Annotated in this window: 54 protein-coding genes (1 of these 54 running past the window's edge); 21 read left to right on the top strand and 33 right to left on the bottom strand. The window is 35.4% G+C overall.

The features are described 5' to 3' along the window. Positions 1–176 carry the beginning of a peroxiredoxin gene (locus A8143_RS08220; RefSeq protein WP_066758316.1) on the bottom strand. Its footprint begins 460 nt before the window's first position, so 176 of the gene's 636 nt are visible here — the first part of the coding sequence; its start codon is at positions 174–176; the stop codon falls past the left edge of the window. Between the two features lie 232 nt (positions 177–408). Between A8143_RS08220 and A8143_RS08215 the strand changes: the two genes are divergently transcribed. Further along, on the top strand, positions 409–2,094 hold the full coding sequence (locus A8143_RS08215) for an adenylate/guanylate cyclase domain-containing protein (RefSeq protein WP_066758314.1): 1,686 nt from the start codon (positions 409–411) through the stop codon (positions 2,092–2,094). Positions 2,095–2,148: 54 nt separating this feature from the next. Here the strand turns inward: A8143_RS08215 and A8143_RS08210 are convergent, their stop codons facing one another. From A8143_RS08210 to A8143_RS08175, 8 genes are all read right to left on the bottom strand, one after another. After that, the gene (locus tag A8143_RS08210) at positions 2,149–2,610 is read right to left on the bottom strand and encodes a hypothetical protein (protein WP_066758310.1); all 462 of its coding nucleotides are present in this window, start codon (positions 2,608–2,610) and stop codon (positions 2,149–2,151) included. An 89-nt stretch (positions 2,611–2,699) separates the two neighbouring features. Further along, positions 2,700–4,262 carry a GH3 family domain-containing protein gene (locus A8143_RS08205; RefSeq protein WP_066758306.1) on the bottom strand — a complete coding sequence of 521 codons (1,563 nt, stop codon included), beginning with the start codon at positions 4,260–4,262 and terminating at the stop codon, positions 2,700–2,702. 138 nt (positions 4,263–4,400) lie between these two features. Further along, positions 4,401–5,639, bottom strand: coding sequence for a DUF2130 domain-containing protein (locus A8143_RS08200; protein WP_066758305.1), 1,239 nt, complete (start codon positions 5,637–5,639; stop codon positions 4,401–4,403). A gap of 123 nt (positions 5,640–5,762) precedes the next feature. After that, positions 5,763–6,446, bottom strand: a complete 684-nt coding sequence (locus tag A8143_RS08195; RefSeq protein WP_066758303.1) for a thioredoxin family protein — start codon at positions 6,444–6,446, stop codon at positions 5,763–5,765. Continuing rightward, positions 6,443–7,015, bottom strand: a complete 573-nt coding sequence (locus A8143_RS08190; RefSeq protein WP_066758302.1) for a TlpA family protein disulfide reductase — start codon at positions 7,013–7,015, stop codon at positions 6,443–6,445. Before A8143_RS08190 ends, A8143_RS08195 begins: the two co-directional genes overlap by 4 nt. After that, positions 7,012–7,968: a hypothetical protein gene (locus A8143_RS08185; protein ID WP_139134306.1), complete on the bottom strand. Its 957-nt coding sequence runs from the start codon at positions 7,966–7,968 to the stop codon at positions 7,012–7,014. Before A8143_RS08185 ends, A8143_RS08190 begins: the two co-directional genes overlap by 4 nt. Positions 7,969–7,988: 20 nt before the next feature. Next, positions 7,989–8,576 carry an RNA polymerase sigma factor gene (locus A8143_RS08180; protein WP_066758289.1) on the bottom strand — a complete coding sequence of 196 codons (588 nt, stop codon included), beginning with the start codon at positions 8,574–8,576 and terminating at the stop codon, positions 7,989–7,991. Further along, positions 8,573–9,586 carry a hypothetical protein gene (locus tag A8143_RS08175; RefSeq protein WP_139134305.1) on the bottom strand — a complete coding sequence of 338 codons (1,014 nt, stop codon included), beginning with the start codon at positions 9,584–9,586 and terminating at the stop codon, positions 8,573–8,575. Before A8143_RS08175 ends, A8143_RS08180 begins: the two co-directional genes overlap by 4 nt. Before the next feature lie 175 nt (positions 9,587–9,761). On the opposite strand from A8143_RS08175, the gene A8143_RS08170 reads away from it, so the two are divergent. Further along, on the top strand, positions 9,762–10,181 hold the full coding sequence (locus A8143_RS08170; protein WP_066758281.1) for a hypothetical protein: 420 nt from the start codon (positions 9,762–9,764) through the stop codon (positions 10,179–10,181). Positions 10,182–10,184: 3 nt separating this feature from the next. On the opposite strand, the gene A8143_RS08165 is transcribed toward A8143_RS08170, so the two are convergent. The 3 genes from A8143_RS08165 to A8143_RS08155 are packed head-to-tail and all read right to left on the bottom strand — an operon-like array spanning position 10,185 to position 17,023. Continuing rightward, entirely contained in the window at positions 10,185–12,440 is a 2,256-nt protein-coding gene (locus A8143_RS08165; RefSeq protein ID WP_066758279.1) for a DUF1573 domain-containing protein, read from the bottom strand. Between the two features lie 4 nt (positions 12,441–12,444). Beyond that, positions 12,445–13,449, bottom strand: a complete 1,005-nt coding sequence (locus tag A8143_RS08160; RefSeq protein ID WP_083261286.1) for a PorP/SprF family type IX secretion system membrane protein — start codon at positions 13,447–13,449, stop codon at positions 12,445–12,447. Positions 13,450–13,453: 4 nt separating this feature from the next. Next, on the bottom strand, positions 13,454–17,023 hold the full coding sequence (locus A8143_RS08155) for a DUF7948 domain-containing protein (RefSeq protein WP_066758274.1): 3,570 nt from the start codon (positions 17,021–17,023) through the stop codon (positions 13,454–13,456). Between the two features lie 241 nt (positions 17,024–17,264). Here A8143_RS08155 and gdhA point away from each other — a divergent pair, with 241 nt between their 5' ends. Continuing rightward, on the top strand, positions 17,265–18,623 hold the full coding sequence (gene gdhA / locus A8143_RS08150; protein ID WP_066758271.1) for an NADP-specific glutamate dehydrogenase: 1,359 nt from the start codon (positions 17,265–17,267) through the stop codon (positions 18,621–18,623). A 58-nt stretch (positions 18,624–18,681) separates the two neighbouring features. Here the strand turns inward: gdhA and A8143_RS08145 are convergent, their stop codons facing one another. The 7 genes from A8143_RS08145 to era form a co-directional block, all read right to left on the bottom strand. After that, positions 18,682–20,112, bottom strand: coding sequence for an ArnT family glycosyltransferase (locus tag A8143_RS08145; RefSeq protein ID WP_262485619.1), 1,431 nt, complete (start codon positions 20,110–20,112; stop codon positions 18,682–18,684). A 54-nt stretch (positions 20,113–20,166) separates the two neighbouring features. Further along, complete coding sequence (locus A8143_RS08140; RefSeq protein WP_066758261.1) at positions 20,167–20,841, bottom strand: response regulator transcription factor; 675 nt, start codon at positions 20,839–20,841, stop codon at positions 20,167–20,169. 80 nt (positions 20,842–20,921) lie between these two features. Then, positions 20,922–21,452 carry a hypothetical protein gene (locus A8143_RS08135; RefSeq protein WP_066758260.1) on the bottom strand — a complete coding sequence of 177 codons (531 nt, stop codon included), beginning with the start codon at positions 21,450–21,452 and terminating at the stop codon, positions 20,922–20,924. A 68-nt stretch (positions 21,453–21,520) separates the two neighbouring features. After that, complete coding sequence (locus A8143_RS08130) at positions 21,521–23,791, bottom strand: TonB-dependent receptor (RefSeq protein WP_175437515.1); 2,271 nt, start codon at positions 23,789–23,791, stop codon at positions 21,521–21,523. A 144-nt stretch (positions 23,792–23,935) separates the two neighbouring features. Further along, a complete protein-coding gene (holA, locus tag A8143_RS08125; protein ID WP_066758256.1) occupies positions 23,936–24,940 on the bottom strand; it encodes a DNA polymerase III subunit delta in 1,005 nt (334 codons plus the stop codon). A 5-nt stretch (positions 24,941–24,945) separates the two neighbouring features. Then, positions 24,946–26,256 carry a ribosome biogenesis GTPase Der gene (der, locus tag A8143_RS08120; RefSeq protein WP_066758253.1) on the bottom strand — a complete coding sequence of 437 codons (1,311 nt, stop codon included), beginning with the start codon at positions 26,254–26,256 and terminating at the stop codon, positions 24,946–24,948. A gap of 36 nt (positions 26,257–26,292) precedes the next feature. Continuing rightward, complete coding sequence (gene era / locus A8143_RS08115; RefSeq protein ID WP_066758252.1) at positions 26,293–27,168, bottom strand: GTPase Era; 876 nt, start codon at positions 27,166–27,168, stop codon at positions 26,293–26,295. Positions 27,169–27,326: 158 nt separating this feature from the next. On the opposite strand from era, the gene A8143_RS08110 reads away from it, so the two are divergent. The 5 genes from A8143_RS08110 (at position 27,327) to A8143_RS08090 (ending at position 32,425) form a co-directional block, all read left to right on the top strand. Continuing rightward, a complete protein-coding gene (locus A8143_RS08110; RefSeq protein WP_066758250.1) occupies positions 27,327–27,710 on the top strand; it encodes a hypothetical protein in 384 nt (127 codons plus the stop codon). A gap of 63 nt (positions 27,711–27,773) precedes the next feature. After that, positions 27,774–28,778: a TQO small subunit DoxD gene (locus tag A8143_RS08105; protein ID WP_066758249.1), complete on the top strand. Its 1,005-nt coding sequence runs from the start codon at positions 27,774–27,776 to the stop codon at positions 28,776–28,778. Between the two features lie 198 nt (positions 28,779–28,976). Next, the gene (gene proC, locus A8143_RS08100; protein ID WP_066758574.1) at positions 28,977–29,786 is read left to right on the top strand and encodes a pyrroline-5-carboxylate reductase; all 810 of its coding nucleotides are present in this window, start codon (positions 28,977–28,979) and stop codon (positions 29,784–29,786) included. Positions 29,787–29,856: 70 nt separating this feature from the next. After that, complete coding sequence (locus A8143_RS08095; RefSeq protein ID WP_066758248.1) at positions 29,857–31,095, top strand: pyridoxal phosphate-dependent decarboxylase family protein; 1,239 nt, start codon at positions 29,857–29,859, stop codon at positions 31,093–31,095. A 1-nt stretch (position 31,096) separates the two neighbouring features. Then, positions 31,097–32,425 carry a dicarboxylate/amino acid:cation symporter gene (locus tag A8143_RS08090; protein WP_066758246.1) on the top strand — a complete coding sequence of 443 codons (1,329 nt, stop codon included), beginning with the start codon at positions 31,097–31,099 and terminating at the stop codon, positions 32,423–32,425. A gap of 38 nt (positions 32,426–32,463) precedes the next feature. Here the strand turns inward: A8143_RS08090 and A8143_RS16870 are convergent, their stop codons facing one another. After that, positions 32,464–32,694, bottom strand: a complete 231-nt coding sequence (locus A8143_RS16870) for a hypothetical protein (RefSeq protein WP_066758244.1) — start codon at positions 32,692–32,694, stop codon at positions 32,464–32,466. A gap of 206 nt (positions 32,695–32,900) precedes the next feature. Here A8143_RS16870 and A8143_RS08085 point away from each other — a divergent pair, with 206 nt between their 5' ends. The 3 genes from A8143_RS08085 (at position 32,901) to A8143_RS17225 (ending at position 35,546) form a co-directional block, all read left to right on the top strand. Then, positions 32,901–33,389 carry a MepB family protein gene (locus tag A8143_RS08085; protein ID WP_066758242.1) on the top strand — a complete coding sequence of 163 codons (489 nt, stop codon included), beginning with the start codon at positions 32,901–32,903 and terminating at the stop codon, positions 33,387–33,389. Between the two features lie 82 nt (positions 33,390–33,471). After that, complete coding sequence (locus A8143_RS08080) at positions 33,472–34,065, top strand: TetR/AcrR family transcriptional regulator (protein WP_066758239.1); 594 nt, start codon at positions 33,472–33,474, stop codon at positions 34,063–34,065. Continuing rightward, positions 34,065–35,546, top strand: a complete 1,482-nt coding sequence (locus A8143_RS17225; RefSeq protein ID WP_083261284.1) for a peroxiredoxin-like family protein — start codon at positions 34,065–34,067, stop codon at positions 35,544–35,546. Before A8143_RS08080 ends, A8143_RS17225 begins: the two co-directional genes overlap by 1 nt. 87 nt (positions 35,547–35,633) lie before the next feature. Here the strand turns inward: A8143_RS17225 and A8143_RS08070 are convergent, their stop codons facing one another. The 3 genes from A8143_RS08070 to cysC form a co-directional block, all read right to left on the bottom strand. Then, positions 35,634–36,725: a TIGR03032 family protein gene (locus tag A8143_RS08070; protein ID WP_083261283.1), complete on the bottom strand. Its 1,092-nt coding sequence runs from the start codon at positions 36,723–36,725 to the stop codon at positions 35,634–35,636. Between the two features lie 72 nt (positions 36,726–36,797). Beyond that, entirely contained in the window at positions 36,798–37,238 is a 441-nt protein-coding gene (locus tag A8143_RS08065) for a hypothetical protein (protein WP_066758238.1), read from the bottom strand. Positions 37,239–37,269: 31 nt separating this feature from the next. Next, on the bottom strand, positions 37,270–37,782 hold the full coding sequence (cysC, locus tag A8143_RS08060) for an adenylyl-sulfate kinase (protein ID WP_066758235.1): 513 nt from the start codon (positions 37,780–37,782) through the stop codon (positions 37,270–37,272). A gap of 138 nt (positions 37,783–37,920) precedes the next feature. Here cysC and A8143_RS08055 point away from each other — a divergent pair, with 138 nt between their 5' ends. From A8143_RS08055 to A8143_RS08030, 6 genes are all read left to right on the top strand, one after another. Next, entirely contained in the window at positions 37,921–39,390 is a 1,470-nt protein-coding gene (locus A8143_RS08055) for a potassium/proton antiporter (RefSeq protein ID WP_066758228.1), read from the top strand. A 7-nt stretch (positions 39,391–39,397) separates the two neighbouring features. Then, on the top strand, positions 39,398–39,766 hold the full coding sequence (locus A8143_RS08050; RefSeq protein ID WP_066758225.1) for a hypothetical protein: 369 nt from the start codon (positions 39,398–39,400) through the stop codon (positions 39,764–39,766). 72 nt (positions 39,767–39,838) lie between these two features. Continuing rightward, positions 39,839–40,312, top strand: a complete 474-nt coding sequence (locus A8143_RS08045; protein WP_139134304.1) for a hypothetical protein — start codon at positions 39,839–39,841, stop codon at positions 40,310–40,312. Between the two features lie 59 nt (positions 40,313–40,371). Beyond that, positions 40,372–40,923 (top strand): TetR/AcrR family transcriptional regulator, encoded by a 552-nt coding sequence (locus A8143_RS08040; protein ID WP_066758568.1) that lies wholly within the window; start codon positions 40,372–40,374, stop codon positions 40,921–40,923. Positions 40,924–40,982: 59 nt separating this feature from the next. Beyond that, positions 40,983–41,843 (top strand): SDR family oxidoreductase, encoded by an 861-nt coding sequence (locus tag A8143_RS08035; RefSeq protein ID WP_066758220.1) that lies wholly within the window; start codon positions 40,983–40,985, stop codon positions 41,841–41,843. 1 nt (position 41,844) lies between these two features. After that, on the top strand, positions 41,845–42,180 hold the full coding sequence (locus tag A8143_RS08030) for a DoxX family protein (protein WP_066758218.1): 336 nt from the start codon (positions 41,845–41,847) through the stop codon (positions 42,178–42,180). Positions 42,181–42,183: 3 nt separating this feature from the next. Here the strand turns inward: A8143_RS08030 and A8143_RS08025 are convergent, their stop codons facing one another. Next, complete coding sequence (locus tag A8143_RS08025; RefSeq protein WP_066758215.1) at positions 42,184–42,990, bottom strand: M90 family metallopeptidase; 807 nt, start codon at positions 42,988–42,990, stop codon at positions 42,184–42,186. 100 nt (positions 42,991–43,090) lie between these two features. Here A8143_RS08025 and A8143_RS08020 point away from each other — a divergent pair, with 100 nt between their 5' ends. Then, positions 43,091–45,325, top strand: a complete 2,235-nt coding sequence (locus A8143_RS08020; protein WP_066758212.1) for an outer membrane protein assembly factor BamB family protein — start codon at positions 43,091–43,093, stop codon at positions 45,323–45,325. Between the two features lie 6 nt (positions 45,326–45,331). On the opposite strand, the gene A8143_RS08015 is transcribed toward A8143_RS08020, so the two are convergent. Further along, positions 45,332–46,054 carry a hypothetical protein gene (locus A8143_RS08015; RefSeq protein WP_066758209.1) on the bottom strand — a complete coding sequence of 241 codons (723 nt, stop codon included), beginning with the start codon at positions 46,052–46,054 and terminating at the stop codon, positions 45,332–45,334. Positions 46,055–46,326: 272 nt separating this feature from the next. Here A8143_RS08015 and A8143_RS08010 point away from each other — a divergent pair, with 272 nt between their 5' ends. From A8143_RS08010 to A8143_RS08000, 3 genes are all read left to right on the top strand, one after another. Beyond that, a complete protein-coding gene (locus tag A8143_RS08010) occupies positions 46,327–47,853 on the top strand; it encodes a sensor histidine kinase (RefSeq protein WP_175437514.1) in 1,527 nt (508 codons plus the stop codon). Between the two features lie 83 nt (positions 47,854–47,936). Beyond that, positions 47,937–48,740, top strand: a complete 804-nt coding sequence (locus tag A8143_RS08005; RefSeq protein WP_066758207.1) for a universal stress protein — start codon at positions 47,937–47,939, stop codon at positions 48,738–48,740. Between the two features lie 115 nt (positions 48,741–48,855). Beyond that, complete coding sequence (locus A8143_RS08000; protein WP_066758204.1) at positions 48,856–49,914, top strand: response regulator; 1,059 nt, start codon at positions 48,856–48,858, stop codon at positions 49,912–49,914. Here A8143_RS08000 and A8143_RS07995 read toward each other — a convergent pair. The 8 genes from A8143_RS07995 to A8143_RS07965 form a co-directional block, all read right to left on the bottom strand. Next, a complete protein-coding gene (locus A8143_RS07995; protein ID WP_066758201.1) occupies positions 49,911–50,642 on the bottom strand; it encodes a sulfite exporter TauE/SafE family protein in 732 nt (243 codons plus the stop codon). The two genes, A8143_RS08000 and A8143_RS07995, sit on opposite strands and share 4 nt — an antisense overlap. Before the next feature lie 2 nt (positions 50,643–50,644). Further along, positions 50,645–51,085: a FixH family protein gene (locus A8143_RS07990; protein ID WP_066758198.1), complete on the bottom strand. Its 441-nt coding sequence runs from the start codon at positions 51,083–51,085 to the stop codon at positions 50,645–50,647. Next, positions 51,082–52,470 carry a cytochrome c oxidase accessory protein CcoG gene (ccoG, locus tag A8143_RS07985; RefSeq protein ID WP_066758195.1) on the bottom strand — a complete coding sequence of 463 codons (1,389 nt, stop codon included), beginning with the start codon at positions 52,468–52,470 and terminating at the stop codon, positions 51,082–51,084. Before ccoG ends, A8143_RS07990 begins: the two co-directional genes overlap by 4 nt. A gap of 8 nt (positions 52,471–52,478) precedes the next feature. Further along, positions 52,479–53,576, bottom strand: a complete 1,098-nt coding sequence (locus tag A8143_RS07980) for a cbb3-type cytochrome c oxidase N-terminal domain-containing protein (RefSeq protein WP_066758192.1) — start codon at positions 53,574–53,576, stop codon at positions 52,479–52,481. Positions 53,577–53,580: 4 nt separating this feature from the next. Further along, positions 53,581–53,748, bottom strand: coding sequence for a cytochrome C oxidase subunit IV (locus tag A8143_RS16600; protein ID WP_083261281.1), 168 nt, complete (start codon positions 53,746–53,748; stop codon positions 53,581–53,583). A gap of 4 nt (positions 53,749–53,752) precedes the next feature. Continuing rightward, positions 53,753–55,963: a cytochrome-c oxidase, cbb3-type subunit I gene (ccoN, locus tag A8143_RS07975; RefSeq protein ID WP_066758189.1), complete on the bottom strand. Its 2,211-nt coding sequence runs from the start codon at positions 55,961–55,963 to the stop codon at positions 53,753–53,755. Then, positions 55,956–56,126, bottom strand: a complete 171-nt coding sequence (ccoS, locus tag A8143_RS07970; RefSeq protein WP_066758187.1) for a cbb3-type cytochrome oxidase assembly protein CcoS — start codon at positions 56,124–56,126, stop codon at positions 55,956–55,958. The genes ccoN and ccoS overlap by 8 nt, the downstream gene beginning before the upstream one ends. A gap of 265 nt (positions 56,127–56,391) precedes the next feature. After that, on the bottom strand, positions 56,392–57,671 hold a 1,280-nt coding region (locus tag A8143_RS07965; RefSeq protein WP_139134303.1), incomplete at its 5' end, for a T9SS type B sorting domain-containing protein.

The following is a 57,671-nucleotide window of genomic DNA, read 5'->3' as shown; positions in this document are numbered from 1 at the left end:
TGAAAAGCGTGCAATTCTGTTGGACAAACAAATGTAAAATCTTTCGGATACCAGAATAACAATACTTTTTTCTTGTTTTTTACTGCTTCTTCTAAAACATTTAATTCAAATGTATCGCCCATTTCATTCATGGCGTTTACTGTAATATTCGGGAATTTTTTTCCTACTACTGACATATTAATTTCTTTTTTTGGTTAAAATTATTTCTACAAAATTACTTCAGAGCATTGATAAAACCATGAAATTTCAATCATATTTATCTATATATATATAAGTAAAATCAATAACTAATTCCCACTCTATTAGTAATTACTATACATAAACATCTTTAGGTTTTCGTTGTCAAAACACACTTAAAAACTTCCTGAGTGAATCGTTTTTTTACTACCTTTAGGTAACAGCTCTCAGATGTTTGATCGAATTATTAATATTCTTATCGTTGAAAATGATGTGCAGCAATTAGCTGCTTTGCTTTCATACATCGAAAATCCAGGTCATAATATTTTTATTGCAAATTCCGTTGATGAGGCCAGTCAACTATTAAAAACAAAAGAATTTGTCTTTGTTATTTGCTCTTTGGATTTTGACTTTTCTTCTGAATTTATTCTAAAAAAGGTTAAAGAAGGGTTAAAGACAAAAGATGCTGCTATCATTGTGACGTCATCGAATTACGATTTAATAGTAGAAGGTATTGATCCTAAACATCCTTATTCGGGAACAGATTATTTAAAAAAGCCCTTTCAACCTGCTATTGTTAAGTCAAAAGTCCAATTGTTTCGTCGCCTCTATTTTAAGCACCAACGAGTTAGTCATTTATTAGAAAGTATTTTGCCAACTCAAATAATTGAAGAATATAGCATTTACGGTAAATCCAGCCCAAAAAAGAAAACGAATACAGCCATTCTATTTACTGATTTCGTGAATTTTACGCAGAAAACGAAAAACATGCGACCTGATGAATTGGTTAAAAAACTGGATGACTATTTTTCACGTTTCGACACCATTATTCAAAAATATCAACTTGAAAAAATAAAGACGATTGGCGATGCTTATATGGCGGTGGGTGGTGTAACTGAAAAATCACCTAATCCGATCTTGAGAACAGCATTAGCGGCAATTGAAATGCGAAATTTTGTAATTACAGAAATTGAAACAGAGAAAGCATTAGGAAGGGATTATTGGGAAATTAGAATAGGGATTCATTCAGGTGATATTGTTGCGGGTGTTGTTGGGACGCATAAATTTAGTTTTGATGTGTGGGGTGATCCAGTGAATATCGCCGCGCGTTGTGAGCAAAATTCACACGCCAACAAAATCAATATTTCCAGTACTTATTATCAGCATATTTCCGACTATTTTAATTGTACCGCACGTGGTAAAATTTCCGTTAAAAATGCCGGAGAAATTGAGATGTATTTTTTAGATGAAATTAAAAAAGAGTATTCTTTATATAACGAAGGCCGAATACCAAATGCAGCTTTGAGAAAAGCTTTACAATTACCCCCGGCAGATTTTGAAGGCTTGAGAACCTACATTTTGACAAAGTTAAAAGCCGAACTTGACCCAAAACTTTTATATCATTCATGGGAACATACCGAACGAGTTGAGGCTGCAGTTATAAAGTACGGAGAATTAGAGAATTTATCGTCGCATGAATTATTTTTAGTCCGTACAGCAGCGTTATTTCATGATTCCGGTTTTATTTTTAGATATGAGGACAATGAAAAGTTAGGTGTTGATTTATTTCGACATGTTGCACCAAGGTTTGGTTATAGTGAAGCAGACATGAACGAAATAGAAACTATTATTTATGCGACCCAACATGGTGCAAAACCAAAAACACTTTTGGAAAAAATAATGTGTGATGCAGATCTAGATTACCTTGGTCGTATCGATTATCATGTGACTGCAAAAAATCTATTTGACGAACTTGCTCTTTATGGAACACCACTGACTGAGAAGGAGAGAATTAGTCAACAAATAATCTACCTGGAACAAACACATGTTTATTATACCAATTCGGCAAACAACGTTCGAAACCCAGGTAAACAAAGACGATTAAAAGAATTAAAACAGATTTATAAAAACTTTTAGATACAAAAAAGCCTGATTCGAAAATCAGGCTTTTCATTTTATATAAACGTCTGTTTACTTTTTCTCTAACTTCACTGTCGCAACAATTTCAATCACCTCAGCATCCTCACCTTCTCCTACTACGAACTCAGTATCTACTTCTAAAGTAGCTTCCTCTTTAGTTAACTCATCAATGGTTATTTGCGTAATTGTTTCCGACGAAGTATCTTCTTTATATTCAAGTTTAGTACCATCGCCTGTTACACGATACAAGATGTTTTCAGTTACTGAAGTTCCTTCATATGAATTCGTGATTGATCCTTCACAAAACTCTTCATCTTTTAATTTACATTTATTAAAAGTGTAAGTTGTTGTTGGAAACCCTTCCGTACCCACTAATTCGAACGACGCACCACCGTAGAAAATCTTAAATGAAGTTTGTTCCCAAGTTCCATCCAACTTTTTTACTGCTTTTTGATCTTTATTACAAGCCACTGCTACTAACGCAAGCATTGCAATCATCAATACTTTTTTCATTTTTAAAAAATTAAGTTTACAAATCAAATATACGAAATAATCATATCCAACATCAAAACTTTTAGAATTAAAGCAAGTATTTAGATGTTTCAAATTATAGCCCGTTTTTTATTCTCTCCAACTTCTTTCGTATAAGCTAAGTAACTGCACCAGTCTGTAGCCATTTTACCTTTTAAAACCCTTGGAAACTTATGCTGTGCACCGTACTTGTTTTTAATCTTCATAAAATCATAAAAAACACGTGTTGGCACAATTTCCAAATCCATTTCTTCTAATGCAAAATTACGCTCAATTAAATAATCGGTATTCAACATTGAAAGTTCATAGTCTAATTCATCTTTAAAAGCTTTTACCTTAGAAGGAGGTGTATCACAACCTAAGTACCATTGATGCTTAAAATTACCCGACCTCGTTTGAGAGCCAATAACAGCAAATTCTCTTACTTCTACTTTATTTCTATACGCTACTTTGGTGAGCGCATCAGTCATATTATCAACAGAAAGATGCTCACCACATAAACTCAAATAGTGTTTCGTACGACCGGTAATCTTGATTCGATAAGTTTCAGTATTTGTAAACTTAATGGTGTCACCGATTAAGTATCGCCAAGCTCCTGCACAGGTTGAAACAAGAACAGCATAATCCACATCTTTTTTAACATCTGCCAAGGTAAGACTCTCATCTTTAATTAATTCCCCATCAGCGTTAAAATGTTCTTTGTCAAAAGGAATAAATTCGAAATAAACATTTGATTTCGTTAATAAATACATTCCATCAGAATCTACGGGTTGAAACGCAAAAAAACCTTCTGAACATAAATAAGTATCCAAATAAACCACTTGAGAATTAAATAACTCATTGAACTTTGTCATATAAGGGTCAAAGTTGACACCACCATGAACATAGATTCTTAAATTAGGCCACATTTGGTGAATTGATTTTAACCCATAGTGATCAATAATTTTTTCAATTAAAATTTGCATCCAAGAAGGCACACCACAAATTATCCCTAAATCCCATTCAGGCGCTTTTTTAACTATTTCATCAATTTTTTGTCCCCAATCGCGTAAAGCTCTAATTTCTTTTTCTGGTTTCGAAAAAGGGGCGATCCAATTTGGTACTTTCCCTGTAACAATACCACTCAAATCTCCCTCAAATTGATCATTGATTTGATCCAATGTTGTACTTCCGCCTAAGAACAAAATTTGTTTCTCATAAAAATCGGCTGGTAGATTCAATTTTGAAAGCCCTAATATTTGTTTAACACTTACCTTTTTAATGGTCTGAATCATCTGCTTAGACACTGGAATTCTTTTACTCGCCGATCCTGTTGTACCAGAAGTAAGTGCGAAATTTTCAATTTTTCCAGGCCATGAAACATCAGCAACACCGCTTAACGTTTTATGCCAAAATTGATTAAACATGAGGTTGTAGTCATAGACGGGTACTGCATCACGATAAGCCTTTTCAATGTTTTCGGCCTTTAAAACCTTAGAGAAGCCATATTTTTTACCGAATTCGGTTGACTTCGCTTTATTCAACAATTTTTTTAATTGTTTTTCTTGTTGCTTAATGCTTTCAGAAGGAATGGTTTCAGTCCATTTTGAAGCATATCTTGTTGCATTCTTAATTACCGTACCTCGCAATGCCATAGCTGAATATATTAGTGTATGACAAATTTACAAGCAAAGGTGTTTTCTTATTGAAAACAGAACGTTACCAATCTGTTATGAAAACATAGAATAGTTTAAGAACAACATTTTATAGAATATTTTATTTGATACGCAATCTTAATCTTCTATTTCTGAATCCGGTAATTCGAGCGAAGCTGCTGTCGTTAATGCGTTTCCAGCAATCCCTTTTATCGAACCAAATAAAGCAGAAACATTTTCCTGAACGGCCCAGATTTGTTTCTCTCTCATTTTCCATATTTTGTGCATTGCTTTCTTTTCACTGTTAAGTTGTTGCACCATTCCGTCATAATTCTCCACTATTCGGTTAATGTTTTGGACAAACTCGTTACTTGTTAAATAATTGTAAAGTAATTCCATTTTATCCCCTTTGTTATCCTCTGCGGATTTTACAGAATGCATTTTAAGCAACATTTCTCGTAAAACAAAAGAAAGGCTTTTAACTTCATGATATCCACAAATCCATACCCCATTTTTTTCACCGAAACGGTCCATATCTGAGGGAAAGGTCTCTGTTACAATAACAGCAATATCTGCTTTACATTGAATTTGATCCTGTTTTAGTTTATCAATCCAATCATTGGCGAAATGTTTTGTTCTTTTGCTTTCGTATACAATTGAACCACATACTTCTTGCCTTGAGTTAACAACTGTTTGAATTGAATCCGCACCTCTAACTCCTTTAGGTACTTCCGTAATTTGATCAAAAGGATATGTCGTTCTTAACAACTCTTCTAGCGCTAACTCTTGTACCTCTCCTTGCAATTGCATGGAACCTTGTTCAGCCTTCCGCTTCATTTCTTCAGCTAGCTTTTTATTATCCTCAATTTGTTTTAAGAGTTTAACTTTTTCCAATTCAAAGTTTTCTCTTTCCTTCGCTCTCGCCTTATTCTCAATTTCTTGTTGTTTTTCAAGTAATTGTTTTTCGATATTCAACGTAAGTTCCTCTGTCTTTTCCTTGAGTTCATTTTCTTTTTTCAAAAGGGCGACTTCTTTTTCTCGTAGAAGACGATTTTCCGCCTTCTTTTTTTCATTCTCTTCTGCAAGTGATTTTAATTTTTCCTCATACGATTCCAAGGTGCTCTTTTCAATCTTTTTCGCTTCTTCTTTTATCTTTTCATTCAATTTTTCCTGAAACAGTTCATTCTCCCTTTCTTTCGCTTTCAGAAATTTCTCTCGTTCAAGCGCTAACTTCTCTTTTTCCAATTTAAATTTTTGGGCATTGGCAGCTACCTTTTCCTCAAACTCTTTGCGGTATTGTTCTTCTATTTTACCGGATAAAGCTTCCTCTACATCAAACTGATGCCCACAATTTGGGCATTTAATTTTGTCTTGCATGCTGAACTGATTTTTATTAGTCAATGAAAATTTAAAGATAGGCAATTCTTCTAATCTCCTGTCTTTATCCAATAAAAAACCCGACACCATTAGGTATCGGGTTCCATTTAGTGTCTTAATTATCTATGCCTTAATAGAGCATCCAATAGCTTTTGTTTCTGTTACCGCTGGTTGTTCACCTTTCAGCAAAGCATCCACAGCATCCTCAACGTAACGTTCTGTAACTGCTGACTCATCTTCATAATTATCATCTATCGTTCCGATGTAAGCTACACGATTTCCTTCCTCAGTTTTTTCCAATACAAACATGTGCGGCGTTTTTGTTGCTCCATACTGAGGGTAGATTTTTTGTCCTTCATCAAACAAATATGGAAAGGTGAAGCCTTTTTCCTGTGCTCTAACTTTCATCTTATCAAAGCTATCATCTTCTGCAATTTCAGGATTATTCGGATTGATTGCGATCACTGGGTATCCAAGTTCTTTATACTTTTTGTCCAGTGCAATAATGCGGTCTTCATAAGCGATGGCATATGGACAGTGATTACAAGTAAAGGTAACGATATAACCTTTTGCCTCAGGAAAATCCGCTAAAGATACCATCTCATCGTCAATATTCATTAATGAGAAATCTGTCGCCATGTCTCCAACTGAGTACCCTGACACGACTTCTTCTTCTATCTCTTCTTCAACTTCTTCGGTAACCGCTACTGTATCTACCTCTTCGGTTGACGTTTCTGTATTTTCACCGCTTCCACAAGCGAAGAATGTGAATGGCAAAGCAAATGCTAAATATTTAATTTGTTTCATTTTGTAAATTTTAAGTATTCGGTTTCTAATTCCTCAAAGGTAAAAGATTGCTCGTAGAATTTCACCTTTTCATTCTTATAAATTATAGTTGCTGGTATTGCCCCTGACCAGTTAGGGTCAATCTTTGGAATCCAAGAATTACCGTCTGGCTCATGCAACATTATTACTTCTGATTTTAACTTGTTTTTTTGGATAAAAGGGATTAAATCTGATTCAATTTTTGTTGAAAAATCCATACTCACTAGTAAAATTTCAACTGTCGGATACTTTTCCGATAATTGTTCGAAGTAAGGCAATTCCTTAACACAAGGAATACACCAAGTGGCCCAAAAATTGATGATGTGAATTTTGTTGTCCATTTGCTTTGTGAACGGTTCAAAATTTTCAAAATCATAGACCTCTAGCTTTACATCATCAACGGTTACAATATCTTTCGGATTTCGTTCAAATGATGTTACCTCAGTTTCTGAATCTTTAGGATTATTCGCTTTTTTATTTTCATTAGTTGAGCAACTTAATGTCAATAAGCTTGAAAGAAAGACGGAAATTATCAATTTAGTTTGTATCATTTTTCAGTAAAAAATAAAAGGTTAAGTTCTTTTGTAGCATTAATATGTAGGCTTTTTGGTAAGATTTCTTCGCTCGCCTTAGCCTCAGCGTTCATACTTTTTTTGGCTCTTACCGCAGTAACTTCTGAAAAAGAAAGGTCTGCATTTTCAGGAACTGTATTATACGTACTTGATAAAGTTGTTGTTGGTTGAGCGTATGTATTGGCAATAACACTATTCGAATCCATTACACTTGGGCTAAGTTCTTTTTCAGGGACATAAATATCATCGGTCTGGGGTGAATCAAAACTATAATCCATTCGGTTCATGTTCACCTCATCGGCTACGACTTCTTGCACTTCATCTTCTTCTGTTTCTACAACCAATTCTTCTTGTAAAATTGGTTCATCACGTACTATTTTTTCGTTGGAAGCTTTTGATAAATCGTCAACAATTTCGAGTTGCTCATCATCTACTTCTTCCTTTATTGCCATCTCTTGTTGATCTCTTTCATTTTCAACTTCCTCAAAATTTTCCTCTTTTCCTGCAGGAACATGTGGTTGTTCAGCATTTTTTTCTTCAACCACATTTTGTACCATTGTTTCTTGGTAAAGCTCATTTGAATTATCATAAAGGAAAAGAAATCCAAGAATTGCCACCGCTGCGATTCCAAGTTGAAATGCCGGCTTTTTTAACATCGGCTTACCTTCAGGCATTAAAAACACCCCAACACTATTGAGCCAATATCCTTTCTTTTTAAGGGTAGAAGTTAGGTGAGACATCACCTTTCCTTTCAACACTTTAGGCGCTTCAATCTTATCAGCATCAAAGGTTGCTTTGGTTTCATCGAGAAACCATTTCATATTGGCATATTCCTCCTCATCTTGAGCGAACTCCTTAATCAAAATAAGCTCTTCTGGAGTCAGTTCAAAAAAGGCTTTTTCTCGGATGATATCTTCAACTTCTTTCGTCATCGCATTCATTTTTTAATCCCTTAGGTCAAGGTTTTTCTGTAAACTTCAAGTTTTGATGCTAGCGTTTTTGTGGCAAAATGCAACCTTGATTTCACTGTACCATTATTGATTTCCAATATTTCAGCAATTTCTTTCAAAGACAATCCTTCAAAGTGCCTCAACATAAAAACTTGACGGTGTTTTTCATTTAATTTATCTAATTCTGTTTTTAATTGTTCGTTAAAATTATTTTTATCCACCTGACTATCTGGAAGTACAGTTCCTGATTTTGGATCCACTCCTTCTGGAATATCATAGGATGTTGGTTTTCTTATCTCTTGTTTTTTATATTCATTTTTACACATGTTGTTTGCCAGTGAAAACAACCATGTTTTGAATGATCTACTTGGATCAAAAGCTTTTGGATTATCAATTAATTTTGTAAATAAATCGTGTGTAAAATCACTAGCTTTTTCTCTATCACTCCATAATTTTCGGTAAAAAAAGTTGATCATATACTTTTCGTACCTGTCATAAATTTGCTCAAAAGCTTTCCTATCACCCTTTAAAAAAAAGCGCATCAAATCCTCGTCACTGTATGCTTTATAGTCTTTTTTAAAGAGCTTCATTCAATTTGTTCGTACGCCTTTAACACTTCTTCAACCGCAGATAGTTTACCTACTTTTTCTGCAAATAATACAATTGCCTTTTTTAACTTTTTATGTTCATTGCCATTCAATAACTCTATTTTATACAAGGTCAATAATGGTGGTAAGTAATTTTGATACAATCTTTTATCTTGCTTTGACGACAATTGAATCTTTTCCAAATAGTTTTGATTCTCAGACCAAAAGTGCTGCAAAATCTCTAATTGTCCGCTAGCATTATATTGGTAGGATAAACCGGTAATAAAAATGTGTTCCGCCATTTTTGACAAATACTTTTGGCTTACAGTTGTAGAAACGGCTATTTTTTCTTTATTCGATTTCAAAACTGTAGCTAGAAAATTACTTTCATTTCCTTTAAACGGAACTGATGGAAGGCCCATCTGTTGTAAAATTTGATTTTTATACTTGTCATTCACCAAAAAATCCAGGTTAATAATCTGAACGTTTTGATTAACCTGTCCCGAACGTATCAAAGCTAAGGCCACCAAAGCATCATCCTCACCACTCATTACGAGATACTTTTGATTTGTAAAGCGGAGAACATCTTGATAATATTTACGTTGAAGTGGAGAAATTCGATTTAAAACCGCTGCAGCAAAAGCTTTAGATTTACTGGCTTGATTCGTTAATTCATAATATCCAAATAAAGCAATTTTGACCTCTTTTTCATCCGGTTTAAGTTCGTACGCCCTTAATAAGCTTTCCATTCCAGGCCCACTATAGTTCGCGTGAATATATTTTACAAAATGATACTCATAAGAATTTGGCGCATTCAATTCCAACCGTTTAACCATACCCTCCAATTCTGCTTTTTGCGAAGGGTTAAATTCTTTGGTTCCATCACGTTCAAAATAGGCCCGTCTCTCCAAATAAGCCTCTTTTAAATCAAAAGGTGTCAAACTCCCCCCTTGGCCAAAAACGGAATTAAAGCTCAATACGAATAGCCCGAAAATCACTAGGTATACCTTCAAATATTTATTTTGAATATGCATCATTCAAAAATAAATACAATCTTTCAATAGAAAGGTTCATTTCACAATTAATTAACAAGTGTACATCTTGATTATCAAGGTTTCTTTCCGCCGAAAGTTGTAAATCGAATTAAAAAATATTTAGATTTGACTTACAATAACCAAAAAAAGAAACATGAAAACTATTAAACTTCTAGGGTTTATAGCCCTTAGCGTTATCACTTTTAGTTGTTCGACGGAGCAAGCAGAAAAAGTTGCGGATGAATTTCATCAAAAATTAGATGAAAGAGACTATGATTATATCGTTAACAATTTAGCCGATTTGGAAGATGTTACAAAAGATGAATGGCATGGATTTCTTTCAATTGTTGATGGCTGGGGACCTCAAACTAACCGAGTAAAAGAATCAGGGTTTAATAAAAAAATAGACAACGGTATTGAACGCGTTCGTTTCAGTTATACATTCGATATTCCTGAGATTGGGAAAGTTTACGAGCGTATTGTTCTAGTTGAACGACCAGAAGGCTATAAGATTCGAACCGTCTTGATGAACTCTGATGAATCTATTGTGATTAAGGGAACTGAAGAGTTTTAAAAATTACTCAACCTCAGCTGTTACTGCAATTTCTTTCCCTTTATTTTCGACATTGGCAATGATTTTTATTTGACGGATTTGTTTTCCGTTCAAACCATTCGTATCCCATGAAACGATGATGGAAGCAGTTTCACCCGGTGCTAATTTATTTTGGCTTAGGGAATAAGTAATGCAACTACAATCTGCTTCTAAGGATTCAATTAACAACCATTCCTCACCTGAATTAGTGAAAGAAAATTGATGCCTCAATTTCTCGCCTTGGTTTACTTTACCAAAGTCATGAATTTGATTATCAAAGGTCAATTTAGCATAAGAAGAATCTTGATTTATAAAGCTCACACTTTGAATTTCAATTTTTCGTTCCAACGCTGCTTTTCTGCTGTAAACTGAATTTTTTTGATCGTTGACATTATCACTGACCAGTGCATCAGCAGTATACTCTCCAAAGGGTATTTGAACAAAGGAAAGAGAACCTCCATTTTCTGCATTATTATTCAGGTACGGCTTAATTTTTCCATCCTCATAGACTTCAAGATAATTGATAAGACTCGCAATTCTTCTTTTCGTTAAGTTAACGTTATAGTCCGTCTTTGCTAATGGGCTGGCAAATCCTTTTACAGTCACTTCAATTTGATATCCTCGTTCTAGTTCAACTACAAGCAATCGAATAAACTCTTCTAAATCTCGTACCCCTTGTGCTACAAATTCTGTAAAAAAATCATCAATATCTTCCTTTGCATCTTCCGCTTCATCGCTCGACAATCCTTTTGCATACTCTCTTTTATACTTATTCTCTAATCCGATATAACTTTCATATGTTTCGATATACGTTAAATGAGTTGATGTATCTCTTGTTTTTGGATTGGGTTCGTCATTATGAAAGAATAATGTTACTGGTAATTTACTATTTAATTCTGTCAGTGTTTCAAAGCGAGTTGGCGGTGGTAGAATCTTTTTACTTGCCTTAAAAATATCATTGCAACAGGTTGGGTTTTTTACATACTTAACTCCTACTCGATTTGAAGAATAATAAAATTCACCTTTTTTTTGATCAATGATAAAGTAAGTATCATTTTGTGAAGAGTTTATAGGAATTCCTAGGTTCTTTGGATTTTCGAAGTTTCCATCCTTGTAATTTGATTCAAATATATCCATTCCTCCGAAGCCTTCCCACCAGCTCGAACTAAAATAAAGTTTCTGATTTAGGGTATCAAAGAATGGTGACACCTCATCATCTAAAGAATTTATTCGCTTCCCTAAGTTAACTGGAGTACCGTATTGATTGCCGTTTTTAACTTGGCTATACCAGATATCTAAACCACCAAATGACTTATCACGATTTGAAACAAAAAATAAATATTCCACTCCATTAATAATGGTGCTATGGGGCATTGTGGTTATTTTTTCAGGTTGATTGATAATTTCCCCTAGGCTATCGAGGTCTTTGACTTTACCATCCACTAATTTTCCGACGTATATTTTACACGCAAAATTTTCGTTGCAACGAGAAAAGTAAAAACGTTTTCCATCTGGACTAACAGAACCATTCGCTGAGTTTTTTCCTTTTTCTTGAACACCTTTAACTGCATTCAGGTTATTAAAACTATCTCCCTCCAATTCAGCGGAATAAATTTGGAGAGAATAATCCTCAGAATGAACCTCTTCTCGAGAATTAATCGAATCTGCCTTAAGGGATGTAAACCAAATTTGATTTTCATAAATCATCGGTGCGAGTTCTGCATCTATAGAATTAACCGGCTGCGGTAAAGGATTAACGATGTAACCACTTGTATCTTCAATTGCCTTTTGCGCCCACAAACATGCTATAAATGCTTGCTGAGATTTTTTATACGCATACCCTTCTCGCTCTCTTTTAAACGTTTTTTTGGCCAATTTCCAATGCTTTATTGCCTCTGCATATTTGCCATTTTGCATTTCCATCGATGCTAACCAAAAAACACTCATCGGATAGATTAAACCATTTTCCTTATTGTATACTTTACGATAATAAAACTCGGCTTTCTCATAGTCTTTATAACGCCGTTGAGCCTCTGCAAACTTCCACAAAACCATGACAGAATTTGAATCTATTTCCATTGCTTTACGGTAATATTTTATTGCGTAGAAATAATCTCCTTCGGCTACTTTTTCGTCCGCAAAGTCCATCATTTGAGTAAAAGACTGTCCTAAAACATTTACTTGCCAACCAAGAAAAATTAGCATTAAAAAAGAACGATATGAAAACAAAAAATTTAACATTGTACTATAAATAATCAGGACAAACACGGTGCTGAATCACTTTAGGCCTGAAGATATGCAGTATATATTGCAAAGAAAACTCTAAGCCCCCTCTTACCCTGCTTGCTGGAGCCAATTGTGAGAAGTTTACATCATAACTTACTCCTGCAATCCACTGATTATAATACGCTCCGACTACCAAATTGACCGCATCTTTATTTCTGAACCACATGCCAGCATAAGGGGCAAAATATTCCCCTCTTTTATCTTTATAAATATAGCGGATGTTTGATCCCAAAACGACTTCATTAAATTTCCCTTGAAACTGCATCATAAAACCAGGTTGCAAATCCCATTCAAAGTTCAACTCATAAATTCCTTTACCATGCAGCACGACTCTTTTATCTCTTACAATGGTTTGATCTTCATAAAAACTTTGTCCTTTTTTAGATAAGTTAAACCACCCAATTCCAGCTGTGAACTGATTCCTTTTATCGACTTGATAACTGTATATTACGCCCAAAGCTAAATTTAACCCTGTTCGATTATTCGTTAATAAATTCTCGTTTGTTGGCAAAGAAGCATCGTAATAAAATCCGTTGAATTGGTTATCAAAACTCAATTGAGAAAAATCAATTCTCCTGTGATTAAAACCGACCTGAATTCCTGGCGTTATTTTATGGGCAGAATCACCGGGGAGAAAATATTCATAGCTACTTGTAACATTCAATTCAAAAGTTCTATAATTCCCATCACCGGCAGCATCATGAAAAAAATTAGCCCCAAAAAGAAGTCCTGGAATTACCCGTCCTTCTCTATTTTCCGCCGAAAACCCAAAGGTGTTAAAAGGTCGACTGACTGAGCGCCATTGACTCCGTTGGTTTCCAGAAAATCGCCAATCTCCTTCAAAATTTCCCGTAAGAGCAGGATTTAACTGCACAGGACTACTGTAAAATTGCGAAAAATGGATATCCTGAGCTCTCAAAGACAAGCTTAACACCGTTAGTAATATGCAAAAAAACTTCTCCAAAAACTTATCTTAAAACCGTAACATTTCCTTTGATTAAATTTTCTTGACCATCAAAACAAATCACTTGTAAATGATAGACATAAACATCCGGATCAACATTTTCACCTTTAAACGTGCCATCCCAACCCACACCTTGATCAGTGGTTTCAAAAACTAGTTCGCCCCAACGATCAAAAACCTTTAAATTAATTTTTTCCAAGTTTTGTCCCCGCACAAATAGTTTATCATTTTCACCATCATTATTTGGTGAGAAGGCGGATGGTACGAACACATAAACATCACCACAAACAAATTCGTACGTCGTAACAGAAACCGTGGTCATCGCTCCACAAACTCCATCATCCATAATCACTGTATAAGTCCTGTCCTGATTCACAACTGCATTCGTTATACGGTCATACGGATTGGAAAGCCCATCTGGAGGAAACCATTGATAATCGAAACCTGTTGGAAATGCCTCTAATGTCGTTGTGCCTCCTTCTGGAACAATTTCTGGAGTTGCGGTAGCATAAACCGCTGATAAGTCTATGCTCTGAACTTCTACCCAAACAGAATCAAGTAGCGTACATCCTAATTCTGAGACCGCTGTGAGGTAGAAGTACATTGAGGTTGGTGGGACGGCTAATGCCAATCCATCCTCTTCGTAAATAATATATTCGTTCGGTGACCAGTCAAAATCTATTCCAATTTCTGGCAATAAATTTATGGCTTGTAAAATCGTTGTATCTCCGAGGCAAATAGTTGTATCTCCCAAAACATCAATACTTCCATCCACAAAAAACACGGTTACTGAATCTATTATATCACATAATTCCCAACCATTTGATGCTCGAATGTAATAGGTTGTAGACTCTACAGGATTTACACTGATTGACGAATCCATATCGTGATCGTTCAATAATGTTCCAAAATCAAGTGACTCAGACCATTCGAATGAAATCGCTGTGCCATAAGAATTCGCAACATATTCAAAATCAAAGACATCACAAACAATGGTGTCATTCGGAATTTCAAGTTGTAATTCGTCATAAACGGTAATTAGCTTTACTGCTGTGTCGGTTAAATTACAAATGGTATCCGTTATGGAAAGTACGACTTCGTATACACCAGGTTCATCAAAAAGAACTGTTGGATTTACTCCATCCTCTATAATTTCACTGCCAGGACCGAAATCCCAACTAAAATTGACAGTATCATTACTTTCATTGTCAAAAGTTAATGTAAGCGGTGCGCATCCTTCTAATAAATCAACTTCAAATTTTGCCACTGGAACTATTTCAAAATCGAACTTATAAAGCACATTATTACATCGGTCACTTTCATTGATTTCAGACCAAGCTCCCGCCGTTGCCGGAAAATCGCTAAACCCACCACAACCGCCACACACCGACTGATAAACAATACCATAACTATCAAAACGAGATGTGCCTCCATCAACGTGTGCACGTGACTCATCTCCTCCCATATACGTTGCATAAAGAATGTCTTCTAGATTCCGTTCAAAAACAATCATATAAAAGTTGAAGCCTAATCCCGGATCCTCGTCAAAAGCATCGTCAGTGGTTGGCATGCCTAAGGTGGAAACTCCTGTTAAAATATTTCCTCCCCAACCTGAGACATAAACATTTCCACAAACATCGACTAAAAAAGCGGAAGGTGATATGTCTGTTGTACTAGAGCCATTCCCAAACACAGTGGAGTATTCTATTGAGTTTAAATCCGAATTCAGTTTCCATATGAATTGAGAACTTCCAGGGTTTGAATAAACATCTGCGCTAACGGGCATTGCCCCTAAACTTTGTCCAAGCAAATAAACGTTGTCCCAACGATCAATCTCGACAAAAAATACTTGATCATAATCACTTGTACCGATAAAACTTGACTGAAGAATAACATCGCCTTCCTCGGGGATTTTGCAAATAAACCCATCCGTTATCCCTCCATTATAAGTGGGTTGAATTCCTCCGGCAGTACCTAATAAATCACTAGAAGACGTCCCGCCCGCAAACACGACATTATAACTAGAATCTAGTTTAACAGAATATCCGGCATCATTTTCACTCCCTCCAAAATAAGAAGACCAAACAAGACTAGAAAAATCATCAGACAATTTAAAGATCACTGCATCCAGATGACCTCCACTCGTCATTTGGAATCCGCTTTCAACTGGAAAGTCGTCGGACCATGTGCTGGAAGTAACAAAAACAAATCCTAACGAATCTACCATTATTTCACCTCTAAATTGATCCCCATAATTATAGCTTAAGGAGTCGTAATTAGCGGGCGGATATGTTCCTCCCGAAATATTATAATTCACCCCATCATTAGCACTACCGCCAATATATGTAGAGCCCAATAAATTCATACCGTCCGAACTAATTTTGGCTACGTATATATCTGTACCTTGAGAACCAAAGCGCGCACCATTCGAAGATATCGTTAATAAGCTGCCTCCACCATGCTCAGTTTGAAATCCACCTTCGATTGGAAAATCTGTGCTAGACGTAGCGCCATAGAGGAAGATATTATTTTCTTTATCGCAAACTAAACTATGTACAGTTTCTGTGCCTTGAGTATTGTCACCACCCCCAATAAAATTCGTCCATATCATGGAAGTACCATCGGCAGAATACTTCGAGATAAAAACATCGGTTGTGGCTCCGCTCACGTCAAAAACATCAATATAAGGTGAGGTATTCCAACCTGGGGCCGGAGCAGGGTATGAGTTTCCATAAATCGTACCTCCACTATACCCTTTCCCATCGTATGCATACGTCGCCGTCATTCCAAAATTATCAGAATCCGCACCGCTATAAGTAGAGAAAATTAACTCGGGATCTATAATTAATTCGAGGTTATGATCGTACTCACCCAAAGCATAGGTGACTTGATTATTTGTTAAATTAAACTGACACTTCACTTCAACAATACGACCATTTTTTATTTGATACGCAAAAGGTTTTTTTTCACGAATTACCCCAATATTAGATTGTATTAATAAATTTCCTTCTTTCGTTACTTTGATTTTTTCCGCGCCATCATAAGTCATTTTTATCAAGGATGAATTTGCAAATGGCGCCAGATGAAACTCGTATTTTAATTGCTCATTTTGCTCAAAAAACCGAAGGTTAATGCCGGGATACAATTCTTGATATTCTACATGATGAAACCCATAAACCTCAGAAGCCCACCTCTCTGGAACATTACCTAAAAAGTAATTATGATATTCTTTTGTGGGATATTTTGTTTTTGTTTCTACTTTTTCATTCGATCCGACAAAATTTACTGCGATTAAATCTTGTTTAAAAGTTAAATCTTCGTTTTTATGATGATGATTGTGTCCGATATGTTGGTGTTGCACATTCGAATAATCCATAAAGTGATAGAGCACTCTTCCTTGTTCTAACCAAATATTCCCCGCATTAAGTTTTGCGCGATAGAATACACCGTTTGGCCACTGTCCTTTGTTTTCAAAAAATTTAAAATTTCCTTTTGGCGTTGACACTTCTTGCGTCAATCCCAAAACGGGTATACTAAGTATAAAGTAGAGTATGAAAACGCGCAAAAAATCCATAAGTGCAATTTAAGAAAATTAAGGACAAATCTTTCTTGAAAGAGACGTAATTTTGGCTATTTAGGTTGAATTTTGAGTCTAAAAAACCCATCATTTGAGGAACAATAAACGTGGGATACCTTGCCTATGCTGACCTTTAATTGAAAGAGTAAGAATATTTGCTTAAAATAAAACAAAGACGTTCTGTTTCTTATTAAAAAATATCTAAATTTGCTAGCTATAAAGACTTAAACTATACACCATGTCAGAAAAATATAGCGCTCAGATTAATGAGTTCATGGAAAAAGTAAAAGCTCAGAACGGACACGAGTCTGAGTTTATTCAGGCTGTTGAAGAAGTAGCTGAAGCAATTATCCCCTTTATTAATGAGAATCCTAAGTATGCAGGAATCAACCTTCTTGAAAGAATGGTAGAGCCAGAGCGAACTTTAATGTTCAGAGTTCCGTGGATGGATGATGAAGGAAAAATTCAAGTTAACCGAGGATACCGTGTTGAATTTAATTCAGCAATTGGACCTTATAAAGGAGGATTAAGATTTCATCCTTCTGTAAACCTATCAATCTTAAAGTTTTTAGGATTTGAGCAGGTTTTCAAAAACTCGCTTACCACGTTACCAATGGGTGGTGGTAAAGGAGGGTCTGATTTTGATCCAAAAGGAAAATCAGACAATGAAGTCATGCGATTTTGCCAATCTTTCATGACTGAATTACAGCGTCATATTGGACCAGACACTGATGTGCCGGCTGGAGATATTGGAGTTGGCGGTCGTGAGATAGGTTATATGTTTGGACAATACAAACGATTGAGAAACGAATTTACTGGTGTACTTACTGGTAAAGGAATCAATTGGGGTGGATCATTAATTCGTCCAGAAGCAACTGGTTATGGTACGGTATATTTTGCGGAAGAAATGTTCAAAGCAAAAGGTGATACCATTCGTGGTAAAGTCGTTGCGGTTTCTGGATCAGGAAATGTTGCACAATTTGCAATTGAAAAGATATTACAATTAGGAGGTAAAGTTGTTACTGCTTCTGATTCTTCTGGATATATCTATGCGGCAAATGGAATTCATAGCGAAAAATTGGATTTCTTAAAAGAGTTGAAAAATGTAAAACGTGGGCGTATTGCAGAAATGGCAGAAAAATTTGATGATGTTGAATTTTTCGAAGGAGAGCGTTCTTGGAATGCTCCATGTGACATTCAAGTGGCATTGCCTTGTGCAACTCAAAATGAATTAAATGGAGCTGATGCGCAAAAACTATTGGATAAAGGATTAATACTTGTTGCTGAAGGTGCAAATATGCCTTCAACTCCAGAAGCGATTGAATTGTTCCATAATTCTAAAATTGCATTTGCACCAGGAAAAGCTTCAAATGCAGGAGGGGTTGCAACTTCTGGATTGGAAATGTCTCAAAATTCACTTCGATTGTCATGGTCGCGTGAAGAGGTTGATGAGAAACTTCATGGAATTATGGTTTCCATTCACCAAGCTTGCGTGAAGCACGGTACTGAAGGAGATTATGTTGATTATGTTAAAGGAGCAAACATTGCAGGTTTCGTAAAAGTTGCTGATGCGATGATTGATCAAGGCTGTGTATAGACACACTATAATATTCAAATTCAAAATTAGACGGGGGGACAATTGTTCTCCCGTTTTTTTATTCTAACCTATACATACGAGCATATTCTCCTCGACTAAGTTCTGTTAAATGAAAATTTCTTCTGAGGTGCTCAATTAATTTCAAATCCTTAACCAAAACACGGTCTCCTTTCTTTATGGCTTCCAAATCTGTGTGCAATTCAATATGTTGGTTGATGGTGCTAAATTTATATTTATAGAATAATAGAGAGCCATTCCATCCGTGATATAGCACCTTAACATTATCCATGTTTCGATTGAACTTAAAAGCTTCATACAAAAACATTTCATTGGCTTCTACCCTACGATCACCAATTTCAATTGAGTTATTCTGAGACGTTCTAAACATTAAAAATAATGGATAGAAAAAAAACACTCCAACAATAAATGATGATTGCCTTGATTGAATGCCCAAATGATTTAAGAAATAAACAATCGGGAAAGCAGATACAATCGCCAATAAAGGATACAAAGGCATGTCGTACCAAATTAATTTGGTGGCGGAAAAACTAATAATTAATAAATAGGTAAAAACCATTATCAATAAAGGAATAAGTACAATTCGCTCCTTACATTTTTTGTTCATCACTGTCAAAAGCAAACCTCCTAAAAAGCAAATCATCCACCAACCATACCGTTGACTAAAAAGCTTGTCTAAATAAAAATAAAAAGGGCCACCGTGTGTATCGAACTCATGAAATAATCGGCCTGCATCTTTGAATATTATTTGAGTAAAATAACCGGGAGTTTGTAGCTCTCTTATGTATAAAACAGTTCCACACACCCCAATAAAAGTCAAAATTCCAAGAAGAAATTGAACATTCATAAAAAAGGTTTTGAGCTTTTTTTGAATGATTAGGATGAACAAGTAAGCGGGTAAAAATAAAAATGCTGCATGTAATTTTGTTAAGAACGCCAAGGTTAAGAAAAACATTGTCCAATAAACTGCACTTTTATTTTGATTCATTAAAAATGAGAGGAATTGAAGAATGGAAAGTGTTAACATAAAGGTCAAAAGCGAATCAGTATCTCCTGTTCGTGCCGTATGATATCCAATAAAACCCGGAGCAGAAAGTAAAATTAATGCTGCAATCCAAGCGTAATGGAGTGAAAAATACTGTTTTAAAAATGTAAACAAGACTAATACAGTCCCTCCTGCTGCTAAACCTGAGGGTAATCGTAAAGCAAACTCATTATAACCTAAAAGTTGAACGGATAATATTTGTAGCCAATTAAGAAGAGGCGGTTTCGTATTAAATAGATCTGGTGAACCATTATAGTACAATGAAAAATACTGGCCATTTTCCAACATTTCAAATGTGTTAACAGCAAATATAGACTCGTCCCATAAACGCATATGGAAACTACCTATTTTAAGAATAATTAATATAAAAATTAAACCTATTAGTAAGGTATAATTAATCAGTGGATTTTTAAGGTAATTTATCAATGCTTTGAAGGGTTATATAAAGCACCAAAATAATAAAAAACAACGATTAAAAATTTATTCGTCTGTTGAGAAAAGGTATTTATTAGGAGTTGTAAAGTTTTCTTTTACGGCATACATTACGATACCTGCCGTATTCTTAACACCCAATTTATTCATAATATTCTTTCGGTGTGTGTTAACGGTATGTTTACTTAAAAAAAGTTTATCGCTAATCTCAACATTTGTCATCCCTTCTGCAATTAAAGTTATCACCTCAATTTCACGTTGGGATAAAGCTATTGGCTCGCATGAAAATTCTGTATCACCCAATTCTTCAACATCAATTCCTTCTTTATTGATTGTCTCAAGAATCTGACCGCAAAAAAACTTTTTGCCCTTGGCAGTTTCGTTCACCGCATCGACAATTTCTGCAATGCTACAATCTTTTTTAATGTGCGAAACTACACCACTTTTTAACGCATGAATTAAAGTTTGACCAGATTGTACCGGCGTAATAGCAACGAATTTCAAATTACTTCGTAAAGCAAGAGCTTTAGGTATAACATCTATTTCAAAGCCAAATGAGGTATAGTCAATTAAAACAATTTCCGCATCAAAAGATTTAATTAAGCTGAGTAATTCTTCGGAGTCCGTTGCCTCTCCAACAATTTGAACGCCTTTGTCCTTAAAGATCGTACGAAGACCAATTCTTACCAATTCATTATCTTCTGCCAGTATAAGATTAATCATTATTTAGAATGATTTTTAATAAGACAAAGATAAAAAAACTAAGACAAGCAATGGAAAAAATTAAGTTTAAATTTTAACGCTTATTTCTTCTTGAACAACCCTTTTTTCTTAAATCCGAATCGGTACCCCATTCGAAAGCCTCCGAAAAAATATTCGTCTTTGCGGTACACATTATATTGAAAGGCCACCTCAACGCTCCATGTAAATCGATCTCTTTTTAAACGATGTAAACCAAAAGGAATATAAATATTGTAATTTCGAATACTGTTTTCAGTAGGCTCAAACCCGTTAAAAATACCTACGTAAGGGGTTAAGTTGAGCGGTGTTTTACCCAGAAAATTATACTTTAAACCCAGCGTAAATCCAGGGTCATTTTCAAAACTCCGTATACCTGCTCCAGCTTCGATATTTAGTTTTTGATTGATAAAATAATCAAATGATACACCGATTAATCCAATTGGTCCTAGTGCATATAAATTGATTGCTGCAGGATATTTTTCACGTCTATTCCATACAATCTTGCGATCCTTTTCCGGGAAAATTTCTTGAAATTCATTCGCATAAATAAAGGATGAAATAATAATTAAAATGAAGGCTAAAACCTGTTTCATATTACAAATATAAGTAAGCAAACTTTGTTTTATAATACAAAAAGTAACGTTGGTTATCTTTTAGATGTCTAAAATTTTAAAGAAACCGCTAGACTTGGCATAATTGGTAATTGATAAACCTTTTCGTTAGTAACTCGGTTAACATAAAAAATATTTTCACGGCTATACAGGTTCGTTACACCCGTTACTACCTCCCACTTTAAGTTTTTGTATTTTTTCGCCTCAAATGTCTTTTTTAAGTTTAAATCAAATCGGTGATAAGTCGGCAATCGACCATTATTTTGACTATCGTATAGAAAAGAAATTTCATTAGCGTTACCCGTTACATAATTATCGTTAATGTTGGTGACTACAGGTTCTTCGTACACACCAATTGTTTGTCTAAAAGGTAAACCTGATCCTAAGTTCCAACGTGCGGTTAATTCCCAATCACGTTTTTTACCAAAAGTATACGAGCTCACTAAATTGATATTATGGCGACGATCAAACACTGGAGAGTAATAATTAAACCCATTCCAACGCGTTACTTTCCCTAAAGAGTATACTGCCCAAATGTATAATTTTTGCGAGTTATAGGTTAAAACCACATCACCACCATAGGCCTGACCACTTTCAATAATGAAATCCTTTTTATAAATATCATCTTCTTGTGAGTTTGCAACATTATCTTCAAAAATTTTATTTCGGTTAATATTGGTCATTTGTGTGAACCATTTATAATAGGCCTCAAATTGCAGGGAAACATTACGCGAGAGATCAACCTCTCCTCCAAAAATTGCATGCCAAGCCTTTTGCAATCCGTTTCTTATTTCCTTTACATTACCATCTGGTTGCACTAAAGATGAAGGAATATTTTCTGGTGCCGTTATGAATCCGTAAAATAAATTCACCACATCTTGATCTGAAGTGGTACTGGTAAAGTTTTGAGTGAAGTAACCTCCTGCCGCTTTTAGTCTAAACTTTTCCGTTACGTTGTATTTCCCACTAAAACGAGGCTCCGCAGTTATTTGACCAACAGATGAATATGCCTGGAATCGCATTGATGGTTCAAGAATAAACAATCTATTTTTTGAAACATGGCGATAACTCACATATGCACCCGCCTCATTGGTATTTGAATTGACTTCAATAGGGCGATTAACCTCGTTAAATGTTTTAAACTCCGTTCTAAAGATATTAAACCCAAATCCATAATCCAGTTTACTTTTACCCGGCAGGTAGTACGTGAAATCAAATGCCATTTCCGCTCCGACAATTCCACTCGTTCTATCAGGAAGGTTTTCCTCTTTTAACGCTATATCATATTTCGAATAATTCACGCGGCCTTTCATGAATAGCTCCGAATTTTGAGGAACAAAAATAAAGTTTGCCCCTCCACCGTAACTGTTCCAATTTAAATTAGAAACCGCTTGATACGTCACTTGATCGTTGAAAGAAAACCCAAACATCGAAACTTTATTAGAACCATCACCTTTTACTGAAACCTTTCCATATAAGTCCATAAAGTTAAATGGCAATCCTTCTCCTTCATTAATATAAGGATAAAGTGCCTTTGAAGTTTCCTCAAGTAAAGATGCTTTTCCAGCTAAAACAAATGAAACATTATTCGCTTTTGACAACGGACCTTCTAATAATAAACTTGAAGTGAAAGGTGATACACCAATTTTACCACCAAACCGTTTACTGTTTCCATCGCGATAAGTCACATCCATTATTGAAGAAATTCGACCTCCATACTTGGCGTTAAATCCTCCTGTGTATATGTCTGCAGACTTAATTAAATCCGTTTCAAAAACCGAGAAAAATCCAATAGAGTGAAACGGGTTATATATCGTCATTCCGTCTAATAAAATTTTATTCTGAATTGGTGTTCCTCCTCTTACATAAACTTGACCTCCTTGATCACCTGTACTCACAACCCCTGGAACCGTTTGAAAATAACTTGCAATATCTGAAACACCTCCTGTAACCGGAACTCTTAAAATATCCTTTTGCGTAATTTTAACAACTGATACAACTGGGTCAATTTTCTTTTCTTTGGATTTATAATCAACATTAACTTTTTCCAAAGTTTTACCTGCAACCAGGTCGACTTTAAGTTCAGTAATTTCATTCGTCGACACACTAATTTCTTGCGTGTAAACTTCAAATTGTGGTGATGAAATTCGAATTGTATAAGAACCCGCAGGAACTTTAGGCATTGAAAACAACCCATCCACATCAGTTGAAGCAAAAATATCTGTATCTAAAAGTAAAACTTTAGCAAAAGGAACAGAGTTTCCGTCCTCGGCACTTTTTACGATGCCACGAACAGTACCTTGTCCAAAAACGGTACTCATAAGCGATACTAGTACAACTGTGAAAAGGGATTTAATCATATCTATCTAAAAATAAAACCCCAAAGATACGGATATTATTAACTTTTTTTAAGAAAGCATAACATGGATGATTTAACGGTATATAAATGAGAATGATTGGGGAAACTAATGCAATAATTTGTAGACCAACTCCTTTAAAAGCTCTCCCTGATCAGTACCTTTATCACCTACGCCTTTTAAACGCAAATCATATTCTCTCAGCAAACTAAAATTCCTTGATATTTGCTTAGCGGGATGTTTTCGCTTATTTAATAAAAGCTCTTTTGCGGGATAGGGATGCATTCCTAAAAGTGAAGCCAATTGTCTTGGATCTTCTGTTCCTGCAAAATGTGCTTTAAATAAGCGCTGATAGAGCGTATGTAAATTTGAGAGCACAAAAATCAGATGGGCAGCTTTTGGATTGCGAGCAAAATAGTTTATGATTTTATTGGCTTTAAGCACGTTCTTTTCAAGAATTGCATTTACCAATTCGAAAACATTGTAATCTTTGCTAATGCCAATATTTTCTTCAATATGTTTTTCATTTATTTGCCCTCCGTCAGGAACAAGAATGAATAATTTTTCCAATTCTTTCGCAATTCGCGACAAGTCATTACCTATAAACTCTACCAGCAGAGCTGTCCCTTTATCCGTGATTTCATAATTTTTCTCTCGGATATACTTTTTAATCCATTCTGCCAGGTTATATTCCTTAACTTGTTCCGACTCAAAAACAATTGCATTTTTCTTCAGCAATTTATAAAACCGTGAACGTTTATCGAGCTTTTTATACTTGTGAGCAAAAATCAGAACGGTAGAATTGGCCGGTGATTGGATATACGATTCAAAAACTTCCCAAGCATTTGCTTTATATTCTTGTGCTTCTTTTACAACAACCACTTGTCTTTCGCTCATCATTGGCAAACGACTTGCGGCATCAACCACATCAATTGCTGGCGTATCTTTAGCATAAACTACAGTTTGATTAAAGTCCCTTTCTGACTCATCTAAAATTGTAGTTGTTGCTAATTCAACTATTCGATCAATATAAAACGGTTCCTCACCCTGCAAAAAATAAACAGGTTTGTAATCTTTTTTTTTGAATTGTTTTATGAGATCAGGGTAGTTCAATTTTCTTATTTTTTTCGGAAGAAAATTCGAATAGGAACTCCTTCAAAATTATAATGTGCTCTTAATTTGTTTTCCAAGAATCGTTTGTACGAATCTGGAATATACTGAGGTAGATTACAGAAAAATGCAAATGCCGGTGCATGTGTTGGTAGTTGCGTAACAAACTTAATTCGAATGTATTTTCCTTTTAATGCGGGTGGTGGATTTTTCTCGATCACAGATAAGCAAAAATTATTCAATTCAGATGTTGGAATTTTTTGCGTACGATTTTCATAAACTTCCATTGCTTTTTCAAGCGCTTTATGCAGTCGTTGTTTGGTTACTGTCGACGTGAAAAGAATTGGAACATCTTTGAATGGCGCCAATTGTTCTCGAACCTTGTCTTCGTATTCTTTGGCAGACATCGTTTCTTTATCGTCAATTAAATCCCACTTATTGATTAAAACTACAACCCCTTTTCTGTTTTTCTCTATTACATAAAAAATATTCAAATCTTGTTTTTGGATGCCCTCCGTTGCATCCACCATAAAAATGCAGACATCAGAATATTCAATACTTCGAACGGAACGAATGACAGAATAGAATTCCAAATCTTCATGAACTTTACTCTTTTTTCTAATCCCTGCTGTATCAATTAGTTTAAAATCGAAGCCAAACATATTGTAACGCGTATCTATAGAATCACGCGTTGTTCCTGAAATAGGCGTAACAATATTTCGCTCTTCTCCCGTTATTGCATTTATAAAAGAGGATTTACCAACATTTGGTTTTCCAACAACTGCAACACGTGGAATATCTGCATCATCTTCTGGCGCCTCTTCGGCACTGAAGTTTGAAACTAAATCATCCAATAACTCACCCGTTCCGGATCCATTATTTGCAGAGATTGTATATATTTTTTCAACACCTAGAGAATAAAACTCATAAGAATCATTCATACGAGCTGCATTATCCACTTTATTGGCTACCAGCATGTATGGTTTTTCTGTTTTACGGAGTAGGTTCATCACGGCCTCATCTAAATCAGTAATTCCTACTGTCACATCAACAACAAAAAGAATAACACTTGCTTCTTCAATAGCGATTTCAACTTGTTTGCGGATTTCTTCTTCAAAAATATCATCAGAACCATGAACATACCCCCCAGTATCAATAACACTAAAATCTACTCCATTCCATTCCGAGGTACCATAAATACGATCACGAGTTACCCCACTTACCTCTTCAACAATAGCCGATCTACCTCCAGTTAATCGGTTAAATAGTGTAGACTTCCCTACATTTGGTCTTCCTACTATTGCAATTATATTCGACATCTTATTCTAATCAATTTTATTTACCTATGCGGAATATTAATATCCGTAACCTTCTAGTTTTCGATCGTTCTCTCGCCAATCTTTATCGACCTTAACATACAGCTCAAGGTGAACATGTTTGTCAATAAATTTCTGAATATCTTTTCGGGCCGCAATTCCTACTTGCTTAATTTTTTCACCTTGATGCCCAATTATAATACCGCGCTGTGTTTTTCGCTCAACGTAAATAATTGCTCTTATGCGAACAATTTTCTCATCCTCTTTATACTCTTCTACTTCAACTTGGGTGGCATAAGGAACCTCTTTTTTATAATTCAAAAAAATCTTTTCACGAATCATTTCACTTATGAAGAAACGCAGTGGGCGGTCCGTTAGGGTTTCTTTGTCATAAAACGGTGGGCTTTCAGGCAATAGTTCTAATATTCTATCCCAAATTGGCTGCATATTAAATCCTTCCAAGGCTGAGATGGGTAAAATTTCCGCTTTGGGCATCATCTCATGCCAGTATCCAATTTTCTCTTCAATCATTTTTTGATCACCTTGATCAATTTTATTAATCAACAGCAATATTGGAATATTGGTTTTCTGTAATCGTTCAAATGTTTCTTTGTGATTTACACCGGTTTCATAAATGTCCGTTACAAACAAAATAACATCCGCATCTTTTAAGGCTGAATTTACAAATTGCATCATATTTTCATGCAATTTATAGTGCGGATCTAATACCCCTGGTGTGTCCGAAAAACAAACCTGATAATCTTCTTTATTCACAATTCCCAAAATACGATGTCTCGTAGTTTGAGCTTTTGAGGTAATTATCGAGAGTTTTTCCCCCACTAATTGATTCATTAAGGTTGATTTTCCAACATTTGGACTACCTACGATATTTACAAAACCTGATTTATGACTCATTGTGCTGCAAAGTTAAGAAAGATTGTGTGATTCGGTATTTTTGATCTTAGTTTTGTATGAAGTTTTAAACGACCCGATTTTAAGCCTATATTATTTCCATTTTTAATTTAGGACTTTCTTAACAATTCATTCTAAATTGTCTGAGTAACTTTGAATCGATGAAGCTCAAAAGGACGATAAAAACGTTAATTTCAACTGTTCCAATTTTTGGATTGGGAATTTTGTTGTTATTAGCTCCTTGCAAAGTCAGAAATTTTATTCAAGCAGAATTAGGGCTTGAAATTACAAAAGTTTCAAATCTCAGTCAAACCAATTTCAATGTTGCTCAATCTGATTGTTCGATATTAACGAACGAAAATCTATCCGCAAAAAAAACTTCAAGCAACCTACACAAACAAAAAGTAGATCATAACGGATTCGCATGTTTTATTCCGTCAAAAACAAATGTCTCCACTTACAAAAATGTAAAACCACGCTCACTAAAACACCCAACAAAAAACCCGCTGTACATTCTTCAGAAGGGACTGCTAGTTTATTCGTAAAGACTTGATTTTAAAAGAAAGAAAGGAACAATTTGTTCAATATTAATTTTTTAAATCAATTCAATGAAATCATTAAATTACAATGCAGGTCTTTTCGCCCTTGCATTAAGGCTAGTTGTAGGATGGACTTACTTCTCAGCATTTTGGCGAAGAACAATTCTGGCAGACAAACTTGACCCTGAATTAGCCGGTTACATCGGAGTAAAATTCAATCACTTTTTGCCGAACGCACTGGGCATTAAACCAATTATTCAATACCTAGTTGAAAACCCTGATATACTTTGGGTAAGCATGGTATCCTTTACAATTATTGAGGGTATTGTTGGTCTATTTATAATGTTAGGACTTTTCACTCGCTTAATGAGTCTAGGAGTTTTTGGGTTAGCTTTAGGTATTCTTTTAGGGTCTGGGTGGATAGGAACAACCTGTTTAGATGAATGGCAAATTGGTGTGTTAGGAATCGCCAGTGGCTTTTTAATATTCCTTAGCGGAAGTAGCAAGTATTCTATTGACTATTACTTTATGAACCGCAAGTACTCCTTTACTGAGAAGAAATGGTTTCAATGGCTCGGCTCTGGCTCCTCCCCCTTTAGAGGTAAAACCCTTAACAGATTTGCACTTTGGGGGTCGTTTGGCATTCTTGGACTCACCTTACTTACCAACCAAATTTTTCACGGAGGATTATGGGGTACATTGCATAATAAATCAGTAAAACCTAAAATCGAAATAAGCGAAGGAAAACTTGAAAACGAAACTTTAAAATTTGACGTTTATCGAACAGAAGGGGTTGATGTTTATGGCGCCTGGATTATTGCCATAGAAATTATGAATGAAAAAAACGAGTTAGTGCACAGAATAGGACAAAATCAGCTGCCTAGTTTTAACCCTGACAATATCTCAAATCATTATGTTGCACAGGTAGCACCTGGAGCGCACAGCCTGGTAATACCATTAGGTGCTAAAGCAACTCTATCTCTCAATTCCCCCGAATTTATTCAGTTAAAAAACAAACCTTTCGCCGTAAAAATAACAGACATAAGCGGAGCTAATTGGACGCAACAATTCTAAAAGTCAAAGAACAGTGATCAAATTAAAGTTGATCACTGTTTAATTTTAAACTTAAAACTGCCCTTTCTTTTAGACTTAACACGTATTTCTTTCCATATCCTTCAAGAATGGCTAAATTTGAAAATTCACTAAAATTTAAAACAATCATTCATTTCAAGGGTTGCTGTATTGGTAACTTATAAAAATGAAATAGCAGATATGAAAGTATTAATGATCGGAGCGGGGAATATGGGATTTACTTTTGCTGAAGGTTTAATCGCATCGAATACAATAAAAAAAGGCAACTTATTAATTTTTGACAAAAACATTGCGCTAACAGAAAAATTAGGTCAAGACGAACGTTTTACCACGTATAAAAATCTAGACGAAGCTGTGGTTGCCGCACATATTATTTTTATTGCCGTTAAACCTCATCACAGTGAGGACTTGTTTAAAGAAATCAAACCGCATTTAAAAACTGACCACATTATTGTCTCTCTAATGGCTGGAGTTACATTGGAGTTTATGCAAGCCTCAACAAGTCTTTCAAAAATTGTTAGAGCCATGCCTAATTTACCAGCAAAAGTAGGAAAAGGAGTTACAGCATTTACGGAGACAAAAGGTGTATCTAAAATTGAACAAATCACGATTCGAAATCTTCTGGACAGCACTGGAATCGCCATTCATGTAGCAAACGAAGATTTTATCAATAAATCAACAGCTATTTCGGGCAGTGGACCGGCATACGTATTTTATTTCATGCAATCCATGTTTGAGGCTGCACAAAAAATGGGTTTCTCGGCTAATGATTCAAAGGTATTGATTAGCAACACATTTGAAGGTGCCGTGCAGTTGTTTAAGGATTCTGATCTGTCACCGATTGGATGGATAAACAAAGTTGCATCAAAAGGGGGCACAACCGAAGCTGCAATTGATAGCATGAGAGATAATGATGTGAGTGCTAAGATTAAAGAAGCGGCTTACGCGGCATTTGAAAGAGCTGTAGAGTTGGGACAAGAAAACCAATAATTCTCACCTAAAACTGGTATTTAAATAAGTCTTTTTATTCGTTATTTTTGCAAAAACAAATGCAGTAACAATGACGAAATTTTGGACAAAAAAATCAGAAGAAGAAATCAAAAGAATAGTTTTTGATGCGCTTGATAAAAACATCAACTATGATGAAGAAGGTGTATTAGGTGTACCCGCTTCTTATTTGGACGATAAAGTTTTTAATCAAGACGCTGCATTTTTAAAAGAAGCTCCCTTTCTATACTCTATGGTGAAAAATCCCAATCATATTGGGTGCCACACATTAGGGAAATCTGAATCGTTTTTTGGAGGTACACAAGCACTAGAACGTGAATTGATTGAAATTTGTGCTGTTGACATCCTAAAAGGAGAACCTGAAAAGCAGGATGGTTATGTTGCTTCTGGTGGAACGGAAGCAAACATTCAAGCCATTTGGATTTATCGAAATTATTTTAAAAGTGAGTTTAACGCTGATCCAAGTGAAATTGCAATTGTTTGCAGTGAAGATAGTCACTATTCAATGGACAAGGCTGCGAACTTATTAAGTTTGAAAATACTAAAGTTTCCAGTAACTGATGATACTCGTTCTTTAACTGAAACAGGCGTGGAAGCAACATTGAAAGAGGCGAAAGCGAACGGAATAAAGTATTTTATTTCCATAGCGAATATGATGACTACAATGTATGGTTCTGTAGATGACATCAACATCCTCTTAACAGCTTTAAAAAAACACGCCGTTGCCTATCGAATTCATGTTGATGGTGCTTACGGTGGTTTCTACTACCCTTTTACAACCAAGTCAACCGATTTAACCTTTCAAAATACTGAAATATCTTCTTTTACCTTAGATGCGCACAAAATGGCTCAATCACCGTACGGAACGGGTATATTTTTAATTAGAAAAGGATTAATTGGCTATGTGAATACACAAGAAGCGAGTTATGTAGAAGGGGAAGATTTCACCCTCATTGGAAGTCGTTCTGGTGCGAATGCAGTGGCTGTCTGGATGATTTTAGCAAAAAATGGACCTTATGGTTGGCACGAAAAAATCTTTATTTTACAAAAAAGAGCTGAGTGGCTGTGTCAAGAACTTGAAAGGCTGGACATCGCGTTTTTCCGAAATCCCATGTCAAATATTATTACTATTCGCGCTAATTTTGTACCCATAGAAATCGTCAAAAAATATGGCCTTGTTCCAGATAATCATAGCACCCCTAAATGGTACAAAGTTGTGATTATGGATCACGTTACAGTTGATAAACTAGCACTGTTGATTGAAGATTTAAAACTGCGACAAAAGACCTAAAATGGAAAAACTGACGGAAACACAAAATAACGGTCGATTAGATTTTAGACCCCTCTTCCACCTTTCCATTTATCTAGATCGGTTAATCAAAGGTCGACTTTGGTTAAAAGTACTTATTGGATTAATCGTTGGTGCCTGCCTCGGTATTATTCTCAATCCTTCTAGCGGCTTAATTTCAGAATCGTTTAGTACAAGTTTGGCTAGTTGGTTAGATTTACCGGGACAAATCTTCATGAAACTAGTCCAAATGATCATGATTCCTTTAATATTCACTTCAATTATTTCCGGAATCGTAAGTAATTCCTCGGAAAACTTGAAAACATTAGGCGTTCGTTTATTGATTTATTTTATCCTAACAACAGCGGTTGCCATAATTATTGGAGTCGCTATTACAACTATTTTTAACCCAGGAAATTATGTTTATACTCATGGTGGATTCCCACAAGGAAACAATCATGAAATTATTCCGACATCATCAACTAATTTGATAGAAAACATTCCACAAGCCATCTCAAATTTAATTCCTTCAAATCCCCTTGAAACAATACTCTCAGGTGAAATGCTAGGTGTTGTAATATTTACGATTATTATTGGAATCGCTATAACTCAACTCAATCAAGATACGGCACGACCTATTATCCGATTTTCGGAAGCCATTCAAAAAATTTGTATGATTGTCGTTTCATGGGCGATGCGCTTAATTCCATTTGCCGTATTTGGATTAATGGCAGCCTTGTTATCTCGAACTGGTCTTGAAGTATTTATTGGGCTAGGCTATTACATGCTCGTCGTAATTCTAGGTCTTTTTTTATTAATGGTCTTTTATCTAATTATTGTTTTCTTTGGAGCAAAAATGAACCCCTTCAAATTTCTTAAAGCCATTAAAGACCCTCAGTTATTAGCCTTTTCCACTGCCAGTTCAGCGGCTGTAATGCCTCTTTCAATGAAAACAGCCGATAAAAAACTAAATATAGCCCCGCACATACGTGATTTTGTCATTCCTATTGGTGCTACCATAAACATGGATGGCACAGCTCTTTTTCAATGTGCCACAACTGTTTTTATGGCGCAGGCTTACGGTATAGAATTAACCTTAATAAATTTGGTACTCATAACAGTAACGGTTGTTGCTGCATCAATAGGAACGCCTGCTATTCCAGGTGGAGGTGTAATTATTCTAGCATCTGTTTTGCAAAGCGCAGGTATTCCTGTTGACGGTTTGATTATTATTATAGGTATTGATCGAATTTTGGGAATGTTTAGAACAACTGTTAATGTAACTGGAGATTTAACCGCTAGTGTTCTGTTTAATACGATTTACAAGAAATAAAAAACCTTCTCAATTCAAATGAGAAGGTTTTAACTTTTTTATTTTACCTCACAAATGATTTCCGACTTGTCTGAAATCGAAAACTCCGATTTAGTATCGTTACATTTAGAGGCAGCTTTTGCTTCGGTGTTTGCGCGGACATCTTGAGTGCTTGATGTTGATGCCCCATTATCGGTGGTATACGTGCATGTACAATCGTATGATTTTGAACATGAAATAGTGGTCATAGCTAAGATTCCTAAGGCAATCGTCATTCTTTTTAACTTCATAATTTTGTGTTATTGTTTTGTTTTATATCGTTAATGGTGGATTTACAAAATTGATGCCATAAACCTAGAAATTCATTCAAAAAAAAGTAAAACAAACCCACAATATTGATAATCTGAACCTTGTATATCTGATTATTTTTTATGCTTCGAAAAAAATTAAAGCATCATCATAATAGTTAAGTTTGCCAAACATATTGATATGAATCATGAATCAAACTTTTGACCTTCTAAGAAGCAAGTATTTAAACCAGTTCGAATTTTCAGATATAATTGAAGATAAAGAAGGTAAAGAATATGCCGCAACTCAATTTAAACTGAATAATCGAAAAGCGCTTTACCGTGAAGGCAAACAAACACCCAAGAAAGTTGGTTTCTTTGTAACAATCTGGAAGCGAAGTGAAGCCGGCCCTATTGCCCCATTTCATGATGAGGATAACATCCACATTTGTATAGTTTACGTTTCAAACAATAATCATAGTGGCCTCTATTTTTTCCCAAAAACCGAACTAATTAAAAGAGGAATTTTTCAATCGCACAGCAAAGAAGGAAAAAGGGCTTTTAGAATCTATCCACCTTGGGTAAACACAACAAGCACACAAGCAGAGAAATCAAAAACTTGGCAGAACAAATTTTTTTCCCCCTTAAAAAACCTCAATACCAATCATCAATTAATTGACATACTTCAATTGGATTAAACCTACTTTAAGTCAGTCAATAACAGAAAAATGATAAAATCAACTCTTATTTCTAAACGATTGGTTAGATTTGTAATTAAATATGCCAAGATCAAAAAAATATAACGAAGAAGAAGTTTTAGAAAAAGCGACGCAAGTTTTTTGGAGGCAAGGTTTTGAGGCAACAACCATGCAAGTTTTAGAAAAAGAAATGGGAATCAATAAATTTTCTATTTATGCTAGTTTTGGCAGTAAAACCGAATTACTTTCAGCATGTCTAGCAAATTATAAAAAACGGTTAAATAAGCTATTAGCCACAATCGTTGAAGGAGGTAACAATATCACTGCTATAAAAGAATACTTTTACCATTTTATAGCATTTTCCAAAGAAAATGAACTAGGCAAAGGTTGCTTTATCACAAACACGGCGAATGAATTCTCTGGAAATCCTCCTAAAAACATACAAAATCAGTTAGAAAATTACACCAATGATGTAAGGAACGCTTTTAAAAAAGCACTCATTAGTCAAAAGTATGGGAGTGATGAAGAAATAGATGAATTGGCAGACTTCCTTCTTATATCTATGTTTGGATTTTCGACTGCAACCAAAATTTTTTCAGAATCACAATTGCACCTATACATTGAAAACCTGTTCAATACAATTAACAAAGACAACACCGTAAACGAAATAAAATAATGAAATTCAATTTTTTAAGTACAATATCGTTGACCTTTCTGATGCTTTCTTGTAATCAAAACGACGCAGGAAACAGCACTAATGACACGGAAACTTCATTCCAGAATAAAGGGCATGAATTAATCCATAAAATGACTGAAGCGACTGGAACGTACGAAGACTTATTATCTAAAGAGAATGTAACCTACACATATACGTATACTACCCCTGACGGTTTAACAGACATATCTTCTGAAAAGTACATTTTTGATGATGAGCTTTCATACGGCAAATACCATCGGCATGAACGCACACTTCCTGATTTAGCTGGAATAATTGAACAAGGGTATGACGGCACAGAATATTGGTTAAAAGTGAACGGCGAGCTTTCCGATAATGAAGAGGCGCTCAAAAAAGTTCGGTTCAACCGTCCAACTAATTTTTATTGGTTTACAATGATGCAAAAATTAATGGACCCGGGCTTGAACTACGAATATATTGGAGAAAAAAGAATCAATAATGTGAATTACGATATTGTTAAAATTTCATTCCAATCAAACGATTCATTGCCTACCGATATTTATCAAGTTTATATCAATCAATCCACTCATCTTGTTGATCAATTCCTATTTACAGTAGTAGATTATAATGTTATTGACAATCCTTTTATCATGCTGCTTGAATATGAAGAAGTAGACGGTATACAAATTCCCACAAAACGGAAGTACAAGAAATCAAATTGGGATGCGGAAATCTCAAATGACCCATGGATAAATGTGACCTGGACCAATATTAAATTCAACACTTCAATTGTAAAAGAAGATTTTATAAAAGAAAACAATATGCAAGATCAATCAACACCTTTAAAAGATAAGTTAGAAGAGAAAAAAGCCAATTTTGAAGCAAATGCTGATGAACACAAAAAACAAGTTTATAAAGAAGGTATAGCTGCCGTTGACCAAACAGGAATAACAAGTTCTGCCTTACAAGTGGGCGATAAAGCACCTGATTTCGTACTTAGAAATGCCCTTGGAGAACCCGTATCACTCTATGATTATTTGGAGAAAGGGAAAGTTGTTTTAACCTGGTATAGAGGTGGATGGTGTCCATATTGCAACTTAACACTACATCAATTGCAAGAGGAGCTGCCTAATTTCAAAGCAAATAATGCCAATCTACTTGCTCTTACTCCTGAATTACCGGATAGCTCAATGACCACTGCAGAAAAAAATAATTTAGAATTTGAGGTATTAAGTGATGTGGATAATCAAATCGCCAAACAATACGGAATCGTATTTAAACTAACCGATGAAGTGGCAGAAATGTACAACGCTTCTTTCAATCTCAAAGCTTATAATGGCAATACGTCCAATGAACTTCCCTTAGCTGCAACTTATATTATTGAACAAGATGGAACTATTACGTATGCTTTTTTAGATGCAGATTATCGAAACAGGGCAGAACCAGCAGAGATTACATCGTTTTTAATGAGCAATAAATAATTAGCTTACTGAATTCTTGCATCATAATTCAAACCTATTTAAACTAAACATACTTGCAAGAATTATTTAATATAAAAGAGGGCGCACTTATTCAGCTTCCTCTTTTGTTTTTTTATTCAACCAAAAAACACCAAAAGGAGTCGTTATTACTTCTTTAATCCGATCATCTTTATGATTAATTAAAGCCGGCTTATGACATCCTTCCAATAACTGGACGTCAAATATTTCGTCAACTGTTGTTAAATAATCAATACTTCCAAGCAAGGTTCTACTGCGTAAATCAAAAACAATTACGCCAGCATGTTTAGAATTTTCTTTTACCGCTAATCCGTTAAATGTTTTGCTTGTTTCTCTAATTTTAGAAGCTCCAATAAACAGCAGACCATCTTTATAAGCCATGCCTCGAATAAAACGATTAAAATCGTAAATCAATTCAGCGGTTTTAGTATCCGGATTAACTTTTAACAAACGTCCAGCACCTGACTCTAAAACATAAAGCTCGTCTTCTATCATTCTGGGAGAATGAGGCATAGCAAGATTCTCAAGTAATACATCGCCAGAAGGCACTTCCATCAATACTCCTGACCCCATTATATCTTCTCTCCATCCCTCTTTAACATTAGTTTGACTCAGTGCGGTAACATATTTGGGAACATCGTCAACCATTGCTAACCCATTTAGGTGACAGCGATCTTCCGGAACTAATTCAGTGATATAATTCGGTTTCCATTTTGGAACAAAACTATAGTTAATATCAAACTTACACAAACAAGAAAATGCCGTATTTATTCCCCATAAAGAACCCTTTCCAAATTCAATATCATGAATATCTAATCGGTTCGTATTATAAGTTGACCGATGCACATAAAAACGGTCAAAATTTTGCTCGTTGCTTTTTTTACTCTTGTGAATGTCACCTTTTGAAGATAAGAAATGAACTTCATCCAAAGTTGCAATTGCAAGTTTTTCGTCTTGAATTGCAATTCCCATAGGTTTTTTATAGACGAATGGAATTTGTGTAAGTTTTGCTCCATCTTGACTCCCCAGTGCTATCACTCTTCCTGCTTGATAAGTACTTATTAGGATGGTGATGTCCAAATCAAACAAAATCTCAGCAATGCTCGGTGTAAATTCAATTTGTAACTTACTATATTCGAGGTTTTCATCCATTTCAATCATATCATTCAATTTTAAGCATAAAAAAACAGCAAGACCGAGGACTTGCTGTTTTTAGTATTTTATAAACAAAGGTTATTTTGCTTCTAATTCCCACTCATAACCGTCTTCATCTTCAAAATTAAATTCTTTTGAAGTTAGACGTGTAATTTCCCAATCTTGCTTGAAGTTATCAATTTCAACTTCTAGTTCTTCTTTATCCGACGAAAATTCCCATTCTCCTTTTGCCGAAGAACTGTACGAATATCCATCGTAAGACACAAAGTATGATTGTTCGAAATCACCATCTTTTTCAAATTCAAATTCTATTTCAACAGAATAATCACTCCCAGAATATGGGAATACTTGAACTCCACTATTATCATAAACTCTAACAACTTCCCATTCTCCAGATAAACGAGATTTTTTTGTTTTTAAAGTAAATGCTGGGCCATCTTCATATTTTTTACAACTCTGAAAGTTCAAAACCGTAATTAGTGCTGCTGCTAATAACAAGCGTTGCGTTGCTCTTTTCATAAGATTAGTTTATTGACTCTTAAAATTTTGGCTAAATATACAACATTTTTTCAAGATAGTTATACAACTCCTGAGAACTATCAATGACCGATTCGTTGTAACAGTCCAAAACAAATTCAGGTGCCTCTGGAGCTTCATATACAGAATCTATACCGGTGAAATTTTTAAGTTTTCCTGATTTAGCGAGTTTGTATAACCCTTTTGGGTCTCTTTTCTCACAAATACTCAAAGGCGTGTTTACATAAACTTCAACAAAATTTTCATGGCCAATTATAGTTTTAGCCATTTCTCGACTAGCTTTAGTTGGACTAATAAATGAACATACACAGGTTTTGCCGTTTTCTATAAATAGACGAGCAACTTCAGCCACTCGCCGGATATTTTCTAAGCGATCTTCTAACGAAAATTTTAAATCTTTACACAATCCTTTTCGTAAGATATCTCCATCTAAAAAAACAGCATCAACCCCAAGCTCCTTTAAATTAGTGGCAATGGTAGTCTTACCAGCTCCAGACAATCCGGTTAACCATATTACTTTTTTCATCAACGAATTATAAGTTCAATTTCAAAAGTAGAAAATAAACGCAATGAAATTTTAATTAATTTAAGATTAATGGGAACTTGGTCCTATTAATAGTTCTACAATAATCTTAATTTTGCACCTGAAATTCTTTTAATATAGTTGAGTTTATCAATTGAAAACATATTATTGGTTGGGTCATTATTGCTTTTAATAAGCATAATTGCTGGAAAAACATCCTATCGATTTGGTGTACCCACTCTCCTATTGTTCTTAGGTATAGGGATGTTAGCTGGCTCTGATGGTATAGGAGGCATACGATTTAATGACCCACAAATTGCTCAATTCATTGGGGTTGTTTCGCTTAATTTCATATTGTTTTCAGGAGGAATTGGTACAAATTGGAATTCCGTTAAACCAATTTTGAGAGAAGGACTTGTATTATCGACATTAGGTGTATTGCTCACCGCCACTATTTTGGGGGGATTTGTTTATTTTATTACCGATTTTACTATTTACGAAAGCTTATTACTTGGGGCCATTGTTTCTTCTACGGATGCTGCCGCTGTATTTTCAATTCTCCGGTCTAAAAACCTTGCGTTGCGGACGAACCTACGTCCTACTTTAGAGCTGGAAAGTGGAAGTAATGACCCAATGGCCTATGTATTAACTATTTCATTCTTGACTCTTGTCCTCAGTCCGGATAAAGGCTTTCTGGCTATTATTCCATTTTTCCTACAGCAAATGTTAATTGGTGGTTTAGCGGGATTTCTATTTGGAAAACTCAGTAAAATTGTCATCAATAATATACGTTTAGATGTAGAAGGTTTGTACCCTGTTTTGGCTATCGCATTAATGTTTACAACTTTCTCAGCAACTGATTTTATGGGCGGAAACGGCTTTTTGGCCATTTATATTTGTGCAGTTTATTTAGGAAACCAGGATTTAATCCACAAATCAACCATTCTCAATATGTTTGATGGCTTGGCTTGGCTCATGCAAATAATCCTTTTCTTGACTTTAGGTTTATTAGTTTTTCCAACTCAAATAATTCCATACATGGGTATCGGATTGTTAATCTCGCTATTCCTTATTTTATTCGCAAGACCACTGAGTGTTTTCATCAGCCTCCTCTTCTTTAAAATGAAAAATAGACGCAGGTTATACATCTCATGGGTAGGTTTAAGAGGAGCTGTACCAATTGTATTTGCTACATACCCGCTTTTAGCAGGAATTGAGAAGGCTAACATCATTTTTAATCTTGTCTTTTTTATTTCTGTGACTTCTATTGTGATTCAAGGCACAACATTAACCACAGTTGCTAAATGGTTGAATGTTGGAATGCCCGAAGAAAAGCCCAATGAGGATTTTGAAAAATATTATTTAGATCTGCCTAAAACGGCAATGAAAGAAATAACAGTTACACCAAATTGTCATGCTGTTGAAAAACGGATTGTAGATTTACAATTTCCTTCAACCGCCTTTGTTGTCATGATTAAAAGAAATGATAAATATGTTCGCCCTGGGGGATCGACAGTGATACAAGCAGACGATACTCTTGTGGTATTGTTTGATAACGAAGAGTGTATCAATGATTTTAGTGATTTAGTATTGCGACCCGAATTAACCTAATTTTTGTATGACAGGATTTAAGCAATATTTTAATGTTGTTTTATTGGTTTTAATCTACTCTTTTGGTTTAATTCACAATAATCACTCATATACTCAAAAAGCACAAGATAAATCCAAAACTGAAAGCTTAAAGGCCAGCATCCCAAATATTCTTGATCCTGCGTTATGTGATTCAACCGAATTAATGGCTTCAGTTTCAAATCAACATTCCCTCTCTTGTAAAAACAGTTTTAATGGTTTTTGGACGATTAGTCGCAAGGATTTTCTTAATAAACTCGCTGTCGTTCGTGCTAAAGTAAATCGGATTATTTGCCTCAATGACTTAATTAAACCCCGTAAAACTGCAGAAATTTACCCGCATCACCATTTTTGGTAATTCCTTAACTTCCAATCTAAACCCAACTTTTAACGGCAATTTCATTGTCGAATAATCAAATAATATTTTAAAATGGAACAAGGAACATTAATTACGGGATTAGTGTGCATCTTGCTGTGCATTACCCCCTTTGTCATTATGGCAATACGTAAAAAGAAAGCAAATCAAAAAATTATTGCTGAATTAAAAAAAACTGCATCAGGTTATAATGCCGAATTGGAGTTCATTGAAAACTCAAGGGATTTTGCCATTGGCTTAGATTGCAAGTCTAAAACGCTACTCTTTAAGATTCATGAAGAAGATGAGGTCCCACAAGTATTTAACTTGACAGAATATGAAGCTTGCAAACAGAATATTGTTAGGCGAAAGATTGAAGGAAAAGGCACTATAATTGAACGTTTAGAATTGATATTGGTGCCCAATAAAACCAGTAAAAATTTGACCAAACTCCAGTTTTTTGACACTGAAAAACAATTGGCAATTGCTAATGAACTTGAATTGATCAAGATTTGGAGTGATCGAATTCAACTCGTCATTAAAAAATAATTATAGAAAAAAGTTTAAACCATTTGGAATATTCATTCCAAATGGTTTATCTTTGTCATGTGAATAAACAAGAGTCCATATTAAAATCTGCAGTAAAACTGTTAGCTGAAAAGGGAATTCATAATACCCCTATGTCCGCAATAGCCAAAGCTGCGGGAACAGGAATGGGAACAATCTATAATTACTTTCCAAACAAAGAGGAGCTTATTAACGCCTTATACTTGTATATAAAAAACCAAGAAAAAGACATTTTTAAAGCGTTTGACCCTAACTTACCGGTCAAAACACAATTTGAAAATTATTTCACCGCGTTTATTGACTTTTTTATCAGTCACGCAGCCTATTTTAAAATTATTGAACAATTACAGGCCTCTCCTATAATAACAGAAGAAAGCCGCATGGAAGGCAGTAAATCTGTGACACCTTTCTACGAATTAATCAATTACGGTCAAAAGAATAGGATAATTAAAAATATAGACCCTAGCGAACTGATGACTTTTGCGGGTGGTGCAGTGCTCTCTTATCTTCGTTGGTACTTCAATCAACCTGAAAAAACTGAAAAAAAATTATCAAACCAGCTAAAACTAGTTTGGGATGCAATCAAAGAATAAAAAAAATTTTAAACCAAATTGGAATGAACATTCATTCCAAAACATTAAATTAAATTATAATGAGTAAAAACGTTTTAATAACAGGAACGAGCACAGGTGTTGGTTATGAAGCCTCTCTCTTATTTGCGCAGGCAGGTTACAAAGTTTATGCAACAATGCGCAATTTAGATAAAGCCAAAAATTTGAGAGAAGTAATAAAGTCGTCCAATCTACCTATTGAAATAATAGAGCTCGATGTTACAAAGACCGCAACAATTGAACATGCGGTAAATAAGATTATAGCTCAGGATGGAAAGATTGACATTCTCATCAATAACGCGGGGGCTGGATTCGCAAAGACGTTAGAACAAGCCACCGAAGATGAAATTCGATGGGTAACAGAAGTCAACTATCTAGGCACCGTATTTTGTACGCAAGCCGTACTTCCACACATGCGAGAATCAAAGTCGGGCAGAATTATTAATGTCACATCAGTAGGAGGTTTAGTGGGACAGCCTTTTAACGAATTATACTGCGGGGCAAAATTCGCAGTAGAAGGTTTTACAGAAGGATTAGCCTCCTATGTTGGACCAAATTTCAATATTCAATTTACAGCCGTTGAACCGGGAGGTATTCGAACGGAATTCATGAACTCTGCCATTGATAAAACATCAGTTAACGGTCAATTCGCGGAAGGAGAATACCAACCGATCTTTGAAAAATACATGGCCGGGACACAAGAGCGATTATCCAAAAGTGATATCCCTTTATATCAAACCGGAAAAGAAGTAGCTGCGGTAATATTAGAGGTTGCTCAACAAGAGAATCCTCCTCTTCGTATTAGAACCTCAACTTGGGCAGAGCAATTTTGTGCTCTTAAAACACAGGCTGATCCCGATGGCACAAAGCTTGTAAACACTATCGCATCTAACTTGCTCTAACATGTATTGGACCAGTACCATAACCATTGTGGTGTTTTTACTTTGGAGTGCTACCACGTACCTCTTCAGTAAAAGCACCATTATTGGAATACAAGCCCTTGGATTTCCAGATTTTTTTCGAATTCAACTTGCCATTTTAAAGGTCATTGCTGTTTTCATCCTTTTAGTCCCTGGCTTTCCGTTGACTATTAAAATTGCTGCATATTCCGGTGTGGGATTATTTTTGTTAACGGCACTTGTCGCTCATCTTGTAAATGGAGATTCTTGGATTATTTCAATGTCCTTGATTGTTTTAATATACCTACTTTATATTTCGTTCACCAATCTGCCCGTATAGAATTTATTGATAAGAAAAACGAGATCGTTCCTTTTTAGGTGTGTAAATTTTGTCCAATGCGCGATAAAGTTTGGGATGTTCGCTCCTTAATTTTTCTGGTGTCTCAAAATAATATTCGCTAGTCGCTGAAATAAACTCAAGGGGATTAGCAATTGCATACTCTCGAATAAATGATTGTCCAGTTTGAATTTTTTTTGCAACATCACGTGCAATTGTTTTCCATTCCTCTTTTTCAATATTGGACATAACTTCACCAATTAAACCATCCGCAAAACCGTCTTGCATATCCATCAAATGAATAAACTCATGGATTACAACATTTTTACCATCACTATCAATCGCGAAACCTTCATATATAGCTTTTCTCGAAAACCATACTTGCCCAAACATTTCACCTTGCCCTGTTAATCCTTTGGCCAATTGATCTGATTCTGGAATAGGAAATTTGTCCGGATAAATAATTATACGAGACAAATTTTTATAATGCCATTTTTCCAGTCGAAATGTTGGGATGACACCACCAGCCGCTACTAAAAGTCGATCCAAATCAGTCACTTTTGTATCAACTCCAATCATCTCAAAATTCAATAAAAAACAATGCACTTCATACGTGAATTTTCGGCGTTCACTGGCATTTAATCGTGAATAAAATGGAACATGAATACGAAGCAATTCTTCCCATTGCGTAGGAAAATCACGATCTGGAATTTTTCTCATTATCGCTTCACTCCTTTTAACCCTTTTTATCCGCTCCCATCCAAAAAAGCCAAGTAATCCAAATGCCACTAAAAAACCTAGTACTAATTCCATAATCTCATCAAATATAGAATAATAACAACTATTAGGACCAGAAAGCCTGCTGTAACATTTTTATCCCCCCTAGTTATTTTAATATCAAAATCTATTCAACATGAAAAATATTTACCTCTTCTCATTATTAATTCTTAATGCAAAGATTTCATTTTCTCAAATAACGTTTTCTCTAACCATAAAAGACACACAACGAAAACCTCTTGTTAATACCCTTGTAGAAGCAAAACACACTTCTTTACCTATTCTACTCTCCCAAAACACTGATCAAAGCGGGACTGTTGTTTTTGAATTGATTGAAGCTGGTATGTACACGTTCAATTATCTAACGGTAAAAAACGCAGCAACCTATGAAGTTCTTGAGGGCTATAAAGGAGAGGCTAATCGAACTATTGTATACGATCCACAAGGAATTTTTGCTGAAAAGCCAGCTGGCGATCGAAATGGAATTCAATTTAAAATTGTCGATGGTAAAATTTTGAAAGGTAAAGAAAACATGGCTAAGGTTACGGTATTAGTTCATGATAAAAATAGAAAGCCAGTTTCGGGAGTTGATTTAGCAGTAGTAACCATAGCCGGAAAAATAAAATTTACTGGCCGTTCGAATGCCAATGGAGAAGCATTTTTTTACCTCCCTATTTCGCAACAATATGAGATAGATGTTGCTGAAATGGCCGGATTCAAAATATTTGAAGTCCCAAACTATCGCGGCATAGAAATGAAAGAAACTGTTTTTTATGAAAAATTAGATATTGTCGAAAAGTTTAAAGGGGACACCATCCTGCAATCCAAAATTCACCAAACAACTGGCACAAGTTCACATGTCTTATTCTCTTTAACGTTGAATGATTACAATGGAAAACCTCTTGAAGGTGAACCTGTTTATGCCAAAGCCGAAAACAGCAACCGTGTATATGAAGGTCTCACCGACGATAATGGACAATGCAAATTCATGGTACAAAAGGGTGATAACTACGTATTAAACCTGAAACATGAAAACGGAATACATTTGATAAAAGCTCAAAACTCAAAGGGTTTTCGGACTGCCGCTTGTACAAGAGCTTATCGTGGTTCAGCAATAATTGAAGAAATGTTAGCAGAACAAAAGGCCGAGATGGAGGCAATTGCAGAGCAAATAAAAGAAGAAGCGTTAAGGCCAAAACCTGGAGATGAGAATTTTCCAATAAGTTTTAAAAGCACCCCTGTACAAAAACTGACCGCACCAACGGATTACCTGAAGCAAACAAAATACGGTTTACAAATCGATTTTGAAGAATCGGGAGATGTTGGAACGCCCACCTTAATTGACAACCATTTGTATTCTCAAGTCGGTCTCTACTCCACAAAATATTTTTGCTTAGATGCTCAAAATGGGCGTTTTAAATGGGGACTCGAGCTCCATGAAGGTGGAATTTCACCTGCAGTCTACAGCAACGGCATCATATTAATCAATACAGCATCCTGTTCTCTGTATGCTATTGATGCCAAAACAGGCGAGCTACTATGGAGTAAGTGGTTAGCAAGCTATGTCTATTCCACACCTTCTGCAGACGAAGAAAATGTTTTTGTTGTTTATCAACATGGGGGGTATCCTGTTTTAGTGAGTTTTAAACTTAAAACTGGAGAGTTTAACTGGATGCAACGCATAGACAATGAAGCTATTGCTTGCCCCGTAATTGCAAACAACGAAGTACATGTAGTTTCGCAAAGCGGCCTATATTATATTTTTAATAAGGAAAACGGTCAAAAGAAAGTAATGACCTCGAAACTAAAATTCATTTCTTCTCCAACCGTCACAACTGAAAACATCTATATCTCAGCAAATATCGCAAATAGAGAATACCTAGTCGCCATAGACCCTAAAACACTAGCAATTAAAAAGAAATTCTCCACTTATCTTAATGCCGAATCTATTTCAGGAATCCGAAATCAGGACTTAACAGATCAAATGAATTTTAATGGTTCGCATCCAATAAATTATAAAAATGAAATAATCGTATTATGCGATAAGGATCGTTTGCTCGCCTTTAATGCACAAACGGAAAAATTGATGTGGTCTAAAAGTATTAAATGTAAACCTGACCAAATTCCTATAGTTGCAAATGAACGAATCATTTTAACCAATACAAACGGGGATGTGAAATCTTTCGACTTGAACACGGGTAATGAAACAATCATAACTTCTGTTCAAGGTCATGTAGAAGGACAACCCATTGCGCAAAAAGGTATAATTTACCTTCCGGTTGGCGGTGTAATTATGATGGTTAAAACGTTAAAAAGTTTTAATTGGAATCAGTGGAATAAAGATGCCAGTCATAACCTTTATTGGGAATAGGTTGAATTACTCCTTGTCAAATCTAATGGTGATTCTACCCACAACAATAGGCGCTTCCATTACGTTTTGGTCCGAAGAAGACAAAGTTACATCACCAAGATATTCGTTGGGAATACCTTCTTCATCAAAATAATCAAGGTTTAGCACCAAGTTGGTTTGATTTATTTTAGAGCTGTCGTTTTGAAAGATCCCTCCATGATAATCCCAGGCAAAACCAGAAAACTTGATAGGCTCGTTATCATTCCACGCTACTAAATCTTTTAAAGACATTCCTAAGAAGATACCCTCTTTGGAACTTAGAATTTGATTACCAATCAAGTTATACTCATCATCATACAGGTTATAACTTGCCTCTATCGAATTAACTTTGTCAGGATAATCTTCCTCCCATAATACCTTAACAACATGTCCATTTTTTGGATTTGTTACAATACTATGCTCAAATTTCAACATCCCTTCATCATAATAGCTCTCCCCTGTTTCAATGTTTTCTTCACCAAAATAGTCTGCCAATTCTTCTCGACTTTCAAAAGCGCCATAATCTTCTAAAAATAAGTTTGTAAAATTTTTTTCTTCCGCTTTTTCATCAACAATTAAATTGTTTTGATTTTCTTCGGTCGAATCAATTACTTCAATTAATTCTTCTTTTTGCTCTTCGGTTTTTGTTTGTGATTCGCAACTAGCAATTAATGCAAGTCCCGCAATTATAAGCGTACTATTTTTAATCATTTCATGTGTAATTTGCGGACTAAATTAGCCGTTTGGAATTGGAATTATTTGAAAATCAAACTGAACTTTATTAACGGTCGGTTTGAACTAAGGAAAAGAATTACTTTTGAGTAGATTTACTTGTTTTTATTAGAGACGAGTGAATTTTTTCATTCCATTAAAAAAACGCTAAGCTAAATAGTATAACTAACAAAAATCATCCATCCCCTTAACATTTCTTACCTTATTCATCCAATAAAATCGTTTTCTTTGTTCATATTCAATTTACAATGATGGATTCTAAGTACAAACAAATATTTGAAAACAGCAAAGAAGGACTATTGGTCGCTAATAAGTCAGGAACAATAGAAATGGTTAATCCTCAAGTTGTAAAACTATTTGGATATCAATCAAAAGAAGAATTACTTGGGCAGAAAATCGAAATACTAATTCCTCATGAGCTACGGAAACATCATGTTAATCATCGAGATAACTACAGCAAAAACCCTACTTCGCGAAGTATGGGAATTGGAAAAAATTTGAGTGCAGTTCGTAAAGATGGTTCAAGTTTTCCAGTAGAGGTTAGTCTTAGCCACTTTAAGGAAAATGATGAATTAAAGGTCATTGCATTTATTGTTGATATTACGGAGCGTGTGAAAATTGAAGCCGAAGTTTTAAAACTAAATACCGAATTAGAAAGAGAAGTACAATTTAGAACAGCTGAAATAAATGCCCAAAACAAACTCTTGCGATCAATAGCTGAAAACTTTCCAAATGGAAATATTTATGTTGTAAATGATAACTTCATTATCGAATGGGCAGATGGAAGTCTCATTCGTGAAATGGGTTTGACAGACCAATCTTTAATAGGACTATCTTTTAAAAATAGGCTCCCGGAAAAAGATAAAAATGCCATTATAATTGAGTTGGAGAAATTAATAGCTGGACAATCTATTCGCTACGATCTTACCGATAAAAACCGTCATTTTACTATTCACGGCGTCCCCTTAGACTTAAGTTTAAACGCCAATAAACGGGCACTATTGGTAGAATTAGACGTTACTAGTCAAAGAAAGGCTGAATTAGAAATGCAGGACAATTTAAACAAGGAAAAGGAGCTGAATGAGATGAAGTCGAGATTTGTTTCGATGGCCTCACACGAGTTTAGAACGCCTTTAAGTACAATTATTTCGTCAGCTACGATAATAGGGAAATACCCCGAAGCAACACAACAATCTCAAAGAGAAAAGCATATTGAGCGAATAAAGCGTTCTGTTTTTAACTTGACTGGTATATTAAATGATTTTTTATCCTTGGACAAGTTAGAGTCTGGAGCTGCAACATTTAAAAATCAACCTATTAACCTATACGATTTTACCCAAGAATTAAACGAAGAGTTTTCTGCAATTAAAAAAGAAAATCAGACATTAATCACTGATTTTAAGTTTGAATTTGATACCATAAATTGTGATCCAATCATTCTAAAAAACTGTTGTTTGAACCTGCTATCCAATGCTACCAAATATTCGAAAGATGATGACTTCATTGATTTTACAATGTATACGAGCAAAACAGAATTTTTAACGCAAGTAAAAGATTATGGTATCGGTATTCCAAAGGACGAACAGAAAGAACTTTTTTCCCGGTTTTTTAGGGCGAAAAATGTTACCAACATACAAGGTACAGGTTTAGGGCTAAATATTGTAAAACGATATGTTGACTTAATGGGCGGTAGCATAACATTTGAAAGTGAAGTAAATAGCGGCACAACCTTCACCATTCGTATTCCAATTGCTAATATGTTAAAACCAATTGAATAAGTGATAATTATCATCTTTTGGTATGTTATTGATCATTTTCACCAGCAAGTTAATTGATGTAAATTTGACAAAAAACTATTGTAATGAATATCCTTATACCGACAGACTTAACTGAAGAATCATTAAACTCTTTACCGCGACTATTTAATTTTTTTAAAGGAGATGAAACCAACATAACTCTTTTTCATGCAGTTGAGCCTAGGAAAAGTGGAGCAACATTAGTTTTAAATGTAGATGATATCATTTATGATGAAGCAAAATCTGCATTAGATCGATTTATCCAAGAGAATCAGGAAAAGTTAAAAACTCAAAACATTAACATCGATGTCGAATTAGCATATGGATATTTTGAATTGGCTTTAAATCGTGCTTTGGATCGCACTAAATCGGATATGGTTATTATGACGAGTAAATCGCGTCATGGTATTGATAAAATTTTAGAGCGAAAACAAACGTTAAAATTTATTGGTGAACTGAAACAACCGCTATTGATTGTACCATACGAACTTGCTTACAAAGAAATTAACACGGTAGCGGTTGGATTAGATCAAAAAGAGCCAATGAATGTAGATTCTGTTGCTAAAATTGAAAAAATTGCCTCGAATTTTGGGGCTGATATAAAACTTTTTCACATCAATGATCAATCAGAAAAGGATTTGTCATATTACGATCAGAAAATTCATATCGGTGGAGAAGACCAGTCAATTCATCTAAAAGAACACCAAGATGTAACTATTGGAATTGAAGATTGGATGGACGAGAACGAAGCAGAAGTTTTATCAATGATCACGCACAACCGTAACTTCTTCTCAAAATTGCTCATGCGCAGTGTTACGAGAGATGTTACAAAACGTAATTCAAATATCTTATTGATAATCACACAGTAACTCTCTAGTTCCTTTGTTACCGAGATTTTCTTGCATTCATTTACCGAATTTAAGGTGGAAGCTTACTATATTTACGTAAGTATAAAAAAAATTACAACCACCTAAAACACATGTTATGAAGCAAAAGCCGAAAATTCTCATCATTGAGGACAATCTTGAAATACGCGAGAATACGGCAGAAATTCTAATGCTCGCTGGTTTTGAAATAGATGTTGCCGAAAATGGAAAACTCGGGATTAAAAAGATAGATTCCTTTGGTCCAGACTTAATAATATGTGACATCATGATGCCTGAACTGGACGGCTATGGTGTATTGAATATCCTTAGCCGAAATCCTGATACGGCTTCTATTCCCTTCATTTTTCTTACCGCAAAGAGTGAAAGGGCAGATTTTCGAAAGGGAATGAACCTTGGAGCTGATGATTACATCATAAAACCATTCGATGAGTCTGATCTTATTCAATCGATTGAAGTACGGCTTGAGCGTAGCAAAAAGCTTCAGAAACTTAACTCCAATTCAAATGATTTACATGAATTTGTAAATGACACTAAAGCAATACAAGCACTAAACAACCTTTGCATAGACCGAAAAGAAAAGAAATACAGTGCGAAAGAGCCGATCTTCAGAGAGGGAGATTATGCCAATTACTTGTACTTTCTTAAATCTGGGTGTATTAAATGCGTAAAAACAGATAATTATGGGAAAGAGTTTGTAACGGAACTGATTTATCCTAGTAGTTATTTTGGCTATATCGCGCTTTTAGAAGATGGTGAACAAAGTGAGTCTGCTATCGCAATGGAATCGTCCGAAGTCACTATAATACCTAAAGATGATTTTAAAAAACTTGTGCAAACCAATCGTGATGTTGCCGTTCAATTTATAAAAAAATTAGCTGGAAATGTTCGTAAAAAAGAAGAACAGCTTTTACAATTAGCTTATACCCCCGTTCGAGAAAGAGTTGCTGCCATATTAGTTAAACTGGGAAAAAATGAAGATGGTTCGTTAAAAACAATTTCCGTAATGCGAGAAGATTTGGCCAACATGGCTGGAACAGCAAAGGAATCACTTATTCGAATTTTATCAGAAATGAAAAAAGATGGTCTAATTTCTATTTCAGGTCGAACGATTGAAATTGAAAATTTAGTGGAATTAGAAGGATTGGTTTTAAGCTAGTGACAATACATAACTGGTTGTTGTGCCTTATCCGAGCTATTTGATGGAGAAGCTTCATCAGCCATTTCAATTTTTGGACTGAGATAGGGTATACCTAGATTTGCACCGCGTACAACAAATAACAATCCAAACAATATAAGTGCAAAAGGCACCGATTTACGCATGATATTTCTAACTCTGATAGAAATGAGGCTACCTGCAAACGGCAAAACCAACATAAAAGGCAAAGTCCCTAATCCAAACAACATCATATAAACAACACCACCTGTCCATGACTCAGCAGTAAGCGAACCAATTAAACCTGCATATACCAAACCGCAAGGCAATAATCCATTGAAAAAACCTACAAAAAATAATGTACTGACTTTCCGTTGTTGCATATAATACCCCAGCTGTTTCTTGATCCATTTCCCAATCGCTAAAGAACTTCCTTTGAATCGTATAGTTACAAAAGGAAGGGTGAAAAATCCAAATATGATTAAAAAACCACCGGAAATAATGGAAAGCGTCTGAACAATACCGACATAACGCAAACCAAGACCAAAGACGCCAATTAGACCACCTAAAAACCCGTAAGCAATAACCCTACCAAGGTTGTAAAGTAAGACTTGTGCAACCTTCTCTGGAGCTGACAACCTGCCAATTGGTAAACTCAGCGCAATCGGACCGCACATTCCAATGCAATGAAAATTCCCCAAAATTCCGATTAAAAACGCTGACCAGTACATGACTATAAGTTTACCTCCCCCTCAACCAGGTGTGTTTTATTCTTATTTTTCCATGTCAATTCAACCTTATAAATCCCTTCAACAAGGTCAGATTTACGAATAATTACGGGACTTTTTTTGAACTTATTCAAACTAAAGCGACGGTCATCTTCCGCATTATTAGCTCTATAAAAATAAATCTCTACCTCATTTGCCCCCAAAATTGATTCTGGGCAAGACATCATAAAATCACCATTACTTGTTACATCAAAATTGACTTGCTCGATAAATATCTCACCATTCACCTTTGCGTCAATTTTATCTTGATAATTCACCTCTTGATGGTAATAATCCTCTGCATACAAGTCAGTTTTAGTTTGATGCGCCATTACAACCATTGTCAAAATAAAGCCCATAAATAAGGCTAAAAAAATTGTTATTCCTGTTCCCCAATTAAACTTCATAATTTCGGTCCTATAAATGTTGTTTCTATATCATCTACCATTTCATCTCCGCTAAAAACCCCTATCTCCAATTCAGTGTTCATTCCTGTTAGATCCATCCGCTTTAAATAAATCATAAACTTTGATTTAGCATTGGAACGTGGATACAGGATTATTGGATCTCCAATTAATTGTAACTCACCTTCAAGGTTTAGTAAACGGAAATCTACTGGTATAGTATCATTCGTTTTGTTCACAACTGTAACATCATAAATATTACTGACTCTACCATTCTCGTGCTTTTCGAATAAAGTACCCCTCGTCCTTAAAATAGTCGTTTGAAAATCTTCTCTTACCGCAATTAAACTGACTAATACGCCCATCAATAAGATTAACAATATGGAATAAGCAGTGACACGAGTGTTGAATTTAAACTTTTTCTTTTCAGCAATTCCTGCTTCAGATGCATATCGAATTAAACCCTTTTCCAATCCAACCTTGTCCATCATCGCATCACAGGCATCTATACAGGCTGTACAGTTGACACATTCTAATTGAACGCCATCCCGAATATCAATACCAGTCGGACAAACCACTACGCACTGATTACAGTCTATACAGTCTCCTTTACCTTCCGTTTTTCGATCTTTTCGCTTATCAAATTTACCTCTTTTCTCACCGCGAACATAATCATACATGATATTTAGCGAATTACGATCAAGAAGCACCCCTTGTAAACGACCATATGGACAAATAGTGGTGCAAACTTGTTCTCGCAATTTCAAAAACACCATGAAAAATGCAAATGTAAAAAGTAAGAGTGCCACTAAGCCTCCGACATGATTGGCGGGAGAATCCAAGGCTATTGCCAATACCGCTTCATACCCAATAATGTAAGAGAGAAAAATATTTGCGATCAAAAAAGATATGATAAAAAAGATTACATTTTTCAATCCTCTTTTGCGAATCTTTTCCGCATTCCACGGCATTTGACTTAGCTTCTTTTGGTAATTTCGATCACCTTCTATCCAGTACTCTATTCTGCGGAAAACCATCTCCATGAAAATGGTTTGTGGACATATCCAACCACAAAAAAGTCTTCCAAAAATTACTGTAAAGAGAATAATGAACACCACAAAAACAATCATCCCCAACGCGAATATATATAGATCTTGTGGCCAAAAAATTTGACCAAAAATACTGAACTTCCGTTCAATAATATTGATCATTAACAATGGTTCGCCGTCAATTTTTATAAACGGTCCACTAAAAAGTAAGGCAAGTAAAAGATAACTAACAATTTTTCGTCGGTCATAAAACTTACCACTTGGCTTTTTAGGGAAAATCCATACGCGCTTCCCTTTTTCGTCTACTGTTGATATTTTATCGCGAAATTCTTCGGACATGATTCTTATTATTCGTTTTCGAGTGAATCTTTCATTGCATTATTCGTAAGCGAATCTATCGCCAATTCTACTGTAACGCTATCTGCCCCTCCTGCTGGAGGATAATAGTCTCCCTGAGGTTCTTTTGGATTTGGAGGGTTTGTCCCTCTTAAGGTTAAAATATAAGACGAAACTTGCTGCATTTGAACAGGGTTTAGTTCATCTTTCCAACTCTTCATCCCATTTTCAGCACCATACTTAATAGTCTTGAATATGTCGTTGATTTGATCGCCATGAATCCAATAATCATCCGTTAAGTTTGGCCCTACAACCCCAGCTCCTGTCTCTAAATGACACGCTACACAATATTGATTGAACAACTCTTTTCCGCTGTTAATGTCTCCAATATCGGTTAAAGGAACAACCGAATACTCATCAACATTTAAAGCTTGAGCCTTAAGGTATTCCGCAACCTCAATTTCTGCTTCTTGCATTGAAATTTCATATTCTTCCGCTTGAAGTGGTGATATTTTTAATACATGGAAATTCATTAAATAAATAATACCTGCAACAATAGAAATATAAAATCCCCATTTCCACCATGGCGGTAGATTATTATCCAACTCCATAATACCATCATAATCGTGGTTAAGCAAGATGGATTCTTCTTCAGTTAATGGTACAGCATCAGTTAAGATTTTATTTACCCGTACACGTTTGACACGCTTTTGTGAAGCCAATAATTCTTTAGATGCACTGATTTTATAGAAATTTTTGAACAACCCTCGCATGTATAACAATACCCCTGTCATAAACAAGTTAATTACTAAGAGGATATTTATTGCTACACGATTGTAAAATGGATGCCCAGCTACAACTTCAACTACTCCTTCCGCAGCTGGCTCTAACTCTTGCGCAAATGCAATATTACCCATTCCGCCCGCTAACACAAGTATTAAGAAACCTATAATTTTTGCTCCATCCTTCTTTTCATCCCGGTTTAAAATTCCTTTTCTAAAGGATTTTGTATTAATAATTGTTTTTATTGATTGCCCCACCATATAAATAGCCACTGCTTGTAAAATTGCACAAACTATTAAGGCCCAAAAAATTGTTTGAAATTCCATCTTATTAATCGTTTAAAGGGTATTGACTCATTTCACTTGATTTCCGCTTATCCATTCTCACAACCCAAATAAATAGGCCAAGAAAAAAAGCAACGAATATGATTAGAGATACCAATGGATACACTTCGATTCCATCAATACTTTCCATGTGATTTTTAATGTACTTAAGCATAATCTTAATTTTCTTCGATTTCGGTAATTACTTCTTCCGTTTCTACTTTCTTATGAATGTCAGATCCTAATCGCTGCAGGTAAGCAATTAAAGCAATGATCTCTTTATTCTTTAGAGACTCAACCTCTTCTGGCGTATAGTCATCGCCAATTACATCTGTCAAAATATTATTGGCAATTTTTACGGCTTGAACGTCCATTGAATCATTCAAAGCTTCTTCAGTAAATTCAGGGTATGGAACACCCATTGAGCGCATTGCATCCACTTTTTTAAGCGTATAACTTCGATCAATATCATCTTCAACCATCCACTCATAAGTCGGCATTATACTTCCTGGCGAAATACTTGCTGGATCAATCATGTGCAGGTAATGCCATGAATCAGGACGATTTTGTTTATTACCGATACCCTCTCTGTGCAAATCAGGACCTGTACGTTTTGACCCCCATAGGAAAGGGTGATCATAAACAAACTCTCCCGCTTTAGAATATTCACCGTAACGCGCCGTTTCAAATCGTAACGGTCTTACCATTTGCGAGTGGCAGTTATTACAACCTTCTCTAATATAAATATCACGACCTTCCAACTCCAATGGTGTGTATGGAGTAACACTCGAAATTGTTGGTACATTTGAACTGATTAAGAAAGTTGGAATGATCTCTACAATTCCTCCGATCAAAATCACTAACAAACTGAGAATTAACATACGAACAGGTTTTCTCTCCACTACTTTATGCCAGTACTCTCCTTTTACCTTTCCAACAGCAATATTTCCATTCACTGCTTCACAATCTTCATTTGCAATTAACGAGCCTGCTCGAGCAGTTTTTAATAGGTTATATCCCATTAATACCGCACCAACAATGAACAGTAATCCACCAACAGAACGCATCGCAAAGAAAGGTCTTAGATTAGTCACCGTATCCAAGAAGTCTTTATTAACTAAAGTTCCATCAGGATTAAAATCTTGCCACATTAACCCTTGAGTAAATCCAGCCCAATACATCGGAATTGCGTAAAGTAAAATTCCTAAAGTTGCGATCCAGAAATGTGTATTTGCTAATTTTTTAGAATATAATTCACGTTTATAAATTTTTGGTATGATATAATACAACATTCCAAATGTCAACATTCCGTTCCAGCCTAAACCTCCTACGTGCACGTGGGCAATTGTCCAATCTGTAAAATGCGAAATAACGTTCACAGATTTAAGTGATAACATTGGACCTTCAAAAGTTGCCATACCATAACAGGTAATTGCAACCACCATGAATTTGAGAATTACATTGTCCCGAACTTTATCCCAAGCTCCTCGTAATGTCAATAAACCATTTAACATACCTCCCCAAGAAGGCGCGATTAGCATAATTGAGAATACAACACCTAAGGATTGAGCCCAGTCTGGTAGCGCATTGTATAAAAGGTGGTGAGGACCAGCCCAGATATAAATGAATATTAGTGCCCAGAAGTGAATAATGGATAATCGATACGAATAAACCGGTCGATTTGCCGTTTTAGGCACGAAATAATACATTAACCCTAAATAAGGCGTGGTCAAGAAAAAGGCTACAGCGTTATGCCCATACCACCATTGCACAAGTGCATCTTGAACACCAGCATACCATGAGTAACTCTTCATAAAATGAATTGGAAACTCAAAAGAGTTAACAATATGCAAAACAGCAACTGTTACAAATGTTGCGATATAAAACCAAATAGCCACATACAAATGTTTAACACGTCGTTTTAAGATGGTTGCAAACATGTTCCATCCAAAAACCACCCAAAGCAAAGTAATTGCAATATCAATTGGCCATTCTAATTCGGCATATTCTTTTGAAGTGGTATACCCCAATGGCAAGGTTAAAACCGCAGAAAGAATAATAATTTGCCAGCCCCAAAAGTTAATATTACTCAACTTATCACTCCACATTCTTGTTTTCAACAAACGCTGAAGTGAATAATAAACACCGGTAAAAATTCCATTTCCCACAAAGGCAAAAATCACTGCATTAGTGTGCAGTGGACGAATTCTACCGAAGGTTAACCAAGAGGTTAGGTTTAAACTTGGCCATACCAATTGAAGGGCTGCCAAAAGACCTACCAACATCCCCACAACACCCCAGATAACAGTTGCGTGGGCAAATTTCGAAACAATCTTATTGTCGTAAGAAAATTTCTCTGCTTCTAAAGAAGCAACATTTGTACTACTCATAATTTGTGATTTCGTTTTCTATGGTTTCTTCTTCCGATAAAATACGAACTGATGGACTTTGATAATCATCAAACTGACCTGACTTAGTTGCCCACAAAAAAGCTCCCAAAAAGAGACCTGCAAGCACGAGACTAACGAAAATAAGTATGACAATAATCTGCATTGTTCTTTCTTTTATCTAGTACAAATAGACAGATTATTGGAAGTTTATCCGAAAGCGAATGTTATACGCAAAGATGATTTTTATCAGTTTTTAACGAACAAGACAAAATTTAGACAGAAACGTCTACAATATTTAGACAAGCATGTTCGAACAACAACATGATTATATGTGTTCTACAAAGTAAAAAGTCAAATTTAAACAAACTAGTATGAGAGTTTTGCAACTCAATTATGACACAAATCAATGACTACCTTTAATCCAACTCTTATCGCATTAAAGTTGTATTGCCTTTTAAAACACCGCGTTTACCATTATTAAGTTGGTAACCTAAAACCCATGTAAATACGCCTGGATTTTCAGCTCTGTTCAAGTATGTTCCGTCCCAACCTATGTTTTGTTGATCTGTTTCAAACACTAATTCTCCGTATCGATTGTATACTTTAAAATTCATTGCAGTGATAGCATAGCCTTTAACATAAAGTACGTCGTTAATACCATCTTCATTTGGTGAGAATGCTGTTGGAACACCAATGCCTTCAATAAAATTAACCAACACACTAACGCTATCAGATGTCTTACAACCAAATTCATCAATGAAAATAACAGTATACGTTTCGTCTTCTATCGGATGACCTGTGGTTATCGGACAGTCCGAACACTCCACTGTTTTATCTGGTGACCACGAATAATCACCCTCTTCTGATGAGTTGGCGATTAACATAGCGGAACCACCTAAATCTATAATTGTATCGTATTTCGCCTCTAAATCTGGAAGGTCATGCACAATTATCTCTTCTGTTGTTGTATAGGTCGATCCATTAATGTTTGTCGTAATTAATTCAATGATATATACTCCAGGACTTGTCAAGCAAATCTCTGGGTTCTGTTCCGTCGATGTTGAAGGACTTATTTCTGCTCCAAAATTCCATTCATAACCGGCAATTGGACCACCAGTACTTAAATCATTTATTTGAACACAGTTTCCTACACATAAAGCTCCATTAATCTCAAATGCTGGATCAACCGTATTACAATCTTCTACCACAATAGAAATACTTGCAGTAGATTCGCAACCTGCTGCCGACGTTCCTGTAACTGTAAAAGTACTCGTTCCGATGGTCATTGGTTCAAACGGTACTCCATCTAGCACGCCACCATCCCATGTATAAGTTGCAGCTCCTGCTCCCGTTAACGTTACTGTTTCACCAAAACAAATTGTCCCACTCGACGCAAGTGCTTCGACTAATGGCGCTGGATGAATGGTCAAATTTAATGTTACTACAGAATCACAACCATCAACCGTCGCTAGTGTATATGTCGCAGCAAATTCATCCGAGGTGTATGTTAACCCATCAATCCAAGTATACGATTCACATGCTTCAATAAAATCTATCCCTGTTGTGCTTTCATTAATCGTTAAATTTAACGTCACCACTGAATCACAGCCAACGGCGTTGGTTAATGTATGGGTCGCGGCAAATTCATCTGAGGTATAGGTTATTCCATCAATCCAAGTATAAGCATCACAAGCTGTGATAATATCTG

This window comes from Crocinitomix algicola, from assembly GCF_001661595.2.
GTDB lineage: Bacteria > Bacteroidota > Bacteroidia > Flavobacteriales_D > Crocinitomicaceae > Crocinitomix > Crocinitomix algicola.
This window is presented reverse-complemented; position numbering and strand designations above follow the sequence as displayed.

Excerpts from the sequence above, each read along its gene's own strand:
- A8143_RS08215 (WP_066758314.1), top strand. The coding sequence starts at position 409 with ATGTTTGATCGAATTATTAATATTCTTATCGTTGAAAATGATGTGCAG.
- A8143_RS08210 (WP_066758310.1), bottom strand. The coding sequence starts at position 2,610 with ATGAAAAAAGTATTGATGATTGCAATGCTTGCGTTAGTAGCAGTGGCT.
- A8143_RS08205 (WP_066758306.1), bottom strand. The coding sequence starts at position 4,262 with ATGGCATTGCGAGGTACGGTAATTAAGAATGCAACAAGATATGCTTCA.
- A8143_RS08200 (WP_066758305.1), bottom strand. The coding sequence starts at position 5,639 with ATGCAAGACAAAATTAAATGCCCAAATTGTGGGCATCAGTTTGATGTA.
- A8143_RS08195 (WP_066758303.1), bottom strand. The coding sequence starts at position 6,446 with ATGAAACAAATTAAATATTTAGCATTTGCTTTGCCATTCACATTCTTC.
- A8143_RS08190 (WP_066758302.1), bottom strand. The coding sequence starts at position 7,015 with ATGATACAAACTAAATTGATAATTTCCGTCTTTCTTTCAAGCTTATTG.
- A8143_RS08185 (WP_139134306.1), bottom strand. The coding sequence starts at position 7,968 with ATGACGAAAGAAGTTGAAGATATCATCCGAGAAAAAGCCTTTTTTGAA.
- A8143_RS08180 (WP_066758289.1), bottom strand. The coding sequence starts at position 8,576 with ATGAAGCTCTTTAAAAAAGACTATAAAGCATACAGTGACGAGGATTTG.
- A8143_RS08170 (WP_066758281.1), top strand. The coding sequence starts at position 9,762 with ATGAAAACTATTAAACTTCTAGGGTTTATAGCCCTTAGCGTTATCACT.
- A8143_RS08165 (WP_066758279.1), bottom strand. The coding sequence starts at position 12,440 with ATGTTAAATTTTTTGTTTTCATATCGTTCTTTTTTAATGCTAATTTTT.
- A8143_RS08155 (WP_066758274.1), bottom strand. The coding sequence starts at position 17,023 with ATGGATTTTTTGCGCGTTTTCATACTCTACTTTATACTTAGTATACCC.
- gdhA (WP_066758271.1), top strand. The coding sequence starts at position 17,265 with ATGTCAGAAAAATATAGCGCTCAGATTAATGAGTTCATGGAAAAAGTA.
- A8143_RS08140 (WP_066758261.1), bottom strand. The coding sequence starts at position 20,841 with ATGATTAATCTTATACTGGCAGAAGATAATGAATTGGTAAGAATTGGT.
- A8143_RS08135 (WP_066758260.1), bottom strand. The coding sequence starts at position 21,452 with ATGAAACAGGTTTTAGCCTTCATTTTAATTATTATTTCATCCTTTATT.
- A8143_RS08130 (WP_175437515.1), bottom strand. The coding sequence starts at position 23,791 with ATGAGTACCGTTTTTGGACAAGGTACTGTTCGTGGCATCGTAAAAAGT.
- der (WP_066758253.1), bottom strand. The coding sequence starts at position 26,256 with ATGTCGAATATAATTGCAATAGTAGGAAGACCAAATGTAGGGAAGTCT.
- era (WP_066758252.1), bottom strand. The coding sequence starts at position 27,168 with ATGAGTCATAAATCAGGTTTTGTAAATATCGTAGGTAGTCCAAATGTT.
- A8143_RS08110 (WP_066758250.1), top strand. The coding sequence starts at position 27,327 with ATGAAGCTCAAAAGGACGATAAAAACGTTAATTTCAACTGTTCCAATT.
- A8143_RS08105 (WP_066758249.1), top strand. The coding sequence starts at position 27,774 with ATGAAATCATTAAATTACAATGCAGGTCTTTTCGCCCTTGCATTAAGG.
- proC (WP_066758574.1), top strand. The coding sequence starts at position 28,977 with ATGAAAGTATTAATGATCGGAGCGGGGAATATGGGATTTACTTTTGCT.
- A8143_RS08095 (WP_066758248.1), top strand. The coding sequence starts at position 29,857 with ATGACGAAATTTTGGACAAAAAAATCAGAAGAAGAAATCAAAAGAATA.
- A8143_RS08090 (WP_066758246.1), top strand. The coding sequence starts at position 31,097 with ATGGAAAAACTGACGGAAACACAAAATAACGGTCGATTAGATTTTAGA.
- A8143_RS16870 (WP_066758244.1), bottom strand. The coding sequence starts at position 32,694 with ATGAAGTTAAAAAGAATGACGATTGCCTTAGGAATCTTAGCTATGACC.
- A8143_RS08085 (WP_066758242.1), top strand. The coding sequence starts at position 32,901 with ATGAATCAAACTTTTGACCTTCTAAGAAGCAAGTATTTAAACCAGTTC.
- A8143_RS08080 (WP_066758239.1), top strand. The coding sequence starts at position 33,472 with ATGCCAAGATCAAAAAAATATAACGAAGAAGAAGTTTTAGAAAAAGCG.
- A8143_RS17225 (WP_083261284.1), top strand. The coding sequence starts at position 34,065 with ATGAAATTCAATTTTTTAAGTACAATATCGTTGACCTTTCTGATGCTT.
- A8143_RS08070 (WP_083261283.1), bottom strand. The coding sequence starts at position 36,725 with ATGATTGAAATGGATGAAAACCTCGAATATAGTAAGTTACAAATTGAA.
- A8143_RS08065 (WP_066758238.1), bottom strand. The coding sequence starts at position 37,238 with ATGAAAAGAGCAACGCAACGCTTGTTATTAGCAGCAGCACTAATTACG.
- cysC (WP_066758235.1), bottom strand. The coding sequence starts at position 37,782 with ATGAAAAAAGTAATATGGTTAACCGGATTGTCTGGAGCTGGTAAGACT.
- A8143_RS08050 (WP_066758225.1), top strand. The coding sequence starts at position 39,398 with ATGACAGGATTTAAGCAATATTTTAATGTTGTTTTATTGGTTTTAATC.
- A8143_RS08045 (WP_139134304.1), top strand. The coding sequence starts at position 39,839 with ATGGAACAAGGAACATTAATTACGGGATTAGTGTGCATCTTGCTGTGC.
- A8143_RS08035 (WP_066758220.1), top strand. The coding sequence starts at position 40,983 with ATGAGTAAAAACGTTTTAATAACAGGAACGAGCACAGGTGTTGGTTAT.
- A8143_RS08030 (WP_066758218.1), top strand. The coding sequence starts at position 41,845 with ATGTATTGGACCAGTACCATAACCATTGTGGTGTTTTTACTTTGGAGT.
- A8143_RS08025 (WP_066758215.1), bottom strand. The coding sequence starts at position 42,990 with ATGGAATTAGTACTAGGTTTTTTAGTGGCATTTGGATTACTTGGCTTT.
- A8143_RS08020 (WP_066758212.1), top strand. The coding sequence starts at position 43,091 with ATGAAAAATATTTACCTCTTCTCATTATTAATTCTTAATGCAAAGATT.
- A8143_RS08015 (WP_066758209.1), bottom strand. The coding sequence starts at position 46,054 with ATGATTAAAAATAGTACGCTTATAATTGCGGGACTTGCATTAATTGCT.
- A8143_RS08010 (WP_175437514.1), top strand. The coding sequence starts at position 46,327 with ATGGATTCTAAGTACAAACAAATATTTGAAAACAGCAAAGAAGGACTA.
- A8143_RS08005 (WP_066758207.1), top strand. The coding sequence starts at position 47,937 with ATGAATATCCTTATACCGACAGACTTAACTGAAGAATCATTAAACTCT.
- A8143_RS08000 (WP_066758204.1), top strand. The coding sequence starts at position 48,856 with ATGAAGCAAAAGCCGAAAATTCTCATCATTGAGGACAATCTTGAAATA.
- A8143_RS07995 (WP_066758201.1), bottom strand. The coding sequence starts at position 50,642 with ATGTACTGGTCAGCGTTTTTAATCGGAATTTTGGGGAATTTTCATTGC.
- A8143_RS07990 (WP_066758198.1), bottom strand. The coding sequence starts at position 51,085 with ATGAAGTTTAATTGGGGAACAGGAATAACAATTTTTTTAGCCTTATTT.
- ccoG (WP_066758195.1), bottom strand. The coding sequence starts at position 52,470 with ATGTCCGAAGAATTTCGCGATAAAATATCAACAGTAGACGAAAAAGGG.
- A8143_RS07980 (WP_066758192.1), bottom strand. The coding sequence starts at position 53,576 with ATGGAATTTCAAACAATTTTTTGGGCCTTAATAGTTTGTGCAATTTTA.
- A8143_RS16600 (WP_083261281.1), bottom strand. The coding sequence starts at position 53,748 with ATGCTTAAGTACATTAAAAATCACATGGAAAGTATTGATGGAATCGAA.
- ccoN (WP_066758189.1), bottom strand. The coding sequence starts at position 55,963 with ATGAGTAGTACAAATGTTGCTTCTTTAGAAGCAGAGAAATTTTCTTAC.
- ccoS (WP_066758187.1), bottom strand. The coding sequence starts at position 56,126 with ATGCAGATTATTGTCATACTTATTTTCGTTAGTCTCGTGCTTGCAGGT.